42 protein-coding genes (1 of these 42 cut by a window edge) are annotated in these 44,420 nt (G+C 63.2%); 16 read left to right on the top strand and 26 right to left on the bottom strand.

Going from position 1 to position 44,420, the window contains the following annotated elements; genetic code table 11:
* Nucleotides 1–419 precede the first annotated feature (419 nt).
* On the top strand, nucleotides 420–1,340 hold the full coding sequence (locus HNP33_RS12445; protein WP_184708890.1) for a hypothetical protein: 921 nt from the start codon (nucleotides 420–422) through the stop codon (nucleotides 1,338–1,340).
* A 7-nt stretch (nucleotides 1,341–1,347) separates the two neighbouring features.
* On the opposite strand, the gene HNP33_RS12440 is transcribed toward HNP33_RS12445, so the two are convergent.
* On the bottom strand, nucleotides 1,348–2,487 hold the full coding sequence (locus tag HNP33_RS12440) for a class I SAM-dependent methyltransferase (RefSeq protein WP_184708888.1): 1,140 nt from the start codon (nucleotides 2,485–2,487) through the stop codon (nucleotides 1,348–1,350).
* 12 nt (nucleotides 2,488–2,499) lie between these two features.
* Here HNP33_RS12440 and HNP33_RS12435 point away from each other — a divergent pair, with 12 nt between their 5' ends.
* From HNP33_RS12435 to HNP33_RS12410, 6 genes are all read left to right on the top strand, one after another.
* Nucleotides 2,500–3,276 carry an SDR family oxidoreductase gene (locus HNP33_RS12435; RefSeq protein WP_184708886.1) on the top strand — a complete coding sequence of 259 codons (777 nt, stop codon included), beginning with the start codon at nucleotides 2,500–2,502 and terminating at the stop codon, nucleotides 3,274–3,276.
* Between the two features lie 28 nt (nucleotides 3,277–3,304).
* Nucleotides 3,305–3,679, top strand: coding sequence for a dihydroneopterin aldolase (locus HNP33_RS12430; RefSeq protein ID WP_184708877.1), 375 nt, complete (start codon nucleotides 3,305–3,307; stop codon nucleotides 3,677–3,679).
* A 4-nt stretch (nucleotides 3,680–3,683) separates the two neighbouring features.
* Nucleotides 3,684–4,682 (top strand): tRNA 2-thiocytidine(32) synthetase TtcA, encoded by a 999-nt coding sequence (gene ttcA / locus HNP33_RS12425; protein ID WP_184708875.1) that lies wholly within the window; start codon nucleotides 3,684–3,686, stop codon nucleotides 4,680–4,682.
* A 325-nt stretch (nucleotides 4,683–5,007) separates the two neighbouring features.
* Nucleotides 5,008–5,682, top strand: a complete 675-nt coding sequence (locus HNP33_RS12420) for a hypothetical protein (protein WP_233464508.1) — start codon at nucleotides 5,008–5,010, stop codon at nucleotides 5,680–5,682.
* A 4-nt stretch (nucleotides 5,683–5,686) separates the two neighbouring features.
* Nucleotides 5,687–6,328, top strand: coding sequence for a histidine phosphatase family protein (locus tag HNP33_RS12415; RefSeq protein ID WP_184708873.1), 642 nt, complete (start codon nucleotides 5,687–5,689; stop codon nucleotides 6,326–6,328).
* Between the two features lie 283 nt (nucleotides 6,329–6,611).
* Complete coding sequence (locus HNP33_RS12410; RefSeq protein ID WP_184708871.1) at nucleotides 6,612–7,574, top strand: LysR family transcriptional regulator; 963 nt, start codon at nucleotides 6,612–6,614, stop codon at nucleotides 7,572–7,574.
* Nucleotides 7,575–7,644: 70 nt separating this feature from the next.
* On the opposite strand, the gene ruvB is transcribed toward HNP33_RS12410, so the two are convergent.
* The 4 genes from ruvB to ruvA form a co-directional block, all read right to left on the bottom strand.
* Nucleotides 7,645–8,724: a Holliday junction branch migration DNA helicase RuvB gene (gene ruvB / locus HNP33_RS12405; RefSeq protein WP_184708869.1), complete on the bottom strand. Its 1,080-nt coding sequence runs from the start codon at nucleotides 8,722–8,724 to the stop codon at nucleotides 7,645–7,647.
* A gap of 27 nt (nucleotides 8,725–8,751) precedes the next feature.
* A complete protein-coding gene (locus tag HNP33_RS21190; RefSeq protein ID WP_184708867.1) occupies nucleotides 8,752–10,620 on the bottom strand; it encodes a trypsin-like peptidase domain-containing protein in 1,869 nt (622 codons plus the stop codon).
* Between the two features lie 203 nt (nucleotides 10,621–10,823).
* Entirely contained in the window at nucleotides 10,824–12,305 is a 1,482-nt protein-coding gene (locus tag HNP33_RS12395; RefSeq protein ID WP_184708865.1) for a trypsin-like serine peptidase, read from the bottom strand.
* 220 nt (nucleotides 12,306–12,525) lie between these two features.
* On the bottom strand, nucleotides 12,526–13,098 hold the full coding sequence (gene ruvA, locus HNP33_RS12390) for a Holliday junction branch migration protein RuvA (protein WP_184708863.1): 573 nt from the start codon (nucleotides 13,096–13,098) through the stop codon (nucleotides 12,526–12,528).
* 156 nt (nucleotides 13,099–13,254) lie between these two features.
* Here ruvA and HNP33_RS12385 point away from each other — a divergent pair, with 156 nt between their 5' ends.
* The 3 genes from HNP33_RS12385 (at nucleotide 13,255) to HNP33_RS12375 (ending at nucleotide 15,779) form a co-directional block, all read left to right on the top strand.
* Complete coding sequence (locus tag HNP33_RS12385; protein WP_184708861.1) at nucleotides 13,255–14,214, top strand: PhoH family protein; 960 nt, start codon at nucleotides 13,255–13,257, stop codon at nucleotides 14,212–14,214.
* Between the two features lie 72 nt (nucleotides 14,215–14,286).
* Nucleotides 14,287–14,745 (top strand): rRNA maturation RNase YbeY, encoded by a 459-nt coding sequence (ybeY, locus tag HNP33_RS12380; protein ID WP_184708859.1) that lies wholly within the window; start codon nucleotides 14,287–14,289, stop codon nucleotides 14,743–14,745.
* A gap of 284 nt (nucleotides 14,746–15,029) precedes the next feature.
* Nucleotides 15,030–15,779 (top strand): sulfite exporter TauE/SafE family protein, encoded by a 750-nt coding sequence (locus tag HNP33_RS12375; RefSeq protein ID WP_184708857.1) that lies wholly within the window; start codon nucleotides 15,030–15,032, stop codon nucleotides 15,777–15,779.
* Here the strand turns inward: HNP33_RS12375 and HNP33_RS12370 are convergent.
* Complete coding sequence (locus tag HNP33_RS12370; RefSeq protein WP_221452065.1) at nucleotides 15,757–16,227, bottom strand: transcriptional regulator; 471 nt, start codon at nucleotides 16,225–16,227, stop codon at nucleotides 15,757–15,759. The genes HNP33_RS12375 and HNP33_RS12370 overlap by 23 nt on opposite strands.
* Before the next feature lie 127 nt (nucleotides 16,228–16,354).
* Between HNP33_RS12370 and HNP33_RS12365 the strand changes: the two genes are divergently transcribed.
* A complete protein-coding gene (locus HNP33_RS12365) occupies nucleotides 16,355–18,391 on the top strand; it encodes a site-specific DNA-methyltransferase (RefSeq protein WP_184708855.1) in 2,037 nt (678 codons plus the stop codon).
* 50 nt (nucleotides 18,392–18,441) lie between these two features.
* Here the strand turns inward: HNP33_RS12365 and HNP33_RS12360 are convergent, their stop codons facing one another.
* From HNP33_RS12360 to HNP33_RS12305, 12 genes are all read right to left on the bottom strand, one after another.
* Nucleotides 18,442–19,356 carry a LysR family transcriptional regulator gene (locus tag HNP33_RS12360; RefSeq protein ID WP_184708853.1) on the bottom strand — a complete coding sequence of 305 codons (915 nt, stop codon included), beginning with the start codon at nucleotides 19,354–19,356 and terminating at the stop codon, nucleotides 18,442–18,444.
* A gap of 133 nt (nucleotides 19,357–19,489) precedes the next feature.
* Nucleotides 19,490–20,665, bottom strand: a complete 1,176-nt coding sequence (locus HNP33_RS12355) for an acyl-CoA dehydrogenase family protein (RefSeq protein ID WP_184708851.1) — start codon at nucleotides 20,663–20,665, stop codon at nucleotides 19,490–19,492.
* A gap of 21 nt (nucleotides 20,666–20,686) precedes the next feature.
* On the bottom strand, nucleotides 20,687–21,082 hold the full coding sequence (locus HNP33_RS12350; protein WP_184708849.1) for a cupin domain-containing protein: 396 nt from the start codon (nucleotides 21,080–21,082) through the stop codon (nucleotides 20,687–20,689).
* Between the two features lie 69 nt (nucleotides 21,083–21,151).
* On the bottom strand, nucleotides 21,152–22,126 hold the full coding sequence (locus tag HNP33_RS12345; RefSeq protein ID WP_184708847.1) for a Bug family tripartite tricarboxylate transporter substrate binding protein: 975 nt from the start codon (nucleotides 22,124–22,126) through the stop codon (nucleotides 21,152–21,154).
* Nucleotides 22,127–22,312: 186 nt separating this feature from the next.
* Entirely contained in the window at nucleotides 22,313–23,791 is a 1,479-nt protein-coding gene (locus HNP33_RS12340; RefSeq protein WP_184708845.1) for an N-acyl-D-amino-acid deacylase family protein, read from the bottom strand.
* Between the two features lie 23 nt (nucleotides 23,792–23,814).
* Nucleotides 23,815–24,822, bottom strand: a complete 1,008-nt coding sequence (locus HNP33_RS12335; RefSeq protein ID WP_184708843.1) for a MurR/RpiR family transcriptional regulator — start codon at nucleotides 24,820–24,822, stop codon at nucleotides 23,815–23,817.
* 1 nt (nucleotide 24,823) lies between these two features.
* Nucleotides 24,824–26,095, bottom strand: a complete 1,272-nt coding sequence (locus tag HNP33_RS12330; protein ID WP_184708841.1) for an amino acid deaminase — start codon at nucleotides 26,093–26,095, stop codon at nucleotides 24,824–24,826.
* Between the two features lie 10 nt (nucleotides 26,096–26,105).
* Entirely contained in the window at nucleotides 26,106–27,125 is a 1,020-nt protein-coding gene (locus tag HNP33_RS12325; RefSeq protein ID WP_184708900.1) for an ABC transporter ATP-binding protein, read from the bottom strand.
* 2 nt (nucleotides 27,126–27,127) lie between these two features.
* Complete coding sequence (locus HNP33_RS12320; RefSeq protein WP_184708898.1) at nucleotides 27,128–28,192, bottom strand: ABC transporter ATP-binding protein; 1,065 nt, start codon at nucleotides 28,190–28,192, stop codon at nucleotides 27,128–27,130.
* A gap of 62 nt (nucleotides 28,193–28,254) precedes the next feature.
* Entirely contained in the window at nucleotides 28,255–29,160 is a 906-nt protein-coding gene (locus HNP33_RS12315; protein ID WP_184708839.1) for an ABC transporter permease, read from the bottom strand.
* Nucleotides 29,160–30,110: an ABC transporter permease gene (locus tag HNP33_RS12310; RefSeq protein WP_184708838.1), complete on the bottom strand. Its 951-nt coding sequence runs from the start codon at nucleotides 30,108–30,110 to the stop codon at nucleotides 29,160–29,162. The genes HNP33_RS12315 and HNP33_RS12310 overlap by 1 nt, the downstream gene beginning before the upstream one ends.
* Before the next feature lie 22 nt (nucleotides 30,111–30,132).
* Entirely contained in the window at nucleotides 30,133–31,707 is a 1,575-nt protein-coding gene (locus tag HNP33_RS12305) for an ABC transporter substrate-binding protein (protein ID WP_233464507.1), read from the bottom strand.
* Nucleotides 31,708–31,842: 135 nt separating this feature from the next.
* Here HNP33_RS12305 and HNP33_RS12300 point away from each other — a divergent pair, with 135 nt between their 5' ends.
* The 3 genes from HNP33_RS12300 to HNP33_RS12290 all read left to right on the top strand — a co-directional run bounded on the left by HNP33_RS12300 (nucleotide 31,843) and on the right by HNP33_RS12290 (nucleotide 33,968).
* Nucleotides 31,843–32,229: a RidA family protein gene (locus HNP33_RS12300; RefSeq protein ID WP_184708833.1), complete on the top strand. Its 387-nt coding sequence runs from the start codon at nucleotides 31,843–31,845 to the stop codon at nucleotides 32,227–32,229.
* 135 nt (nucleotides 32,230–32,364) lie between these two features.
* Complete coding sequence (locus HNP33_RS12295; RefSeq protein WP_184708831.1) at nucleotides 32,365–33,333, top strand: 2-dehydro-3-deoxygalactonokinase; 969 nt, start codon at nucleotides 32,365–32,367, stop codon at nucleotides 33,331–33,333.
* A complete protein-coding gene (locus HNP33_RS12290; protein WP_184708829.1) occupies nucleotides 33,330–33,968 on the top strand; it encodes a 2-dehydro-3-deoxy-6-phosphogalactonate aldolase in 639 nt (212 codons plus the stop codon). Before HNP33_RS12295 ends, HNP33_RS12290 begins: the two co-directional genes overlap by 4 nt.
* Before the next feature lie 70 nt (nucleotides 33,969–34,038).
* Here HNP33_RS12290 and HNP33_RS12285 read toward each other — a convergent pair whose 3' ends face one another.
* From HNP33_RS12285 to HNP33_RS12275, 3 genes are all read right to left on the bottom strand, one after another.
* Nucleotides 34,039–35,793, bottom strand: a complete 1,755-nt coding sequence (locus HNP33_RS12285) for a dipeptidase (RefSeq protein ID WP_184708827.1) — start codon at nucleotides 35,791–35,793, stop codon at nucleotides 34,039–34,041.
* A 118-nt stretch (nucleotides 35,794–35,911) separates the two neighbouring features.
* Complete coding sequence (locus tag HNP33_RS12280) at nucleotides 35,912–36,856, bottom strand: LysR family transcriptional regulator (RefSeq protein WP_184708825.1); 945 nt, start codon at nucleotides 36,854–36,856, stop codon at nucleotides 35,912–35,914.
* A gap of 15 nt (nucleotides 36,857–36,871) precedes the next feature.
* A complete protein-coding gene (locus HNP33_RS12275) occupies nucleotides 36,872–37,846 on the bottom strand; it encodes a quinone oxidoreductase family protein (RefSeq protein WP_184708823.1) in 975 nt (324 codons plus the stop codon).
* A gap of 181 nt (nucleotides 37,847–38,027) precedes the next feature.
* On the opposite strand from HNP33_RS12275, the gene HNP33_RS12270 reads away from it, so the two are divergent.
* Together HNP33_RS12270 and HNP33_RS12265 are read left to right on the top strand one after the other, a co-directional pair.
* The gene (locus tag HNP33_RS12270) at nucleotides 38,028–38,576 is read left to right on the top strand and encodes a hypothetical protein (protein WP_184708821.1); all 549 of its coding nucleotides are present in this window, start codon (nucleotides 38,028–38,030) and stop codon (nucleotides 38,574–38,576) included.
* A 132-nt stretch (nucleotides 38,577–38,708) separates the two neighbouring features.
* Entirely contained in the window at nucleotides 38,709–40,418 is a 1,710-nt protein-coding gene (locus HNP33_RS12265; RefSeq protein WP_221452063.1) for a hypothetical protein, read from the top strand.
* Between the two features lie 133 nt (nucleotides 40,419–40,551).
* Here the strand turns inward: HNP33_RS12265 and HNP33_RS12260 are convergent, their stop codons facing one another.
* The 5 genes from HNP33_RS12260 to dbpA form a co-directional block, all read right to left on the bottom strand.
* Nucleotides 40,552–41,037 (bottom strand): hypothetical protein, encoded by a 486-nt coding sequence (locus HNP33_RS12260; protein ID WP_184708818.1) that lies wholly within the window; start codon nucleotides 41,035–41,037, stop codon nucleotides 40,552–40,554.
* A gap of 133 nt (nucleotides 41,038–41,170) precedes the next feature.
* The gene (locus tag HNP33_RS12255) at nucleotides 41,171–42,427 is read right to left on the bottom strand and encodes an alpha/beta hydrolase family protein (RefSeq protein ID WP_233464506.1); all 1,257 of its coding nucleotides are present in this window, start codon (nucleotides 42,425–42,427) and stop codon (nucleotides 41,171–41,173) included.
* Between the two features lie 117 nt (nucleotides 42,428–42,544).
* Nucleotides 42,545–43,000: a D-aminoacyl-tRNA deacylase gene (gene dtd, locus HNP33_RS12250; protein WP_184708816.1), complete on the bottom strand. Its 456-nt coding sequence runs from the start codon at nucleotides 42,998–43,000 to the stop codon at nucleotides 42,545–42,547.
* 110 nt (nucleotides 43,001–43,110) lie between these two features.
* Nucleotides 43,111–44,040, bottom strand: a complete 930-nt coding sequence (locus HNP33_RS12245; RefSeq protein WP_184708814.1) for a cation diffusion facilitator family transporter — start codon at nucleotides 44,038–44,040, stop codon at nucleotides 43,111–43,113.
* A 48-nt stretch (nucleotides 44,041–44,088) separates the two neighbouring features.
* A protein-coding gene (dbpA, locus tag HNP33_RS12240; RefSeq protein WP_184708812.1) for an ATP-dependent RNA helicase DbpA crosses the window boundary here: on the bottom strand, nucleotides 44,089–44,420 show its final stretch. The gene runs 1,081 nt beyond the window's last position; 332 of the gene's 1,413 nt are visible here — the last part of the coding sequence; its start codon lies beyond the right edge, outside the window; its stop codon occupies nucleotides 44,089–44,091.

The following is a 44,420-nucleotide window of genomic DNA, read 5'->3' as shown; positions in this document are numbered from 1 at the left end:
TGGCATTTGCAATTTGGAGAGGCCAGACCGCCTTTAATCCGGAGCAACTATTGCCGAAAGTCGCTTGACGCAAAACATAGAACCTAACACAACCCAGCAAATCGCAGATTCGCGGTTGAGACGAGGCGCCTGGCCGCGTCAGGCCGGGCCGCGTCAGGCGAAGCCGCAGGCAATACAGACGGACGACAAAGCTGGGCGCCCCCGACGAAGCAACGACGTATCAAGGGTTGTGTTAGCAGCTCTTATGCTCCCCCAAGGAGCGGCCAGCCCCATCATGGAGGGCCTCCGAAGCCAAGGCCTCAGTACTGAAACAAGGCGAGGACATTTGGCAGCCGCCCAGCTATAGTCTTCACCAAAATAGAAAAAACTATTTATTTTGGCTGCAATAATCAAATTTCCTTGGTTGCCGAACTCCTGCCATGCCATCCCCTTTCCCGTTCACAACGGTGCTGCCCCGCCGCCAAATGCTTGTTGCTACGCTCGCCGCCTTTGCGGTGCCTTCGCTGTATGCAAAGGCGCCGCTTAAAACAGGTGCGTCCCCATTGCGCGAGGTGCTTTTCCGAGGACTAGGAGACGATATGCAGGTGGCTCGGCTTTGGCTGCTGCTTGCCGAGCAGGCACAGCGCGCGGCGATCTTGTCGCGCTGCAAACTGGGCCAGCAACCACTCGCCGAACTGGAATGGGCGCCCGATTTCCAGGTCGCGCTGATGCAAGACTGTCGACAAATCCACACCTTGCCGATTTTTCAAAGGGTGTTTGTGCAGACCTGGCTCGAAGCCACGGATCAGGTGTGGGGAAAACTTTCCTCTCAGGAGCGCAGGCACTGGAGCAACTGGCTTGCAGCGCCGGACGCCTCATCTGCGATCCAAAGCATGCGCGCAGAGAGCCTTTTGAGCTACTGCACGGAACCGGACTGGAATGTAGATGCCCGCACAGGCACTCCAACAGCAATACCCATCGTTCTGGTGGTACAAGGGCTGCGTCAGGCAGGCGTTCTCCCCGTCGTCATTCAAGCCGTGACACAGACCCAGCCCGAGTTGGGGTCACAGTTGATGAAAATCAGCGCTCAGGATCTGAAAAATCCAAGAGCAAACAAGATGCTCTTGGATACCAGTAAAAAGTTGCCTCTATATGCCCAAGCGATTGGCAATCACTACATGGCCCTGGCAGACAAGCGGTGGCCTGCTCGCGCCAGTTGGGGAGATGGCCCTCTGGCAGATCACCCGCTGCAATGCGATTTCGTGTTGCAAGCGAAAATAGCCAAGATAGCGGGAGAAGATGCCATGAAATTGCGCCCCGCCGACTACGCTCCTGCAACGCTTGCCAAATACTGCAGTTAGCGCCTGTTTACAGCCGGTGCATCCGGTCGCCCTGCACAAAGCCTGCAGCATCCCAGAACGCCGCACCCTTGGCCAGCATGATGGCCTTGAAGAACTCGCCCATCTCGTGCTCCAGCATCAGCTTGGCGGCCTTGCTGCGGGCGATGACGTCGAGCTTCTCCATCTTGGCGGCCAACCCGCAGTTGATGAGGAAATGCGCCTGGCTGGTGTAGCCCAGCACCTCAAAGCCCGCATCCTGCGCGGCCACGGCAATGCCCGTGAAGTTGACGTGGGCCGTGATGTCCTTGAGGCCAATCAAGGCGAGCGGGTCGCTGTCCACCTGGTGCAGGTGGTGGCAGACCAGGGTGCCCATGTGGCGCTGCGGGTGGTAGTACTCGCTCTCGCCAAAACCATAGTCGATGAAGATGGCCGCGCCGCGCGTCATGCGGTCGCCCAGGGTGGCGACAAAGGCTTCGGCCTGGGGATGGATTTCGGTCAGATAGTCGGCATCGGCAGGCAGATCGGGCTCCACCGGCGGGCGCAGTGCGGTGGGGCGCTCGGCCCAGCCGAAGCTGATGGCGTCGCCCTCTTGCGCGGCCAACACCACGCCGCGCTCCAGCCAGACGCCCTGGCGGCGCAGCAGCAGCTTGACGGGCATGGCATCGAGCACCTCGTTGCCCACCACCACGCCTTGCAGTTGCGCAGGCAACTCACTCGCCCAACGCACCTTGTCGCCAAAGCGGGCCAGCCGCTCCTGCTGGCGCGCGCGCAGGCTTCCTGACAGATCGACAATGGTGTAGCCCGTGCAGGCATCGCCCAGCGCAGACAACATCTGCTCGGCCAGCGCACCCGTGCCCGCGCCAAACTCCCACACCTCGCTCGTCTGGGTATGGGCAAAGGCGTCCTGCACCTGCGCGGCCACCAGCTCGCCAAACACGGGCGAGAGCTCGGGCGCGGTGACAAAGTCGCTGCCCTCCTCAGGCATCACACCGAACTTGCTGCGCGTATTGGCGTAATAGCCCAGGCCCGGCTCGTACAACGCCATGCGCATGAACTCATCAAAAGCCAGCCAGCCGCCAGCCTGGGCAATAGCCTCAGCTGCGCGTTTGGCGAGCACAATCGTTAAACTAGAGGGTTCTGTATTCACCCCCCTATTGTCGCTGTTCATACAGTGCCTGCCATGCCTTTGCCCTCTTCGACCCCACGCACCGTACTGGTCACCGGCGCTGCCAAGCGCCTGGGGCGGGCCATTGCGCTCGATCTGGCCGCCCACGGCTGGCAGGTGGCCGTGCACTACCGGGGATCGAAGGCAGACGCTATCGAAACTGCTGCTGCTTGCGCAGCCCTATCGGGCGCCAGTGGCCATTTTGATGCAGATTTTGAGGACGAATCGGCCGTGCGCGCGCTGCTGCCCCGGGTGGTAGATCAGCTCGGGCCGGTCGATGCCGTGGTCAACAGCGCCTCGCTCTTCGAGCACGACACGGCTGCAGACTTTGGCTATGCCGCACTGGAGCGCCACATGCGCAGCAACACGGGCGCGCCGCTGGTGCTGGCCCAGGTGCTGCACCAGCATATCGCCCAGCGTGGCGACAATGCGCAAGGCGTGGTGGTCAACCTGCTCGACCAGAAGCTGTGGAACATGAACCCCGACTTCGTCAGCTACACGCTCAGCAAGGCCGCGCTGGAGGCAGCAGGCACCCTGCTCGCGCAGGCGCTCGCGCCGCTGCTGCGCGTGGTGGGTGTGGCCCCGGGCCTGACCCTGACCAGCGACTACCTGACAGACGACAAGTTCGAAGCCCTGCACCGCATGAGCCCGCTGGGCCGCTCCTCCACCCCGGACGATGTGGCCGCCACCGTGCGCTTTGCGCTGGAGAACCGGTCGATCACCGGCACCACCTTGCTGGTGGACGGCGGCCAGCACCTGATGCGGTTTGACCGCGATTTTTCGATGATGTGACGGCAACAACGCCACAACGTCTGCTTTTATGACAACATTTGACACCGGGTTGCAAACCCTGACGCTGACCGGCCTGCGCTTTGATGCCAATCTGGGCATCCTCGCGCACGAGAAGGTGGAGCCCCAGCCCATCCAGGTCGATGCCGAGCTGAACCTGGGCCAGCAGCCCCTGGCCCCCAGCGACGACGACATCATGCATGTGCTGGACTACCGCAAGGTGCGCCAGATCATCATCGACGAATGCACGGCTGAGCACGTGAACCTGCTGGAGACCTTGATTGGCAAACTGGCGCAGCGCCTGATGCTGCTGCCCAATGTGCGCGGCGTGCGCATCAAGATTGCCAAGCTGGAGATTTTTGACGATTGCGAAGTTGCAATCCGCACCGAAACCGGACAATGGTGACCCCATGAACGCACCCACTGACACCGCACAACTGCAAGCTGCCGCCAGCCAGGGCTGGAATTTTGACGACGAGGCCGACCAGGCCGAAGGCCAGGCGGGCGATGCCGTCTCGAACGAAAAGCGCCTGAAGATCCAGCGCGAGAACCACAAGCTGGAAAAGCGCCTGTGCCGCGAAGTGGCCCGCGCCATTGGCGACTACAACATGATCGAGGACGGCGACAAGGTCATGGTCTGCATGTCCGGCGGCAAGGACAGCTACACCCTGCTTGACATCCTGATGAAGCTGCGCGCCCGCGCACCGATCAAGTTCGACATCGTGGCCGTCAACCTTGACCAGAAGCAGCCCGGATTCCCCGAGCATGTGTTGCCCGAGTACCTCAAGAGCGTGGGCGTCGATTTCCACATCGAGAACCAGGACACCTACAGCGTCGTCAAGCGCGTGGTACCCGAGGGCAAGACCACCTGCGGCCTGTGCTCGCGCCTGCGCCGCGCCATCCTGTACAAGGTGGCCGACCAGCTGGGCTGCAACAAGGTGGCCCTGGGCCACCACCGCGACGACATCGTGCAGACCTTGATGCTCAACATGTTCCACGGCGGCATCATGAAGGCCATGCCGCCCAAGCTCGTGAGCGACGACGGCAAGCATGTGGTGATCCGCCCGCTTGCCTATGTGCCCGAGAAGGACACCGAGCGCTGGGCGCAGTACCGTGATTTCCCGATCATCCCCTGCAACCTGTGCGGCAGCCAGGAAAACCTGCAGCGCCAGATGATCGGCGACATGCTGCGCGAATGGGACAGAAAGCACCCCGGCCGCGTGAACAACATGTTCCGCGCGCTCCAGCACGTCATCCCCACCCATCTGGCAGACACCAAGCTGTACGACTTTCAGAACGCCAAGCCCACGGGCGTGGCCGATGAAAACGGCGACAAGGCGTTTGACCACGACGAATTGCCCATCGCCCCCAGCCTGCCCGGTGGCGTTCAGGTCGTCCAACTGGGCTGACCCGGCTGAGAAGCACCATGGCAAGGCTGCATACACGCACACCCCAGGTTGGCGTGTGCGCAGCGAACCCCTTCTTGTATCCCATGGCATGCGCCGCGCCTCTAAGAACGTGTTTACGATCTCCTCGCGCCGCGACAGTGGGTTTGGGGGCGCCCCTGACCGGGCGCCCCTAGCCGGGCGCCCCCAAACCCACTGTCGCGGCTGCGTAGAGATCGTAAACACGTTCTAAGGCCCGGCGCATTTGCTTTTGGTACTGGTGCAGATACGCACGGGGGGTTGGCATGCAGGCAGAGAATCTCCAGAATCGCGTCTTGAAGGAGGCAATATGAACTTGTCCGTACCTGGCCAGACAGGCACCTTGCAGCGCAACGCGCTTACCTGCGCATTGCTGCTTTGCACACTATGGCTGACCGGCTGCGCAGGCGTGCGCAACGTGGAAAGCGAAGTGCAAAGCTACTCGACATTGGCCGAATTGCCCAAGCCCCCCACCTACCGCCTCCAGCTCCTGCCATCGCAGCAGGCGCAGGGCACCGCCTTTGACAACGTGGTGCAGCAGGCGCAAACCTCGCTTGCCGGTGTAGGCCTGCAGCGCGATGATGCCCAGGGCACCCTGGTGGCCCAGATTTCCGCCGAGGCACGCTACATTCCTGACAGCTGGCTGCTGCCCGGCAGCCCCTATGCGCCCTACGGCCCCTATGGCGGCTTTGGCTGGGGGCCCGGGTTTGGCTGGCGTGGCGGCCTGATGTGGCGCGATACCGGCCCCTCGCTGCACTACCGCGCCGTACAGCTGACCTTGCGCGACTTCCAGTCGCAGCAGGTGGTGTACGAAACCTCGGCCCGGTACGAGGACGTATGGGTGGATGACAAGGTGATCTACCGCATCCTGTTCGACTCTGCGCTCAATGGCTTCCCCAAGCCGCCCGCAGGTGTGCGCAAGGTGACCGCCACCGTAGGAGCACCGCCCGCTGGCAACGCAGCCCCGGCAGCAACAAAGCCTTGATGCCATGAACGCAACCCGCATCATTGCCATTCGCCATGGCGAAACCGACTGGAATGTAGGCGCTCGCATCCAGGGCCACACCGATATCGCGCTCAACAGCACAGGCCACAGGCAGGCCCGGCAGATGGCAGCCGCGCTGGCCGACGAGCCGCTGCACCATATCTACAGCAGTGATCTGCAGCGGGCCCTCGCCACGGCGCAGGCCCTGGCAGACGCCAATGGCGCAAAACTGACCATCGACGCACGGCTGCGCGAACGCTGCTTTGGCAGCTATGAGGGCCAGCGCTTTGCCGATGTTGAAGCGGCGCAGCCGCAGGCTGCGCTGCGCTGGCGCAAGCGCGACCCAGCCTTTGCACCACCCAGCGGTGAATCCCTGCAGGCGCTGCAGGCACGCATTGCGCACGTCGTTCATGCACTGGCCAGCCAGCACATGGGCCAGCAGATTGCCCTGGTAGCCCATGGCGGCGTACTCGACACCCTCTACCGCCTGGCCACGCGCCAGGATCTGCAGGCCCCCCGCACCTGGGAGCTGGCCAACACCAGCATCAACCGCCTGCTCTGGACGCCCGACAGCGGCCTGGCGCTGGTGGGCTGGGGAGACACCAGCCACCTGCAGCAAACGGGCATGGATGAGTTAACCAATTGAAGCAGCGCAGTGGGCGAGCACCATTAATTATTAACAATCTTCAATGACCGATGCTTGCAGCCACTGCTTCTATAAGCATCTGAACGATCTGGGAATCAGAACGAAAAATCCGATTGAATTAGGACAATTTATCTCCAATGACGATTAGAAAACCGATGTATATTTGCAATTGAACGCAGGAATAACACTCAATTACTTTTGACAGAGACAGCATGACCACGCAGCGCCCAGGGCAACCGCGCTTGAACATGCCGTTTGTCGCACTGAACCGACCTGGCCTTTTATGACCGACGCTGAACTGCCTCGCAAATCTGCACCAACGCCCTCGCTGCGCCAGTTGAGCTGCTTCAAGGAGGTGGCCAACCACCGCAGCTTCAGCCGGGCTGCGCAGGCGCTCTCCATGAGCCAGCCCGCGTTGTCGTCGGCCATCCGCGAGCTGGAAAATCTGCTGGGAACGGCCCTGTTTGACCGCAGCACCCACCATGTGCGCATGACGCCCGCTGGCGAAGCCGTGCGCCCGCAGGTGGAATGGATGATCAACAACTTTGTGCAAGGCGTGCAGGATCTGCAGCAATTGCTCAAGTACCAGGCCGATACGGTGCGCGTCAGCTGCATTCCGTCTGCCATTCACCTGCTGGCGCCGTGGCTGGCCATCTGGCAAAAAGAGAATCCGATGGTCGACCTGCAACTGCAGGATCTGCGCAACGAAGATTTGCTGCAGTCAGTGGCCAGCGGGGGCTCCGATATCGGGCTGGGCCTGGAGTTCACCGTGCCCTCAACCGTGGAAACCCAGTTCGTCACCGAAGACGAAGTCATGGCGGTGATGCCCGCCAGCCACCGGCTGGCCAAGATGCCCGAGCTGCGCTGGACGGATCTGAACGACGAGCCGCTCGTCATCCTCTCGCGCGGCAGCACCTACGAAATGATCGTGTCGGTGCTGGAGCAGCAAGGGGTGGGTGTGAGCCACACCGAAACCCTGACCTACACCGAATCGCTGTACGCCCTGGTACGCAGCGGCCTGCGCATCGGCCTCATCTCCCGCCTCTACACCCAGTGCCATGTCGACAACGATCTGGTCACCATGCCGCTGAAGGCGCCTCTGCTCTCGCGCCGCATCTGCCTGATGACGCGCAATGCCAACGGCAACCGCCGCCCGGTGGTGCAGCAATGTTGGGACTACCTGTGCAGCAACATGGGCAGCAGCGTGCCCAGCCCCAAAACCGGCAAGCGAGGCAGCGCACTCTGAAACCAGGCTGCGGCGAAAGCCGCCACGCTGCGATCACACTTCCCGGTTGGTAAAGGCGCAGCTCGCCCGCCTACACGAGCGAGCCTTGGCCGCCCTGCCCCGGTGCATCTCCCCCCGCCAAACCCAGGTGGCGGTAGGCAGCCTGTGTGGCAATGCGGCCACGAGGCGTGCGCTGCAGAAAGCCTTGCTGGATCAGGTAAGGCTCGATCACATCCTCGATCGTGCCCGGCTCCTCGCCAATGCTCGCTGCAATATTGTCCAGCCCCACGGGCCCTCCGTCGAAGCGGTGGACAACCGCCTCCAGCAGCTTGCGGTCCATGATGTCGAAACCCAGCGGGTCCACATCCAGCATGGCGAGCGCGCGGCTGGCCATATCCTGCGTAATGCGCCCGTCGCCTTTGACATCGGCGTAATCGCGCACGCGGCGCAGCAGGCGGTTGGCAATGCGCGGCGTACCGCGCGAGCGCCGCGCAATCTCCTGCCCGCCTTCGTCGTCAATCGGCGTATTGAGCAGGCCGGCGCTGCGCATCACGATCCGGGTCAGCTCGGCTGTTGTGTAAAACTCAAGCCGTGCCACGATGCCAAAGCGATCGCGCAGCGGATTGGTGAGCATGCCGGCGCGCGTGGTGGCGCCCACCAGGGTAAAGGGCTGCAGATCGAGCTTGATGGAGCGGGCCGCCGGGCCTTCGCCAATCATGATGTCGATCTGGTAATCCTCCAGCGCCGGGTAGAGAATTTCCTCGACTACCGGGGAGAGGCGGTGGATTTCGTCGATGAAGAGCACATCGTTGCGCTCCAGGTTGGTGAGCAGCGCAGCCAGGTCCTTGGGCTTTTCCAGCACGGGGCCGCTCGTCTGGCGCAGGTTGACGCCCAGCTCCGCAGCCACAATGTGCGACAAGGTGGTTTTGCCCAGGCCCGGGGGGCCAAACAGCAGCACATGGTCCAGCGCTTCGCCACGCTTCTTGGCCGCGCCGATGAAGATCTCCAGCTGCTCGCGCGCCTTGGCCTGGCCGACATACTCGTCCAGCAGCTTGGGACGCAGCGCGCGCTCCAGCGCCTCCTCCTGCGAAGAAGTCTGGCTCGCAGAGATCACCCGGCTGTCGGGCAGGTTGTTGAGAGAGGTGTCGAAAGAATCAGTGTGGATGGTCATGTGTCAGCGGCGTACGCCGCGATCCGGTCACGGCGCAGCCCACACATAATAAGCCAGTCCGTCGTACAAAAGGTCTGGATTGCCCAGCCATGTATCGCGCACGGCAGGATCAGCCGTATAGTGATGGGCGCCGGTGCCGTACTGGTAGGAGCGATACATCGGCACGGCCCCATCGCCACCTTGCGCAGGCACCCACCAGGCAATGCCATCTTCTTGCCAGGACGGGTGGTATTGCCGCACGAACTGGCGTTCGGCCTCGCTGGTGGTGTAGAAATGGGCAACGACATCGGGATTGAAATACCGGTACACGGCCAGCATCCGGGGGCGCTGCTGCTCGGACGCATAAAAAGCAATCCCCTCATAGTTGATCGTGCCAGGCAGCCCGGCAATCACCGCATCGCGCTCCTGCGCCGAAATGGTGAAAAAATCCGCGCCGGATTTCGGAATATGGAAGCGATAGACGGGCGCCGCCGCACTGCTGTCCAATGCAAACGATGCGTTGCCGAGCCAGGGCGAAAAAGTGCTGGCAACAGCCTGGTCCAGCCGCCCATACACCACCCCCTTGGCAGGGCACCAGTTGTCGCCCCCGGTCAAGGTGCCCACCACACGGCCATTCACGAACAAGGCCGATCCGCTGCTCCCCCCCTCTATGCCGCCGCTGTCCACGGCCAGGCGGTAGAACCCGCCATCCTCCGCAGCCCCAGGGTCACAGCTCAGCGATGCACGGGAAGAGGTGTAGTCGAGATAGCAGGACGCCTGCTCCTGGATTCGGCCCTTGCTGATCATCAGCAGATCGCCGTGCGGATGGTGGAGGCCCGCTGCTGCCGTTGCCATAGGTACGGCAGAGGCATCCCAGCCCGCGAACAAGGCACCGGGCGGCGGGGCATCGTTGAGCTGGAGCAGCGTCATGTCATTGCCAAAGCTGGTCGCCAGCCAGCGCGCGCCGCCATAGCGCTCAGCGTAGTTGGCTGACAGGTTCTCGCTGTTGCACGACTGCGAGTAATAGAACCACATCGTCTGCAGCGTGGAGGCCGTAGCCTGGTCCCGCGCACAGTGCGCCGCCGTCAGCACATAAGGCGTTTGATCCTGCTTTGGGTTGTTGACCAGGGTGCCGGTGCATTGAAAGGTATTGGTCTCGCTCACATACACCATGCGCATCACCGCATCCCGCTGGTCCAGCAAGGCGGCCTGGCAGTTCACATCCTGCTGGCAATCGTTGGAGAGCCGCTTGGCGGGCTCCGCCTGCGCCAGGGGTGTGGGGGGCATCACCACTTGCGACACCCACGGCACAGCCATCGCCAGCTGCGCGTCGGCCACCGTGGCAGGCAACAGGATTTCCAGCACCGGCGTCGGGCCCAGGTCCGGCGTCCACCAGGTGCGCGCGCCGGTGGCAGGGTCGGGCGGCAGGCGCTCCAGCAGCGCTGCGCCGGTCACTTCGTAGCTGGCTGCGGCCTGCTGCGAGGCATACATGCGAAACACCGCAGCCTCGGGCAACGCGGCAAACACCACCCCCAGCCGCAGGCCAAAGGCGCCATCGGGCGCCCATTGCAGGGCAGCAGCCCGGCCTCCATTGGGCAAACCGTGCCATTCCAGCAGATTGCGCATTTGCTCTGGCGTCTGCAAGCTGGCAAGCGGGCGCCCTACACCGATCTGGCGTGCACCCTGCGATTCCAGCAACTGCGCCTTGGCCGCGTCCCAGGACGGCATCTCGACCAGGCTCACCTGGCTTGCCACCAGAGCAGCGGCCTGCCTGAGCTCGCCAGCGCGCTCCTTCGGCTCCATACGGAGCGCATCCACCTGCAAGACGGCCTGCGCTGCCCACGCCTGGCCCAGCAGCCACAACGCCACAAACAGCCCACAGCGGCGCAGGCCCGAAAACATTGCACAAAAGGACATAGCGGACTCCTTTTCCGTGCTCGCAGCGCTGCCTGCCCCTGCCCCTCCGCTATCGGAGCCGACCCGCCCATAGGGCTTAATCTAGACACAAGTCAAGATAATGGCAAGCCCTCACTCCAAAACAAGCCCCGTGCGCTGGTCAGGCAAAGAAAAAGGGCCCGCAGGCCCTTTTTGCATCCATCTCTGGGCGTTGACTGCGGCGTTCAGCCTGCCAGCCAGCTCCAGATATTGCTGTTGAACACCTTGTCGAAACGGCCATAGCTGTCTGCCGCGTTGGGCGCCTTGCACGAGCTGGAGCCGCCATACAGGGTGCCGATGACCCGGCCATCATTGAACAGGGCCGATCCACTGCTGCCGCCTTCGGTCACGCCCTGGCTCCAGCGCACGGAGTAGAAGTTGCTCTGCGCGTCGCCTGGAGAGCACGAGACACCGGTACCGCCGGTCGAGACGCAGTTCGTGAAGCCATTGATGGAGCCCACGCTGTACTTCAGCAGATCGCCGCTGGGGTGGTGCAGACCATAGATGGACGCGCCTTCCTTGGCGTTGTTGCGCGCATCCCAGCCCGCCAGCGTCACGCCTGCGGGCGGCGTGTCATTGAGCTTGAGGAAAGACGAATCCGTGCTGGCCGTGGCATAGAGCAAGGTGGCGCCACCGTTGCGGCTGGCAAAAGTGCCCGGAATGCCCGAGTTGCAGCTGCTGGAGCGGTAGAACCAGTTGGTCTGCAGCGTCGATGCCGAAGTCTGCGTCGAGATGCAGTGGTTCGCCGTGAGGAAATACGGGGTGTAATCCTTCTTGGTGTTGTTGACCAGCGTGCCGGTGCACAGATACGAAATGCCGTCGGCGGCCACGAACGTCATGCGCGCCACGGCATTGCGCTCCAGCTGGTAATTGCTGGTGCAGTTGGCATCCAGATTGCAGGCCCCGGCTTGCTGCGCCTTGGTCACATCGGCCAACTCTGCCTCGGTTGGCAGGGACAGGTTCTGGTAGATGTGCGAGACCGAAGGGATCGCAATGCGCACCGCATCGGCAGCCGTGCCCGCAGGCAGCACCACCTCCAGCGTGGCATTGCCAGCGCCCACGTCCGGCGTCCACCACGTGTCTGCCGCCTGACCGCTCTCGCCAGCCTTGTGGTTCTGCGCCAGCAATGCGTTGACCGAGGCGCCGCTCACCTGCACCACGGCATCGGGATGCTCATCGCTGTAGATGCGCAGTTGCGCTGCATCGGGCAGGCCACCGACCACCACGCCCATGCGCAGGCCATACGCGCCTTCCGAAGCAATATGCACGGCGGCAGCGGTACGCCCGTCCGGCAAGGGCTGCCACTGCAGCGCCGCTTGGGTCTTGGCGACCGATGTGGTCTGCGCCACCGCGCGCGGCACGCCGATCTGCATGGCTGGCTTGCCCAGACCCGCCTGCTCGGACTTGGTGGTGTCGAGCTGCGGCAGCACGATGCGCGTGCTGCGCAGCGTCACACCCAGCGGCTGCACCTGGGCTTCGGCCTTGGCCTTGGAGCCCGGCAACACGATCGAATCCAGCACAAAGGCAGTGGGGCTGGTGGGTGTTGTCGGATTGCCGCCATTGTCGTCGTCGCTGCTGGAGCCACCGCCGCACCCTGCGACGGCCATCGCCGCGGCAATGCCACAGGCCCACGCCAGGCCGCGAATCGCGTGCTTGGAATTCTTCATGGTCTTGCTACCTCTCGTTGTTGCCATATCAATGGAAATCTGTACCGAACCTGCGGGTTTGCGCGTCGCTTCAGAACGTGTTTACGATCTCCTCGCGCCGCGACAGTGATTTTGCGGGATGGGATGCGAGGGGCGCGCCTAGCGGCGTAGCGTGCAGCCAATAGCCACCTATTGGCAAGCGCTGCAACGACGCAGACCGCCCGCAAAATCACTGTCCCGGTCATTTTGCCAGGGCCTTGAGCGCCTGCTTGATGCCTTCGGCCACGCCGATGTCGGCCGGCAGCACCTTGAGCGCAGCGGCCGCATCCTTGTCACTGTAGCCCAGCGCGATCAGCGCCTGCAAAATATCGGCCTGCGCGTCGTTCACGGCCACCGCCTTGGCGCCAATGTCTGCGCCCAGCTTGCCCTTGAGCTCCAGCAGCAGGCGCTCGGCAGTCTTCTTGCCAATGCCTGGCACCTTCACCAGCCGCCCGGCCTCCTGCAGCGACACGGCCTGCGCGAGGTCGTTCACCCCCAGGCCGCTCAGGATGGACAGCGCCGTGCGCGGCCCCACGCCCGATATCTTGATCAGCTCGCGGAAAGTCTGGCGCTCCTGCGCAGTACCAAAGCCGTAGAGCAGCTGCGCGTCCTCGCGCACGATGAACTGGGTCAGCAGCACCACCTTCTCGCCCACAACGGGCAGGTTGTAGAAGGTACTCATCGGCACCTGCACCTCGTAACCCACGCCGTTGCAATCCACCATCACTTCAGGGGGGTTCTTTTCCACCAGGGTTCCGCTCAATCGGCCTATCATTCGTATCTTTCCTTGTTACGGCTCATGCAAACCAGGCCCCGGCAGGACGGCTGCCTGATGACAACGGACAATGCGCTGCGTGCATTCTGGTTTGCCTGAGTTCCGTCTGTTTTGCGCCAAGGCACAAGCATACTGATTTTTGGATGGAACCCACGCGTGATCCTGCGCCACACCTTTACGCCCCACGACAACAACCGCCTGGCCAACCTGTGCGGCCCGGCCGACGCCCATCTGCGCCAGATCGAAACCCACCTGGCCGTGAAGATTGCGCACCGCCACGAGCAATTCAAGATCGACGGCCCCAAGGCCGCTGCGAATGAGGCGCTGGAGCTGCTACAGGCGCTGTATGAGATGGCGGACGGCCCGATCAGCGAAGACCATATCCAGCTGATGCTGGCGGGCGACGCCGAGCTGATGACCGCGCCCGAAGGCGCCATGGTGCTCAATACCCGCCGCGCCGACCTGCGCGCGCGCACCCCCAACCAGAACACCTACCTGGAAAACATCGCCGCGCACGACATCACCTTCGGCATCGGCCCTGCCGGAACCGGCAAGACCTACCTGGCCGTGGCCTGCGCAGTCGATGCGCTTGAGCGCAGCAACGTGCAGCGCATCGTGCTCACGCGCCCCGCTGTCGAGGCGGGCGAGCGCCTGGGCTTTCTGCCGGGCGACCTGTCACAGAAGGTTGACCCCTACCTGCGCCCGCTGTACGACGCCCTGTACGACCTGATGGGTTACGACAAGGTGCAAAAGGCCTTCGAGCGCAACGCCATCGAGATTGCGCCACTGGCCTTCATGCGCGGCCGCACCCTCAACAACTCCTTCATCATCCTGGACGAGGCGCAGAACACCACGCCCGAGCAGATGAAAATGTTCCTCACCCGCATTGGCTTTGGCGCCAAGGCCGTGGTGACGGGCGATGTGAGCCAGATCGACCTGCCCAAGGGCCAGATGAGCGGCCTGATCGACGCCGAGCGCGTGCTCAAGCGCGTCAAAGGCATTGCCGTGACCCGCTTTACCAGTGCCGATGTGGTACGCCATCCGCTGGTGGCCCGCATTGTGGACGCCTACGACAAGCAAAGCCGCCCGGTGCGCGCGCACGGCCGCGGAGACTGAGGACTCATAAATTAATCGCTGACCGCGCAGAACCCACCTGCGCCAGCCGCCAAAAAAACATTCAAAAGAACCATGGCCCTGAACCAACTCACCCTCTCCCTGCAGTTTGCCCGCTTCGACGGCGTAGCTGAGCACCGCGCCGCGCTCGGGCGCAGCCAGGTCACGCGCTGGATCCGCCACGCACTGGCCGGCGACGCCGAAATCACCGTGCGCATCGTGGATGCGCAAGAAGGCCAGGCGCTCAACCGCGAATACCGCAAGAAGGACTACGCCACCAATGTGCTGACCTTCGACTACCAGCAGGAGCCCACCGTGCTGGCCGATCTGGTGCTGTGCGCCCCGGTGGTCGCGCGCGAAGCCAAGGAGCAGAACAAAACGCTTGAAGAGCACTACGCCCACCTTCTGGTACATGGCACCCTGCACGCCCAAGGCTGGGACCACGAAACCAGCGAGCAGGACGCCCAGGAGATGGAAGACTACGAAACCGCCATCATGCAGGAGCTGGGGTTTGAAGACCCTTACAAAAAATAGGCCTGCAGCGCGCGCCACCCAGCGCATCAACTCCTGATTCAGTAGCAGCCGCAGGCCCGTAGCCTGCAGCATTCAGCCCGGGTAACGGTAAGCAGTAGTGACTTTTGCGCGACCAATCCAACGGTTTCAGTGCAGCATCCGCACCTAGAATCCTCCTAAAACAGCCTACGCCCAGCGCCCTCCTGCCCAAAGAAGGCGCTGGGAAGCGGCCCGCTGCGCACTGCAGGTGCATACCAGGCACATGGCACCAGGCCTCTGCGCAGCCCTACAACAGGAGACTCCCCATGGCCGATATCGCAATCCTGCTGGCTGCCGCCTTTGTGGCTGGTGCACTCAACGCCGTAGCCGGTGGCGGCAGCTTTCTGACCTTGCCAGCACTCGTGTTGACCGGCGTGCCGCCGGTGTTGGCCAACGCCACAGGCACCGTTGCACTGCTGCCGGGCTATGCGGCGGGTGCCTGGGGCTTCAAGGATGACATGGCATCGCCGCCGGGCCTGTCCATGAAGGCCGTGGTGGCACTGGCGCTGACAGGGGGCGCGCTGGGCGCGGCGCTGCTGCTGTTCACCCCCGACGCTACGTTTCGCAAGATCGTGCCATGGCTGCTGCTGGCTGCCACGGCCATGTTCGCCTTTGGGCCGCAGCTGCGCGCCTGGGCTTCGCGCCGCAATGGCAGTGGCGCGGGCTCGCCATCGGCGATGAAGGCCGCGCTCGGCATGCTGGCCGTCTCCATCTACGGGGGCTACTTCAATGGCGGCCTGGGTATTTTGCTGCTGGCGCTGCTCGGCCTGCTGGGCCAGACCAACCTGCACGCCATGAACGGCACCAAGAACCTCGTCTCCGCGCTCCTGACCGCGATTGCCGTGGCCATCTATGCCGCAGGCGGCGTGGTGCAGTGGAAGCAGGCGCTGATCATGATGGTGGCGGCCACGCTGGGCGGCTACCTCGGCGCGCGCGTGGCACGCAAGATTCCCCCCTCGTGGCTGCGGGGCGGCATCGTGGCCACCGGCCTCGTCATGGCTGCTCTTTTTTTCTGACAGAGGTGTTGGCCGCCACTTTATAGACTGACGCTGGCTCGGCCGCGATGGCCTCTGCCTTGCCGTGCACCTTGGCGAACGTCAGAATCACTTCGCGCACCACCTTGCGCTGCGGCGGCGGCAACTGCAGGAATGCATCAAAAGCCTCGCGCTCCAGATAGCCAACGCCCACATCCCAGCGCTGCCGGTGCTCCTGTGCAGAGCGGCGCACATCTTCCCCAAAGCGCAGCACCTCCGGCTCGATCTTGAGCAGGCTCGCCAGCACCACCAGCTTGTCCTGCGCAGGGATTGACTCACCCTTGAGCCACCGCGACACCGCCTGAAACGTGACGGAGCGGCCCCAATAGCGGGTATTGAACAGCGTCAACAGCACGCCGGGCCTCGGCTCCAAGCCCGCTGCTTGCATCGCATCACGCAGCCTCTGGGCAAATTCAAGCTTGTTATCCATCCTCCGAAATTAAAGTTCTGTAGAATACAAATTAAACTTTTTGTTAAACAATAAATTGAATTATCACTTTAATCGATAAATCGCGCACCCTCTCTCAATCGAATGCCAGCAGGGCCGCTTCGCTTCCATGGCCAAGTCACTCATTGAACAGCTTCCAGACATCATCGCCCAGGGACGCGCTCAAGCCGAACGCATCCTGGAAAGCCTCGGCACCCGCGAATGCGTTCGCCTGCAGACGCGCGAAGTAGTGTTGCCACCTGGGCAGGGCGCCTGCCCGGAGGCCGGCGCACCGGGCGCGCGCTGGATGAACCGCCTCATCCATGGCGACAACCTGCTGGCCATGGCAGCCCTGCTGGCGGGCGACGAAGAGACCCCCAGCCTGCGCGGCAAGGTCGATCTGATCTACTCCGACCCGCCTTTTGACAGCAAGGCCGATTACCGCACCAAGGCCACCCTGCCCGGCATCGAACAGGAACACCGCCCCACCGTCATCGAGCAACTGGCCTTCTCGGACTCCTGGAACGACGGCACGGCCTCCTACCTCGCCATGATCACTCCGCGCTTGATTCTGATGCGCGAGCTGCTGGCCGATACCGGCTCGATCTATGTGCACCTGGACTGGCATGTGGGGCACTACGTCAAGATCGTGATGGACGAAGTCTTTGGCAAGGACGCCTTCCTCAACGAAAACATCTGGCACCGAACGGCAAACGCCGGGCGGCGTGGGGCCGACCGGCAAAAAAGATTCGACACCGTCACCGACGGCATCTACCTCTACACCAAGAGCGGGCGCCACACCTTCAACCAGCTGCGCCGCACGCTCACCAGCCAGCAGCAGTCCGCATACAACAGGGTGGAAGCGGCGACCGGGCGCAGGTTCAAGCTGGTAACGCTGGGCAACTACTCGCAGGCAAGCATCCAAAGCCTGCATGCGCAAGGCCTGATCCACCAAACATCGACAGGCAGCCGCTACAAGAAGTACTACCTGGACGAAGCCAGCGAGGTGATTGGCAACCTCTGGACGGACATCAGCACCTCCACGGCATCGCGCGCGAGCGAAAGCGTTCACTACGCCACCCAAAAGCCTGCCAAGCTGCTGGAGCGGATCATTCAGGCATCTTCTGCCGAGGGCGCCCTCGTCTTTGACGGATTCGGCGGCTCGGGCACCACTGCAGCCGTCGCCCAAAGGCTGGGCCGCCGCTGGATCAGCGTCGACATCGGCAAACCCTCGTGCACGGTTACCCGCAAGCGCCTGATGGGCGAAGGCGCCCAGCCATTTGTCTACCAGACCATCGCCAACTACCCGGTGGAAGCCGCCAAGGCCTACTTTGGCAGGCGCGACCTCTGCACCGACACGCTCTCACAGATCGTGCTGTCGCTGTATGGCGCAACTGCGCTGCCATCGGGCCTGCATCCGCAATACCAGCTGGGGCAAATCGTGCGCCGCAGCGTACCGGACGGGCAGGTGAGCAAAACACTGGTGCTGGCCAACTCCCCCGCCCAGACGACAGGGGCTGCCACATTGCAAACCGCCCGCTCCCTGCGCGATCACCTGCTTGGCAACTGGAGCCAATGGGGCCCCTGGGACCGGGTGGTGGTACTGGGCTGGAACTTCGAGCCCTCGATCGGCCAGGTGATCACGGCGCTCAACGACAACCGCCTTGAAGTGCTGGCCATTCCGCCCGATCTGCTCGACGGTCTGCACAGGAAGGGCGGCATCGACAGACTGCGCAGCCCGCTCCATTTCTCGTCGCTGGCACACCTGACATTGCACCCGGTAGAGTGCCGCTCGCAAGGCCTGCAGGACATTCTGTCGGTGCGCCTGAAGAACTATGCACTGCTCTCGCCAGACGCCATCCACCTGCAAGGCACCAACCGCGCCAAGCTCCAGAGCGTGGCCCGTGCGCTGCCGCTGGCATTGATCGAGTACTGGGCCGTCGACCCCGACTATGACGGCCACGTCTTCCGATCCGTCTGGCACGACTACCGGGGCAACACCGCCCACGCGGCCTGCGGCGCGGGTAGCGGCGATGCGCTGCGGGTGAACGCGCAGGCGGAGCTGGCCGTGCCCGCCAAGGCACAGCCGCGCGTGGTGTGCGTGCGGGCTGTGGATATATTGGGGTTTGAGACAGAAATCACCACCACCGTGGGCGCGCGGCCCTAAGCCTTGCCCAGCGGCAGCAGGGCCGGAATGCAGCAGTGCAGCAACAGAGGCTACTGCGCTGCGGGCAACTGATCCTCTGGCACAGGCCCGCGCACCACGTCAATGAACGCCTGCAGCGGCGCCGACACCACCTGCGGATGCCACACAAAAGCCCCCGCCGTATGCGCGGCCAGACTGTTGCTGCTTTGCAGCGGCACAAAGCGCACACCCGCCATGCCCGCACGCTGCAGGCACGAAGGCACCAGCGCCACGCCCTGGCCGATGGCCACGAGGGCAATCACCGTGAGCCACTGGCGCACCGCATGGCTGGTGCGCGGGTGAATGCCTGCGTTGTGCAGGCAGGCGATGACATTGTCGTAATTGGCGGGGCTGACCTCGCGCACAAACATCACAAAACGCTCATGCGCGAGGCTGCGCAGGTCAATGCTGGCCTGCTGCGCCTGGGGGTGCGCCTCGGGCAGGCAGCACACCAGGGTGTCGGGGGCCAGGGGCCATAGCGCCAGCCCCGGCGCGGGCGTGATGATGTTGACAAAACCGCCCTGCAGCTGGCCGCGTGCAATGGCTGCCTGCTGCTCGGTGGTAGACATTTCGTGCAAGGTAATGTCGATATCGGGCCGCTGGGCGCCAAAGGTCTGCATCACGCGCGGCAGGTCGCGGTAGATCATCGATCCGGTCACGCCAATGGCCAGCTGCCCCTGCTTGCCCTGCGCCACGTTGCGCGCCACGTCGGCGGCGCGCTGTATCTGGCCCAGCACCAGACGGGCCTCGATCAGAAACGCAGCGCCCGCATCGGTCAACCGAACCTGCTTGGCATCGCGCTCCAGCAGGCGCACGCCCAGGTCCTCTTCCAGCGACTTGATGGCAACCGACAGCGGCGGCTGGGTGATGGCCAGGCGCTCGGCGGCACGGCCAAAATGCAGCTCTTCGGCCAGCACCACAAAGTAACGCAGCAGATGGGTTTTCATCTGCGTATCATGCCCCAGCCTGTGCAGCCCCGCTGTTTTCCGCAGGTTTGGAGGCGGCGCGGCGCGCGTATCCATCGTGCTCGGCACCGCTCTGGCGTAGCAGCAATCAATACGACTGATCCGTACGACTTGATCAGTACGACTTGGGCAGGCCCAGCACCTTCTCGGCAATGAAGCACAGAATGAGCTGCGGGCTCACCGGCGCCAGGCGCGGAATCCAGCTCTCGCGCATGTAGCGCTCCACATGGAATTCCTTCGCATAGCCCATGCCGCCGTGCGTGAAGATCGCCGTCTCGCAAGCGCGAAACCCCGCCTCGGCACCGAAGTACTTGGCCGCATTGGCCTCGGCGCCGCAAGGCTTGTGCTGGTCGTACAGCCAGGCGGCTTTCATGGCCAGCAGAAAGGCCGCTTCCAGCTCGATCCAGCGCTCTGCCAGCGGGTGCTGAATGCCCTGGTTCTTGCCGATGGGGCGGTTGAACACCTCGCGCTCGCCGGCGTACTTGGCAGCGCGCGAGAGCGCGGCGCGCCCCAGGCCGATGGCCTCGCAGGCAATCAGGATGCGCTCGGGGTTCATGCCGTGCAGGATGTACTCGAAGCCACGCCCCTCCTCCCCAATGCGGTCTTCCACCGGAATGCGCAGCCCGTCGATGAAGAGCTGGTTCGTGTCCACGCACTTGCGGCCCATTTTGGGAATCTCGTGCACCTCGATCTTGCTGCGGTCGAAGTTGGTGTAGAACAGTGACAGGCCTTCGGTGCCCTTGCACTCTTCCACCGGCTTGGTGCGCGCCAGCAACAAAATCTTGCTCGCCTCCTGCGCCGTGGAGATGAACACCTTCTGGCCGTGCACCAGGTAGTGATCGCCTTCGCTGTCCGTGCCGCGCACGGCGCGGGTCTTGAGCTTGAGCGTGTTGAGGCCGGTGTTGGGCTCGGTCACGCCAAAGCAGGCCTTGTCCTTGCCTGCGATCAAGGGCGGCAGCATGCGCGCCTTCTGCTCCTGCGTGCCGTAGACCACGACCGGGTGCAGGCCAAAGATGTTCATGTGCACGGCAGAGGCCCCCGAGAGGCCCGCGCCCGTGGCAGAGATGGTGTGCATCATCAGCGCCGCCTCGGTGATGCCTAAGCCCGCGCCGCCAAACTCCTCGGGCATGGCAATGCCCAGCCAGCCCGCGTCGGCCAGCGCGCGGTAGAAGGCCTCGGGGAACTCGCCGTCGTCGTCGCGTGCATGCCAGTAATCGGCATCAAACGGTGCGCAGACTTTTTCGATGGCATCGACGATCTGCTGCTGCTCTTCGGTCAGTGCGAAATCCATGGTGTGTTCCTCAATATCCAATCAGTGGCCGGAGCCTTCAGGCCGACGGACGCGCGCCGGGTTCTCGCCGTAGGGCGGGCTGTAGATCACCAGCAGCTTCGCGGGCGTATCGCTGGTGGTCTGGAAGATGTGCATGGCGTCCGCCGGAAAAAAGCAGGTATCGCCAGGCACCATCTCGAACGATTCGCCCTCGACCTCGACATGCGCCGTGCCGTCCAGCAGGTAGCAGGCCTGCTCCATGCCCGGGTGGGCATGCGGCAGCGCGCCGCCGCCCTTGGCGATTTCGCCCAGCACCACCTCCATGTGCTGCGCCCCCACATTGGCGCTGCTGACGAGGCGGCGGTTGAAGGTGCCGGTGTGGTTGGCCGGGCTGTACGCGGGCACATCGGCGGCGCGGATCAAATACTTGGATGCCATGGCGGTAACTACCAAATCAATAGCAAAAGTGCTTAGTAAGAAAGCACCAAAGGCTGTTTCATTCAAAAATCACTGCGCAGGAATGTCGGCCTGCTTGACCAGCTTGCCCCAGTACTGCAGCTGGTCGGCCACATAGGTGGCGAACTCCTGCGGCGTCTTGGTGGGCCAGACTTCGAAGCCGATCACCGCCAGCTGCTTCTGCACCTCGGTGTCGGCCAGCACAGCCTGCAGCTCGGTATTGAGCTTGTTCACTATCGCGGGCGGCGTGCCCGCCGGGGCGAAGATGCCGTTCCATGAAGTGATGTCAAAGCCCTGCAGGGTTTTTCCGATGGGGGGTACCCCCGGCAGCTGGGACGAGCCCTTGGCCGCCGTCACGCCCAACGCGCGCACCTTGCCTGCCTTGAGCATGCTGCCGCCCGAGCCCAGGTCCACCACATACATCTGTACCTGGTTGCCCATCAGGTCGGTCAGCGCCTGCGGGCTTGATTTGTACGGCACGCCCACGATGTCGGTCTTGGTCAGAAAGCGCAGCGTCTCGGACGCCACGAGCGAGGTGCTATTGGGCGTGGCGTACGAAATCTTGCCCGGATGGGCCTTGGCGTAGTCGATCAGATCCTGCACCGACTTGACGGGCGAATCCACATTCACCGCCAGCGCGAACGGCAACTCGCCCACACGGGCGATGGGCGTGAAATCCTTGATCGGGTCGTACTTGAGGTTCTTGACCAGCCAGGGATTGGCCGAATGCGAGGTGTTGGTGGTCATGAACAGCGTCTGCCCGTCCGGCTTGGCCTTGAGCACTGCTGCCACGGCAATCTGCGCATTCGCGCCCGCGCGGTTGTCCACAATCACCGGCTGCCCCAGCCGCTCGCCCAGCTTCTGCCCCACGGCGCGCGCCACCGCGTCGGTGCCGCTGCCTGCCGCGAACGGCACAATCATCGTGATCGGAGCGCTCGGGTAGCTCCCCTGGGCGCGGCTCACCGGCGCAGCCACAGCCGCAGCCAGCGCGGCGGCTGCCCATACCATTGTCTGGCGTCGTTGCATCGTGTTGTCTCCTGTGCAGTTGTGCTTGAGCCTCTGTGGGCTTCATGCATGGTGCAAGGTTTGACGATTCGCGTCCAATGTTTTGTACGGATGGTTTGATTCACAAATCGAATGGTTGATCGACTGTCCTGCCAGCAAAAAAAAAGCGCCCTCCAGGGGCGCTGCTTCATTCAAGTGGCCAGACGGTCAGGCCGTGGCTCGCCGCACAAAGCGGCCGCCGCGCTGGGGCAAGGCGCCATCTTGCTCCGTATAGCTGAGCACCCCGTTGACCCACACGGCCTCCACCCCCGCGCTCAGTTGCTTGGGGTCTTCAAACGTGGCGCGGTCCTGGATGCGCGCCGGGTCGAACACCACCACATCGGCTGCCTTGCCAGCGGCCAGCACGCCGCGCCCGGCCAGGCGAAAGCGCTGGGCCGACAGCCCCGTCATCTTGTGGATGGCCTGCGCGAGGCTCAGCACGCCCTTGTCGCGCCAGTACATGGCCAGCACGCGCGGAAACGCACCCCACAGGCGCGGGTGCGGGCGCTCGTCGTTGGGCAGGCCGTCAGAGCCGATCATCGACAACGGGTGCGTGATGACGCGCTGCACATCGTCCTCGCGCATCTGGAAATAGCAGGCATTGCCGGGCTTGAGCTGCACGCAGGTGTCGTACTCGCTCTGCCCCCACGCAGCCGCAATATCGCGCAGGTAGCGGCCCGCCACCTCGGGGTGCGTTTCGCTGCGGGTAATGAGGATGTCGATCACGCCGTCCACCAGGTCTTCTCGCAGCACGGTGGAGCCCGCCGTGTACGGGTACACGTCCATCGACAGCTCCTGCTGCTGCGCCAGCTTTTCGGCCAGCGGCAGGGTCTGCAGCGTGCGGCCCCAGTTGGCCGAGCCCGCGCATTTGTGGTGCGACAAAACCAGCGGCAGCCCCGATTGCTGCGCCGTGCCTGCGGCCTCCAGCATGGCCTCCAGAATGCCTTCGAGCTCATCGCGGATGTGCGTGGCGTACACGCCGCCATGGCGGGCCGCCTCGGTGGCCACGGCCACCAGCTCCTGCATATCGGCCGCATAGGCCTCGCGGTAGAAAATGCCGCTCGACAGACCCAGTGCCCCCGCCTCCATCGCTTCACGCATATCCGCAGCCATTGCCGCACGCTCGGCCTCATTGGCGGGCCGGTTCAAATCGGCCATGTGCTTGATACGCAGCGCCGTGTGCCCCAACAAAGCCGCAATATTGATGGCAGGCTGCGCTGCATCCACGGCCGCTGCATAGTCTTTCATGGTGGAAAAGCGGAACTGCCGATCACCCAGCAGCGACAGCGGCGCCATCGGCGCATCGGTCACCACCGGCGCCAGCGAGATGCCGCAGTTGCCGGCAATCACCGTCGTCACCCCTTGCGAGAGCTTGGGCAGCATGCCCGGGTTGTTCAGCGCGGCAGCGTCGTCGTGGGTGTGCACATCGATGAAGCCCGGGGCAATCACCTTGCCGGTGCAGTCGATGGTCTGCGGGCCTTCTTGCTGCCAGGCTGCAACGGCGCGGGCCAGGGCCGCATCGGCGGGTGCATCTTTCGCAAGCACGCACACGATGCGATCGCCTTGCAACCATACGTCGCCCACAAATTCGGCGCTGCCGGTGCCATCCACCACCAGGCCGTTCCTCAACCACACTTTGCGATCCATGCTGTGCTTTCCAAAAGCTCTCTTCAATCCTGCTTGCGCGACTGCTTGCTGCCCTGGCCGCCGCCCTTTTTGGCACTGGCGCCTTTCTTGCGCGGCACGGGCGCGGGCTCTGCGCCCAGTGCCGCACTGCGGCGCTGCTGCGCGGGCTGCTGAAAACCCATGTATTCGTAGCTGTCAAAACCATGGGTTTCGAGCAGCCGCTTGTACTGCTGCATGCCGGTGATGACGCGCGGGCCCAGAATCTGCGCCAGCCGCACCATCAAAATCTCGATCACCACCAGGTGCGCCAGATAGGCCTCGGTGCCCACGCGCATCACCGCATCCTGCGGCACGGTAACGGCCAGCACATGGTCTGCCAGCTCGGCCAGCGGCGTGCCCGGCTGGGTCAGCGCCACCACCGTGGCACCCTGCTGGCGGGCAAACTGCGCGGCCTCCAGCGTGAAGGGCATGCGCCCGACGTGCGAGATGACAAAGGCCACGCCCTTCTTGCCCAGCGTCGAGGCCGACACCAGTTGCTGGTGCGCATCAAAGATCGCGTTCGACGTCAGCCCCAGGCGGAACAGGCGGCTTTGCAGCTCCTGCGCCATGAAGGACGATGCAGCCCCCACCGAATAACAGTCGATGCGCGTGGCCGCTGCCATCTTGGCCGCCACCTCGTCGATCAACGCAGCATCGAGCTTTTGCCCCAGATTGGCGATCGCGCCCGCTGCGGCATGCACGATCTTGCTGACCACATCGCCCGTGGAATCGTCCTCGCGCACACTGCGGTGCAGGTGCGAGCCCGACACCGCCAGCGTCTGCGCCAGCGCCACCATGAATTCGCGCACCGAGTCATAGCCAAAGCGGCGGCACATGCGCACGATGGTGGGCATGGACACATGGGCCTGCGCGGCCAGCTGCTCCACCGTGGCGAGCACGGCAGCGCCCGGGTCCTGCAGGATGACATCAATCACCTGGCGCTGCGCCAGCGGCAGCGCGGATTGCTGCTGCTGCAGCACCTGCAGGGTGAGAACGGGCCGTGAGGTGGGCATTTCAGAACCTCGTTTCAATGGCATCCACCAGGTTCCAGGCGTCGTCCACCACGGCAATCCAGCGCCATTTGTCAAACGTGGTGCAAGGGTGCGATATGCCCAGCGACACGCGGTCGCCCACGGCGGGCGCGCCCTGTGCGGGATCGAACCGCAGGTAGGCGTGCTGGTCGTTGAGTGCACTGATCTTCCAGCCCGCAGGCGCGGCCTGCGCCGTGGTGCTGCCGCGCACGGCAATGCGCTGCACCGAAGGCATCTCCAGGTCGTACGAGATATCGCGGCGGCCGCAGGTCAGCAACGCCAGGCCCGGCTCGGGCACGGACTGCACCACGGACCAGACCTCCAGCGCCGCCTGCAGCGAATCCTGCAGGCCTTCGCGCTGCTCCACCAGCTTGAGCAGGCGCTGGTAGTTGCCATGGTCGTGGGTGATGTAGCAGCCCGAGCGCAGCACGCCCATGAAGCTGCGCGACAGGCCCGCGCCCTGCAGCAGCGGCACCACCAGGTCAAAAATGGCCGAGCCGCCCGCGCTCAGAATCGGCTGTGCATCGGGCAGCAGGCCCTGCGCATCGCAGGCCTTGGCAATATCCACCACGCGGCGCACCATCTCCGCCACCGCAGGCACATCATGTGCCGAGTTGCATTGGGCCAGGCCCCCTTCATAGCATTCGATGCCGCCCAGGCGCGCCGCAGGCGATGCATGCACGGCCTGCGCCAGCGCCACGGCTTCGTCCAGCGTGCGCACGCCGGTGCGCTGGCCGGGGATGCCCACTTCGATCAGCACATCGAAGGCGCGCTGGCTGCCGCGCGCCTTGGCCCAGTCTTCGATGCAGCGCAGCTGCGCAATCGAATCGACGAGAAACCACACCCGCAGATCGCTGTGCCGCGCCAGCAGGGCATCGAGCCCATCCAGATCGGCAGGCGCCACCACCTGGTTGGCGATGATGGCGCGGCGCATGCCCGCTTCCACCCCGACCGACAACTGGTAGATCGTGGCAAAGGTCAGGCCCCAGGCGCCGCCCTTGAGCTGCATGTCAAACAGCTGGGGCGACATGGTGGTCTTGCCGTGCGGCGCAAACTGGATGTTGCGGCGCGCGGCGTAATCCTGCATCCAACGCGCATTGTGCTCCAGCGCCGACCGGCGGATGACGGCCAGCGGGTACGGCAGGTCATCGCGCAGCACGTTCCAGCCGCGCGCGGCCAGTTGCGAGGCCTGCATGGGCGCGGCGGTCGGTGGATAGCTCTTGCAGCGGTGGTCCACAACAAAATCGGGTTGCATCTCAAACTCCTCAGTCTTGTACTTTCCAGCAGGCCTGCAGGTGGCCCGTATGGCTGCCGCCCACTGCACGCAGCTGCATATCGGCCTGCGCACATTGGCTCTCCGCCTGCGGGCAGCGGGTACGGAACACGCAGCCGCTGGGCGGATTCTTGGGGCTGGGCAGATCGCCGGACAGCAGCGGAATTGTGCGGCGTTGCGCCGGATCAGGAATTGGCGCAGCCGCCAGCAGCGCCTGTGTATACGGATGGCGTGGCCGGGCGTACAGGGCCTCGGTGGGAGCAACCTCCACCACACGGCCCAGGTACAGCACCACCACGCGATCACACAGGTATTCCACCACATCCAGATCGTGGGAAATGAACAACAAGGTCAGCCCCAAACGGTCTTTCAGATCACCCAGCAGGTTGACCACCTGCGCCTGGATCGACACATCGAGCGCCGACAGCGGCTCGTCCGCCACGATGAAGCGCGGCTGCACGGCCAGCGCGCGGGCAATGCCAATGCGCTGGCGCTGTCCGCCCGAAAACTCGTGCGGAAAGCGCTCGGCATGCTCGGGCCGCAGGCCCACCTGCTCCAGCAGCTCCTCGATACGCTTTTGCCGCGCCGCGCCAGTCGCCATACCGTGGGTGGACAAGGCCTCGCCCAGCACATCGCGGATGCGCATGCGCGGGTTCAGGCTGGCATACGGGTCCTGAAAAATGATCTGGATATCGGAGCGCAAGGGCCGCAGCTCGCGCTGGCTCAGGTGCGCCAGATCCACCACCTGGCCATCCTTGCGGTATTGCAGGCTGCCAGCGGTAGGCTCGATCAGGCGTGTGAGCAGGCGGCCAATCGTGCTCTTGCCCGAGCCCGACTCGCCCACCAGGCCCAAGGTTTCGCCTGGAAAGATGTCGAACGAGACGTTGTCGACCGCGCGCACCGGGTGCGCGCCCGAGCCAAATTGCTTGCTCAGCTGCTGGATACGGACCAGCGGTTCTGCGGCGGCGGCATCGGCCGCGCTGCCAGCGGTGCGTTCCAGGGTATCGGTCATGCTCATGCGCTTTCTCCCGCGCGGATGCAGCGCACCTGGCGCGCCGGCCAGCTGTCTGCGTTCAATACATCCAGACCCGGCATGGCGGCTTCGCAGGCGGGCAACTTCTGGCTGCAGCGCGGCGCAAAGGCGCAGCCAGGGGGCGGACTCAGCAGGCTGGAGACCTGGCCGGGAATGGCGTCGAGCCTGCGCTTGGGCATGAAGGCAGGTTTGCCACCCGCGCGCGTGGCAGAGGCGGCAGCCTCCAGCTCACGCTTGCGCGCCATGCCTGGCAGGCAGCCCAGCAGCCCCTGGGTGTATGGGTGCTTGGGCGCGGCAAACAAATCGTGCACGCTGGCGGTCTCGACAATGCGGCCGGCATACATCACCGCAATCGCATCGGCGTACTGCGCCACCACACCCAGGTTGTGGGTCACAAACAGAATGCTCATGCCCGTCTCCTTCTGCAACCGCCCCATCAGCGCCAGAATCTGGGCCTGGATCGTCACATCAAGCGCCGTGGTGGGCTCGTCGGCAATCAGCAAGGTCGGGTTGCAGGCCATGGCCAGCGCAATCATCACGCGCTGGCGCATGCCGCCCGAGAGCTGGTGCGGATACTCATGCACGCGCTGAGCCGCCGCCGGAATCTCGACCAGCTCCAGCATGCGCTGCGCATGCTTCAGCGCCCCCGCCTTGTCCAGCCCCATGTGCAGGCGCACCGATTCTGCGATCTGCTCGCCCACGGTAAGCACCGGGTTCAGGCTGGTCATCGGCTCCTGAAAAACCATGGCCATCTCATTGCCGCGCAGCGCGCGCAGCGCGGCATGCTCCAGCCGGAGCAGATCGACCGTGCGGCCATCGCGCAGCACAAAGTGCGCCTCGCCCTGCACCTGTGCGTGCGAGGTCTTGGCGTGCAGGCCCATCAGCGACAGGCTGGTGACGGATTTGCCCGAGCCCGATTCGCCCACCAGGGCCAGCGTCTGGCCCGGCATGATGCGAAAGCTCACGTCCGAGACGCTCTGCACCCGGCCGCCATCGGTGGCGAACGAGGTCGACAGCGAGCGCACATCGAGCCGTGGCGTGGCCATGGCGGGCTGCTGGGCGTGGGCTGCGTGGGCTGCATTGGCAGCGGTTTGCGTGGCGGTGCTCATCATGATTTCTTCTTCAGCTTGGGGTCGAGCAGGTCGCGCACGCCGTCGCCCAGCAGTTGCAGCGACAGGGCCGTGAGCACAATGGCGATACCGGGCGTCAGGATCGTCCAGAACGCCTTGTCGGCGTATTCCAGGCTGCCGGCAATCATGGTGCCCCAGGTGGGAATCTCGGGCGGCACGCCCACCCCCAGGAACGACAGACCCGCCTCGGCAAGGATGGCATAGGCAAAGATGAAGGTGACCTGCACCAGCACCGGCGAGAGCAGGTTGGGCAGGATGTGGCGCCACAGAATCATTGGCGTGCTCACGCCCAGCGCCTTGGCTGCATCGACAAACAGCAGCTCGCGCAGCACCAGGGTCGATGCGCGCACCACGCGCGCCACCCGGGGCGTATAGACGATGGTGAGCGCGAGGATCACGTTCCACAGCGAAGCGCCCAGGATGGACACGAGCGCAATGCCCAGCAGAATGTCAGGGAAAGCCATCATCGCGTCCACCAGGCGCATCAGCGGCGCATCGAGCCTGCGAAAGTAGCCTGCTAACATGCCGATGAGGGTTCCCAGCACCACTGCGCCCAGCGCGGTGAAGAAGCCGATCATCAGCGAATAGCGCGCGCCAAAGATGATGCGCGCCATCACATCGCGGCCCAGCTCGTCGTTGCCCGCCCAGTGCGCCCACGACGGTGCATGCAGGCGCATGCTGATGTTCATGTCATTGGGGTCGGCATCGGTCAGCAGCGGATAGCACACGGCAGTCGCCACGATCAGAAACAGCACGATGGCGCTGGCCAGCACGATCTTGCGGGCAAACAGGCGCTTCAAGGTTTTCACCCATGCAGCGCTCGCCCAGCCTGCGCCAGAAGTTGCAGAAACAGGAGTGGATGCGGAAGAGGTTGGTGCGTTCATCACTTGCTCTCCAGGCGGATGCGCGGATCGACCACGGTGTACAGCAGGTCGATGGCCAGGTTGATGAACACGTAGATGGCAGCAATCACCAGCAAGGTGCCCTGGATGACCGGGTAATCGCGCCGCAGCACGGCGCGCACCACCAGGTTGCCCACGCCCGGCAGGTTGAACACGGTCTCGGTCACCACGGTGCCGCCAATCATCAGCGCGAGCGTGAGACCCAGCACGGTGACGATGGGCACCAGCGCGTTGCGCAGCACATGCTTGCACAGCACCACGCCCTCGGCCAGGCCCTTGGCGCGGGCAGTGCGCACATAGTCTTCACCCAGAATGTCGAGCACCGAGGCGCGGGTGAAGCGGATGATCAGCGCCGAGTTGAGCACACCCAGCACCAGCGCGGGCAGCAGCAGGTGCTGCAGGCGCTGGCCCAGCGTGGAATCCGGGTCGCCATAGCCCGATGCCGGAAACCAGCCCAGGTGCACGGCAAAGATCTGGATCAGAATGAGCCCGAACCAGAAGCTGGGAATGCTGGCCCCCAGCATGGCCACGGTGCTGACGATCTGGTCTGCCCAGCTGCCGCGCCACACGGCAGCGGCCATGCCGCAAGGCACGCCGATCAGCGCCGCAATCGATACCGCAAACAGCGCGAGGAACAAGGTGGGCTCGGCACGTTCGAGCAGCGCATGGGTGACTGGCATCTGCAGAAACAGCGACTGCCCCAGGTTGCCCTGCAGCACCTGGCCGATCCACAGCACGAACTGCGTGGTAAGCGGCTTGTCCAGCCCGTACTGCACGCGGGCGGCGGCAATATCGGCGGCAGTGGCCTGATCGCCCAGCAGCAGGGCCACCGGGTCACCCGACGCAAGGCGCGTGAGCAGAAACACCAGCACGGCGACGATGGCGAGCACCACCAGCGCGCCGCCCAGGCGCTTGAGTAAGAAATGCAGCATGGGAAACCTCTGGGCGCGCTTTTTACTTGGCGAGCGACGTGTTCCAGAAGAACGGCCACGGCATGGCGGTATAGCCTTGCAGCTTGGACGAGCGCGCCGACAGCGCGTTGAACTTGCCCACTTCCACAAACGGCACTTCGTCGTAGATCAGGCCCTGCACCTTGCCCCACAGCGGGCCGCGCTTGGCAACGTCTGGCTCGCTGTTGAACGCGGTGAGCGCCGCCTTTTTGGTGTCGGTTTCCCACCAGCCGGGGGCGCCGCTGCCCATTTGCGGGGGCGAGAGCATGGGCTCGGGGAACAGGCCCGAGTGCGTCACGTACACATCCCACAGCTTGGCGTCGTTGCGGCGCTGCACCAGCGTTGCCCAATCCACCACCTGCAGATCGGTCTTGAAGCCTGCACGCTTGAGGTGCTCGGCCATCACCAGCGCCATGTTGTAGTGGAACTCGTACTGGCGGCTGGCCATGATGCGGATCGGCTCAGCCTTGTAGCCCGCTTTGGCGGCCTGGTCCTTGGCCACTTGTGGATTCTTCTGGTTGTACTGCTTGGCGCCGGCGTCCGAGTAATACGGCGTGCCCTTGGGGAAGAAATTGGGCTCGGCGGTGAAGAAGCGCTTGTCGCCAAAACCGGCCTGCAGCATCTCGGCCGGGCCCATGGCTGTCTGCACCGCCTGGCGCAGCTCCTTCTTGGCGAGCACGCCTTCCTTGGTGTTGAAGACGATGTAGGGGAAGCCGAAGTTCTGCGTCACGATGGGCACCACGTTCGGCGCACCCTTTTCGATGCGGCCCATCGACTCGACCTGCAGCAGATCGGAGTACTGGAACTGGCCCGACAGCACGCCCTCCACCCGCGTCGTGGCGTTAGGCACGGGCACAAAGCGCAACTCATCAAGCAGTGCTTCGCGCTTGCCCGCATAGCCGCTTGCAGGCTCGCTGCGGGCTGCGTACTTGTCAAAGCGCGCCAGCACGGTGAACTGGTCTGGCTTGCGCTCCTTGAGCTTGTAGGGGCCCGTGCCGATGAAATCCTTGAGCACCGGCGCAATCGCCTCCTTGGGCATGATGCCTGCCATGCCGCTGGGCATGGCCAGATGCGCCAGCAGCGGCGCATACACGGCCTTGAGCTTGATCTCCACGGTGTTTGCATTCTTGGCCGTCATGCTGGCAATCTCCTGCGCCACGGCCTTGCCGCGCGCCGACACATCCATCCAGCGCTGCAGCGATGCGACCACGTCGTCGGCCGTCATGTCCTTGTCGTTGTGAAACTTGACGCCCTTGCGCAGGGCAATGGTGTAGGTGAGGCCATCGGCCGAGATGGTGGGCATGCCTTCGGCCAGCATCGGCTTGATGTTCCACTGCGCATCAAAGGTGTAGAGCGGCTCGAACACGTGCTGCATGATGGTGCCCACCAGATCGGTGGAGCTGACCATCGGGTCGAGGCTCTGCGGCTCGCCGATCATCGCCAGGTTGGCCGCACCGCCCTTGGCGCCCGCCTGCGCCCAGGCGCTGCCCGCCGGCAGGCTGGCGCAGCCTGCCGCCACCAGGGCGGCGGCCAGCAGTTGGCGACGTGATGTCCGGGGAAGCAGTGCGAAGGCGTTCATGGTGCGGGCTTTCATCAAGGGCGTTTAATAAGGAAAATTCTTTACATCACAACCCCTAAAAACCGGCCTTTCGTCAAAACATTGACAGTTTTTGGTGTTGTTGATGTAATATCTTTACACAAAGGAGATGAAACCATGCCAGTAGTTACCCTAGGCCAATCCCCCGTCGCGTCCGACCGCCTGGCGCGCCCGCTCTCGCCCGCCGTGCGCGCTGGCGACTTTGTTTTCGTATCGGGCACCGTGCCGACCGACGACCAGGGCCAGGTCGTGCAAGGCGGCATCGAAGCGCAGACGCGCCAGGTCTTCAAGCGCCTGGAAGAGGCACTGGCGCTGGCTGGCTGCACGCTGCAAGACGTCGCCAAGGTCAATGTCTGGCTCGACGATCCGCGCGATTTCGGCAGCTTCAACCGCGTGTACATGGAATGCTTTGGCGAGCACCGCCCCGCGCGCTCCACGGTCGAATCGCGCCTGATGATCGACGCCAAGGTCGAGATCGATGTAACGGCGTACAAGCCGCTGTGATGCACCACTGGCAACGCGACCCAGCAGCGCTGTAAGGGTCTTACACGCGACGCCGCTTTGCACCCCCCGCTTCTACAATCCGCACCAGCGCCTGCACCGCACGCTGGTGCGTTGTTTTTTCTGACCGCGACCTCCATGCCCCGCCCACCCACATTCACCGCCCGCGCGCCGGGCGACAACCGTCCGCGCCTCATTGCCATCGACTGGGGAACCACTTCGCTGCGCGGTGTGCTCATCGACGCGCAAGGCCACATTGCGCAGCAAAGGGCCTTGCCGCAAGGCATTCTGCAGGTAGAGCCCGGCGGCTTTGCTGCTGCGTTTGACAGGCACTTTGGCGACTGGCTTGCGCTGCAGCCCGATATGTGCCTGCTCTCGGGCATGGTCGGCAGCCGCCAGGGCTGGCAGGAAGCCGCCTATTGCCCCTGCCCCGCAGGCTTTGGCGCGCTCTGCAACCAGCTGCTGTGGCTGGAGGGGGCGCACGGCATTCCCACCGCCATCGTGCCGGGCATGAGCGTGGTGCCGCAGGCCAGTGTGGATGCAGCGCATGGCGTGCCCGATGTGATGCGTGGCGAAGAGATTCAGGTGATGGGCGCGCTGCACCTGATGGGGCAGGACAGCGGCCTGCTGGTGCTGCCCGGTACACACAGCAAATGGGTGCAGGCACAGGGGCGCAGCATCACCGGCTTCAAGACTTTCATGACCGGCGAGCTGTTTGCCGTGCTGGCCCAGCACTCCATTCTGGGCAAGACGCTGGACAGCAGCGCGCCGCTGGATGAAACCGCATTTGCACAGGGCCTGGAGCGGGCGCGCAGCAGCGATGCGCTCAGCCACCTGCTGTTTGGCACACGCGCCCTCAGCCTGTTTGGGGCGCTGAGCCCCGCGCAATCGGCCAGCTACCTCTCGGGCCTGTTGATCGGCCAGGAAATGGCCACCATGCAACCTGCTGCCGGTACGCGCGTGGCGCTGATCGGCTCTGCCGCACTCGTGCAACGCTATACGCTGGCATTGCGCCACGCGGGCTGCGAGGCCGTGGCCTTTGGCGATGAAGCCACCTGGGCCGGCCACCAGGCCATCTACCAATATCTGACAGGCACCTCCTCATGAATTTGCTCACCCGTTTTCAGGCACTGCAGGCGCAGCTGCCGCTAATCGCCATTCTGCGCGGCCTGCAACCTGCCGATGCTGTCGAAGTAGGCACCGCGTTGCACGCCGGTGGCTTTGGCCTGTGGGAGGTGCCGCTGAACTCGCCCGACCCGCTTCGCAGCATTGCTGCCATGCGCGCCGCTTATCCCCAAGTACTGGTGGGCGCAGGCACGGTGCTGACGGTGCAGCAGGTGCGCGATGTGCATGCTGCAGGCGGCCAGCTCGTCATCTCGCCCAACTGCAACCCGGCGGTGATTGATGAATCGGTCAAGCTCGGCCTCATCAGCCTGCCGGGCGTGCTTACGCCCACCGAGGCGTTCACGGCGCTGGCGCATGGCGCGCATGGCCTGAAAATCTTTCCCGCCGAGCTGGCTTCGCCCGCCGTGGTCAAAGCCCTGCTGGCCGTGCTGCCACCAGGCACCGGCATCTACCCCGTGGGCGGCATCTCGCCCGACAACATGGCGCCCTGGCTGGAGGCAGGTGCGGCTGGTTTTGGCATCGGTTCGTCGCTGTTCAAGCCTGGCAAGACGGCAGCGCAGGTGGCCGCCGCTGCGCAGGCATTTGCCAACAACTACCGGGCGCTGCGCAAGGCCTGAGCCTTCGCTTTCCAATAAAAAGGCCCGCTGCGCTGGTAAAGCGCGCGGGCCTTGCTTCAAAAGAAGTGGATTACTGCATCGACTGCAGATTGCCGATACGCACCAGCATTTCGGTGAACATCTGCATGTCGGCCTGCAGGTCAGGCAGCTCCTTGTATTCGAGCGCGTTGTGCGCGGTGTACTTCTTGCCGGGCATGGCGGGGCCAAAGTTGATGGCGTTGGGCATCAGCTTGGCGGTGGTGCTGCCAGCGGTCGGCACCGGCTTGGCGTCCAGCCCCGTGGTGTCGCCAAAGATATTCAGCAAGGTTGTCAGCCACGCGCCCTTGGGGTCGCGCGCCATCCAGTTGCCTTGGGTGTAGTCGATCTTCACCGGCACCTTGGCAGCGGCACTCCAGTTGGCAATGCCCTTTTCCACTTCGGCCTTGAGCTGCTCGGGCGTCTTGCCGCGCGGCATGCGGGCGTTGGCCGTCACCTCCAACTGGCCGCCCGCCGCCTTGATGAAGTTGGGCGAAATGGTGAGCGGGCCCATGAAGTCATCGGCATACGCCAGCCCCAGGCCCTTGCCAAAATAATCCAGCCCGTACACGCCGTTGATATAGCGCACTGCATCGCTGTACTGGTTGCGCGCCAAGAGCGGCTGCGCGCCGTCTTCCATCAGGCTCTGCTGCAGGAACATCGCCAGGCGCGGCACCGGGTTCACGCCTTCTTCGGGACGGGAGCCGTGTGCCGAGCTGCCGGTGACCTTGATGTCGATCTTGTTGGCGGCAGGCGCAATATCGATGCTGAACTTGCCGTACTGCTGGTTCTGCGTCACATAGGCATCCTTGGCCGCCTGCAATTTCTGCGCAACGGCTGCCAGCGCAGCGGCGTTACCCGCCTCGATGCTGGCCGTTGCGGTCTGCGCAATCGCGTTCGACGAGGCCGCGCCCACCATGGCGGTGATTGCGGGCTGCTGGCCATCGGTCTTCACATCGGCAAAGAAGGCCTTGATCGCGCCGGTGCCCTTTTCGGCCACCACAGCCGGGTATTTGCTGTCGAGCACGATGTTGTACTCGGGCAGTTGGGTCTTGGTGCGGTAGTACTTCATCGCGTCGCCACCGGTTTCCTCGGTGGTTTCGATCATGAGGCGAATGCCGCGCTGCAGCGGCAGCTTGGCATCCTTCACCGCCTTCATGGCAAACAGCACGGTGGCAATCGATCCCTTGTCGTCAATCGTGCCGCGCCCATACAGCTTGTCGCCAATGCGGGTGACCTTGAAAGGATCGAGCTGCTTGCCCTCGATCACCCATTCCGCAGGCACCACGGGCACCACATCGGCGTGGGTGAGGATGCCGAACTCCTGGCCCCCTGCCTGCGGCGCCGTCGCGGGCAGGGTCACTTCAAAAATACGGTTGTCCACGTTGCGGTACTGCAGGCCAAAGTCCTTGGCCATCTTTTCCACCAGGGCGCCAAAATCGATGATGGCCTGGCTGTCGTGCGGAGCAATCTTGGCGTCGCGCACGGTTGGCAGCGCCACCATTTGCGTGATGCTGCCCAGTACCTGGGTTTCCTGCGTCAGCCGCGTGTACAGCCCCAAGAGACGCGCCACATTGGTCAGGTCGTCGCCCTGCAGCGCCTCACCAGCCGTGTAGCGTTGCACAGCACTTGCCACGCTCGCATCCTGCTTGGCAGCGTTCTGCAGAAACTGCGGGAAGGTCGCTGGCGTCTTGATCGCCTCGGCGGCAATCGCATCCAGCGCGGGCTTTTTCAAGGTGTCGGCCTGGGCTGCGGCACAGGCCAGCGCAATGCTGATGGCAAGCGCTGTGTGGCGAAATACGGTCTTCATAGGATCGGTCTCTTATGGTGAAAGCGAAAGAATAGCGGCTTTGCACCGCCCATGAGGGAAAAATGCCCGGTTTTATCCGCTGCGGGCGGTGCTCCATCGCCGCAGCGCATGCCACACCTCAGGCAGTCGCGCTGCGCCAGGGCGCTGCCGCAAATGCCTGCGCCAGCCATTGCTTGAGCGCCGCCATGGCCGCTGTGCTGTATTGCGCCGATGGGCGCACAAGGTAGATGCCGCCTGCGTCTCCAAGCGTCCATTGCGGCAGGATGCGAACGAGCGCGCCTGCCTGCACGGCAGGCATCAGGTGCCAATCGCTGCCCGAGACGATGCCAACGCCCTTGAGCGCCGCGTGCAGCAGTGCCTCGTTGTCGTTGCTCGTCATGGAGCCGGTCACTCGCACCGATTCTGCAAGCCTCGCCCTGCCCTTTGCAGCGGGCTGCACCAGCGTCCATTCCGGAAAGGAGCGCAGCCCGGTGTAGCCCAGGCAGTTGTGGCAGGCCAGGTCTGCCGGTGTCTTGGGCGCTTCGTGGCGAGCCAGGTAGCTGGCCGAGGCGCACAGAATGCGGTGCTGGTCGCACAGCCGCGTGGCCACCAGCCCGCTGTCAGGCAGATGGCCGATGCGGATGGCGGCATCAAAGCGCTCCCCCACCACATCGGCGATCCGCTCGCTGTACTCCACCTCCAGCGCAACCTGCGGATGGGCCAGGGCAAAATCCGCCAGCATCGGGCTGATCCAGCGCCGCCCCATCGTGGCGGGCATCGACAGGCGCAGACGCCCCCGCATGTCGCGCGCGCCCTGCGCCGCCTCCTGCTCGGCGTCGCGGATCAGGGCCGTGGCCTGCCGCACCTTGTCGACCAGCAGCCTGCCTTCGCTGGTGAAGTGCAGCTGCCGCGTGGTGCGCTCCACCAGCCGCACGCCCAGCCTGCGCTCCAGGGCCTGCATACGTTTGGAGAGCACCGAAGGGTGGCGCTCCAGCGCACGCCCTGCCGCCGCAAACGAGCCCTTGTCTGCCAACGCTAGCAATGTAGCCAACTCATCGGCGTGCTGGCTGTCGAGCATCTCCATGGTGTCCTTCCACAATCAGGGTTTGAGAACGATCGCGCCTTGCGAGCGCCCTTGCTCCAGATCCGTGTGTGCCTGCGCCGCTTCTGCCAGCGCATAGCTTTTCCAGATGCGGGGCGTGAGTATGCCATTCGACACGGCGCTCAAAACATCGTGCGCGCGGCTCTGGTATTCCTCTGCCGTGGCCGTATGGGCAGCCAATGAGGGACGGGTGAGAAACAGCGAACCCTTGGCGTTGAGCGTTCCCACCTCGATTGCGGGCGGCAGGCCCGAAGTCGCGCCCAGCGACACCATCAGCCCGCGAGGGCGCAGGCAGTCAAGCGATGTGAGAAAGGTTGCCTTGCCAATGGAGTCGTACACCACATCCACCTTCTGGCCCTGCGTGGCTTGCGCCACCTGCGCGGCGAGCGTCTGCGCATCGAAAACAAACACCTCGTCGCAGCCTGCCGCCCGCGCGCGCTCCACACTGGCCGCCTTGGACACCACGCCCAGCACATGCGCGCCCAGGTGCTGCGCCCAGGCGCACATGAGCTGCCCCAGGGCACCCGCCGCGCCATAAATCAACACCCGCGAGCCCTGCCCGACCTGCCCGGTAGCCTTGAGCAGGTACTGGGCCGTGATGCCCTTGAACAGCACCGCCGCAGCGGCATCGTCGCCAAGAGCATCAGGCAGCTTGACCAACCGCTCTGCAGGAAACAGACGCGCACTTGCATATGCGCCCAAGGGGCCGGTGGCGTAACCCACGCGGTCGCCCACATGCAAGCCCTGGACCCCCGCGCCAACGGCGGTGACCGTTGCAGCCCCTTCCAGCCCCAACCCGGAAGGCAGCGCAATCGCAACCGCCCCTTTGCGCTGGCTGACATCCAGCGGGTTGACGCCGATGGCGGTCTGCGCAAGCAATACCTCGCCCGGCCCTGGCGATGAAAGATGCACCTCTTCCATCTGCATGACATCAGGCGCACCTGTGCTGTGAATTCGAATCGCTACGGCCATGGCTTCTATCCCTGAAAAACAATGAGAAGGTGATCCTATGCACATCGAATTTATGCATCAATATAGCCAGTTGCAAATGATAAATGCACTATATGCAGCAATAAAGACATGCAGAAATGGCCGTCGTCCTACCTCAAAATCGAGCCGGGCACGTGATGGTCATGACTGATGGAGATAAAGAATGGGGAAGATTTTCAAATCTGTTGCCGATGCCGCGCTGCGCAGCGTGGAGGGCGAGGTATGCCAGCAGTGCGAACGCCGCGAGGTGCCCGCTTACCGCTACAGCGGCGAGATCATCGATCCCCGAAAAGCTGCTGACACCCTGCTGGCGCAAGAAGAGCCCGAAGTGCATTACCTGTGCGCAGAGTGCATCCATGGCGGCAACGTGCGGCGAACCGACACCTGGGCTGTCGAGCACACCGTCCAGCGCCTGGCTCAAGACCCGCAAAAGGCGTGGCGCGAATTTCACCAGTTGCCCGATGCGCCGCTTTTTCTTCAGGGAAGGTTGGACTGGCCGCTCTGTTGCGACACCTGGTGCGAATTTATCGCCTGCCCAGCCAGCTTGCAGGAGCTGCTTGCCGTGCAGCAAACCCACCAGTACTGGGAGAATGGCCCCGGTGCCAAGCCCCGAGACTTTCGCGCTAGCGGCCCGCCCGAATCGCTGCGAGAAATATCCCTGTTTGCCTGCGCCTCTTGCGCCCGCCATTACTACACCGATCAGTACAGCTGAGAAGGCGCTGAATGCGCGTTGCGCCCGCGCTGTATAACGCTTTGCAAAATACCGGGCATGATATTTGAGGCAATGGCTAGGGGCGCCCCTCCACTTTCTGAAAAATCGCCCCTCTATACTGCCTTCCAAACCATGGGAGACAACGTGCCAGACACCCGCAATCCGATTCTGCAAAAAACCATCGCTGCCGCCGCAATGGCATTCACTCTGGCAGCCAGTACCGCCAGCTGGGCCGCACGCGACTTCACGCCCCAGACGGGCACCTGGGTCATCAGCGAAGAGCTGAATGGCAAACCCGGCCGGGGCCTAGCGATTGACGTGCAAGGCAACACCTTCTTCATGCAGGTGTTTGGGTACGAGAACAATGGCGACGCCACCTTCTACACCGCCACCGGCCAGATGCAAGGCAATGGCGTAACAGCGCCGCTCATGCGCTACCAGGGCGGGCGCAGCTTTGGCAGCGAGGCGCGCGATGCCGTGGAAGACAAATCGCTGGGCCATGTGACGGTAAGCTTCAAAAACGGCCTCACGGGCACGATCCAGTTCCCCAACGAGCCAGCCATGGCGATCGAGCGACTCCTGGTGCAAAGTGATGAGCCCGCAGCCACCAACCCACGCATGCAAAACGGCATCCGCGTCGTGCAGTTGCTGGTACAGAATCCACAAGGAGATGTTGCCTACGACTGGCGGCTGGACATGCTCCGGAACGAGGACAACAGTTTCCACCTGTATTTGTCGCAGCCCGCCGATCGAAGGACTGACCGGGTTGTCTACACCACGTTTCAAGAGATGGCGTGCCAATTGGTCGGCACACGCGCCCGTTTTTCATGCACCGCCATTGGCAAGCCTCCTTATATCAATACCAATATGTCTCCAGAGCCCGTAGCTGGCCCCTGGGTGGACCGCATGCAATTCGAGCTGGTGGGCTATGAAGTCACCGGCACGGTGCACATGGGGGACAAGCAAGCTGGCATATCGATGCCAACTACCGGCTACAACGCAGGGGCAGATGCATTCGGCCCTCAGAACGGTAGCGATACCACGCTGTGGAATACGCATGTTCAACAAAACTACCTGCAAAGTCATTTCTCGTGGGGAGGCGCTACCTGTCCCGTCTGTGTGCCCAATAAATACCTCCACACCTTGATGCCCATCAACGGCACCTGGGTCGTGGAGGACGAGCTGACCGGCAAGCCGGGGCGAGGTCTGGCTGTGGATATCCAGGGCAGTACGGCCATCCTGCAGGTCTACAACTACCGCGCCGATGCACGGCCCACATTTCACATGGGAAGCGCTGCGTACCTGAGCAAAGGTGCGAGCTCACCGGCAACAGCCGCCACCATTCCCATGGAAGAATATGCGGGAGGCCGCAGCCTGGGCGGAGCCAGACAGTCGGCGCAGCTTCGCAATCGCGCAGGCGACGCGCAACTGGAGTTCGCCTACCAGCGATCCGACGACAAACCCCTGGAAGAATGGATGTGGTGGACGGTAGGCCAGTTGCAACTGCCACAGGAAGCCCCCGTGCGCATTCGCCGGCTGCAGCTTGAAAGACCGGCCAATTTCGCAGAAGAGATGCTGGGGCAATGGTTTCTGCCGCTGGTTCAGAAAACTATCACCCTCACCCGCGCAGATGGCGACACCGTGACGTCGGCAGACGGCCTGGTGGTCTGCACACCCATCACCAACCGCAAAGGCGTCGATGCGAGCTGCGGGCAGCCGGGGGAAAACGGCGCATGGGTGTGGCACCAGTTTTTGAGCAAGCCACTGATGAACCGTGGCGGCACCATGGTCCGCTTGCGCGACCGCCATGGCAATGCGGTGGGGTTGGGGCAGTTGGATTGAGTGCAGATCTAGTTCGGCCTATTGAGGACGCTGGTGCACGGCCGTACTTTTGTTGAGGGATAGCAATTGGCCGATTGCTACCGTCACAGAATGACCTCACGCATGTTGTCGTAGATGCCTAATTTGTTGAATTTCAGGTTCGCTTTTCTAGCCTTTGAAAGGTCCGAATGCTCAGAATGCATACAAGCGAAGCAAAGATTGCGCTACCCGTCGTTGATCCAAAGGAGCGATTGGAGAAGGATGGCTGAAAAAGCGCCCGATATACAGTTCCTGCCAGGGAACGATTCTCTAGGGCAATCCAATGCACGCCGCCGCTCTGTACATGCAATGAGCAAAGCAAAAGCAGCACCAAGCATGAAATCAAACCAAACATACTGCTCCAGACGGCGATTTCTGCAGCACTCTTTGATTTTTTGAAATAAGCGAACAAGAGCGGCAAAAAGAGCATAAGGCCGGGTTGAACGCAGACCTTCAAAGTCCCAATTCCAGGCTGATACTCATTAAATAGAGATGCTGTTGCCGCGTGAAAATAAACACCTATAACATAAGAAAATAATAAGGAAAAAATGACTATCACCTTACAGCAAGGTGTTGATGATGATTCATTTTCGAGCGGCATTCCTCAATTATCGAAGCGACTGCCCTTCGAAATATGAAGTCAGTGTGAACTTCCATTTTTGCCTTCGGTAGAGGCTTCTTGTCGACTCCAATCTGCCACTGAAATTTATGAAGGTCTGCTGAGAAATATGCGTTCAGTACCGCTCCATCTTGTACAGGTAATCTGTGACAGCTGATTCCCAGAGTACAGGCTGGGAGTGAATAAAGTGCCCATTGCCGCTATACAGTGGCGCGAATTCCATAAATTCGCCTTTGCCACCCGCAGCGGTAAATGCATCGAAATTCTTGCGGCTGTGACTCAAAGAGTAGAAGGGATCATGCGCCCCATACAGCCACAGGGTAGGCCGTGGAAACATCGCACCGCGAACAAAGGAGACGGCGTTCACCTTGTCAGCGTCCTTGCAACGATCCCCTACCCAGCCTCCCACGAAGTTCAGCACACCAAGAAATTGGGGCTGTACCCGTGTGCCTGCATACGCAACCGAAAGAATGCCTCCACGCGATACGCCTCCGATCAACAAGCGCTTGGCATCTACATCCATCCGTGTGAGCAGGTGCGCCATCACTGCATCAAGATCCGTCATGGCGCGCTCCAGCCCGGGTAGCGAGAGTTCAGCTTTGCATGCATAGCGCGAGCGGTCTGGCTCGAAGCCCTCGTCGTACACACCATCGGACCTCCCCCTTCCACGCCGCTGCGGAAAGACTACTTGCCAGCCTCTGTCGACGAAATAGTGTCCCACCTCCGGACTTGCCCAGGTTTGGGCAAATAGTTCGGGCCTGTCTCCTTCGCCCGTGGAGCCATGGTTGAATACAAGCGTCGGGAACGGGCCTGCGCCTGGCGGTCGATAAACCACCATTTCAAGAGTCTGCGCGCGTCCATCTTGCTGCCAAGGCGTCGGTATGTGTTCAACGGTTCGCGCATAGGGAAACGGCTTTTTGGTTAACACGCCCAGGCTGATAAGTTGCTGTGCGTTCCTCCACAGCGACATTTCCATATCGCCATCTTCACGCAAACGAAGCAATAAAGTTGCTCCTGCCTGCAGTTTCATCTGCATTTCGTTGTTGACAAACTTGGCCTCACCGCGCTCGGTGGTGCGCTGTGTAGTACTTGCTGCAGCATAGACTACAGTGGCCGTGTCCGCCGACAGCTTCTCAATCGCAACCTTCACATCGCACTGTGCCGAAAAGCAAGCCCAGCCCTGCCAAATTCCACTCCAGCGGGCCAACGCTCCAACACCGGCTGGTTCGACAGCCACATCCGGCAGCAGTTGTGCGGCAACGCTGCTTTCAGAAGGCCCCGCACGAAGTTGAGACATCACGGGCGGCCAGATAGGCCCATCGTTCTGCGCTTGTGCAAAATTTCCCATAAGAAACAGGGATGATCCGAGCATCCCGCGAGCCAGAAAATGTCTCAATTTTGTATAAAAGTTGATGGGTATTACTTGCTTAAAACAGCAGCCTCGATGATTTGGGTGGCGGCCGGTTTCTGGCCAACAACCACCCTTCCCTCACCCCCCAGCCACCGGCGCCACCCGCAGCGGAATCGTCACCGGACCGTCGTTCATCAAATACACCTTCATATCCGCCGCAAAGCGGCCTGTGGCAACTACCGGGTGCGCTGCGCGGGCCTGGGCTACCACGTAGTTGTACAGGCGCTCTCCTTCGGCGGGCGGCGCTGCGTTGGTGAAGCTCGGGCGGTTGCCTCCGCTGGTGTCGGCGGCCAGGGTGAACTGGCTCACGATGAGCAGGCCCCCCGCCACATCCTGCACGCTTTTGTTCATCTTGCCGGCCTCGTCCTGAAAGATGCGCAGTTTGAGCATCTTGGCCAGCAGTTTTTCGGCCTCGGCTTCGGTATCGCCTTTTTCGGCGCATACCAGGGCCAGCAGGCCATGGCCAATCTGGCCAATCACCTCGCCATCGACTTCGACGCGCGCCTCGCGCACGCGCTGCAATACGCTGATCATTCCAACTCCTCTGGCAAGAGCGTGCGATCTGCGCACTACAGGTATGCGCAGCTTTTTGCTTCAATCGAATGCTCTGCTATTGATAGCCTATAGCACTTACACAGTAAGCGCTAAGGCATGTTTTGCTCTGCAACCTCGCTCTGCGTCTGCACGCCAATGGGCAGTACTTCAACAGTGATGCGGGCATTGGGTACGTCGCGCAGCAGGGCTGCTTCGAGCTCCATGCGCAGGCGGGTGGCGTGGGCCAGGCTCCAGTCGCCGGGCATGTGCAGGTGCAGATCGATGAAGTTGAGCGCACCGGCGCGGCGTGTGTTGAGCCTGTCGCAGTGCACGGCGCCGCCTCTTTCGGCTTCAAACCGGCGCACGCAGGCATCTATGGTGGTCAGGGTTTCGGCGTCGATGGCTTCGTCCATCAGGCCTTGCGAAGAGGTCCACACCAGCTTGCCGCCTTCCTTGAGGATGTGCAGCGCCACGGCAATGCCCAGCACGGCGTCCAGCCAGTGCCAGCCGGTCCACATGGCCAGCAGCAGGCCCAGCACCACGCCAACAGATGTCCATACGTCAGTCAGCAGGTGGCGGCCATCGCCCTCCAGCGCGGCAGAGCGGTGCTGCCGGGCCGCACGCAGCATGACCATGGCCAGGCCGCCGTTGAGCGCGGTGCTGATGAGCGAGAGCACCAGGCCCCAGCCCAGTTGATCGAGCGGCTGCGGGTGCAGCAGCCGCTCGACCGATGCCCACAGGATTGCCATGGCCGCACCGAAGATCAGCAGGCCTTCAAAGCCGGCCGAGAAGTATTCGGCCTTGGTGTGGCCGTAGGGGTGGTCGTCATCTGCCGGGCGCTTGGCAATGGTGACCATGCCCAGCGCAAACAGCGCGCCCACCAGGTTGACGAGCGACTCCAGCGCATCGGACAGCAGGCCGACAGAGCCGCTGACAGCCCAGGCCACGGTTTTGAATGCGATGGTGGCAATGGCCACGACGACCGAGATGCGCAACAGGTTCTCGGGCGTGGTCCAGCGGGATGGAGGGGCGTCGGTCATTAAAAATGATAGCTATTCGCGCTTGCGGGGTAAGCGCCAGCAGCTAATTTACAACAAACGCGCCTTCACGCTCTTGCCTTTGACGCGGCCGCTGTTGAGTTTGTTCACGGCCTGCTGGGCAATGCCGCGTGCCACGGCCACATAGGTGGAGAAATCGTTGACGCTGATCTTGCCGATCTGCTCCTTGGTGTAGCCAAAGTCGCGCGTCATCGCGCCCAGCACGTCACCCGCGCGGATTTTCTCCTTGCGCCCGCCGATGATCTGGATGGTGCGCATCGCAGGCACCATGGGTTCGCCCGATGCCGGTTTCAGCTCCGACAGCGGGTGCCACTCCGATTCCCGGCCCTGCAGCAGCTCGATCTTGCCGACCGAGCCCATCT

It is taken from the genome of Comamonas odontotermitis, assembly GCF_014207855.1.
GTDB classification, from domain to species: Bacteria; Pseudomonadota; Gammaproteobacteria; order Burkholderiales; family Burkholderiaceae_C; genus Comamonas; species Comamonas odontotermitis_A.
Note: the sequence above shows the minus strand (reverse complement) of the source record. Positions and strands in the feature narration are given on the sequence as shown.

What these genes read in the sequence shown, in the direction of transcription:
- HNP33_RS12445 (WP_184708890.1), top strand. Translation starts at nt 420, where the DNA reads ATGCCATCCCCTTTCCCGTTCACAACGGTGCTGCCCCGCCGCCAAATG.
- HNP33_RS12440 (WP_184708888.1), bottom strand. Translation starts at nt 2,487, where the DNA reads ATGAACAGCGACAATAGGGGGGTGAATACAGAACCCTCTAGTTTAACG.
- HNP33_RS12435 (WP_184708886.1), top strand. Translation starts at nt 2,500, where the DNA reads ATGCCTTTGCCCTCTTCGACCCCACGCACCGTACTGGTCACCGGCGCT.
- HNP33_RS12430 (WP_184708877.1), top strand. Translation starts at nt 3,305, where the DNA reads ATGACAACATTTGACACCGGGTTGCAAACCCTGACGCTGACCGGCCTG.
- ttcA (WP_184708875.1), top strand. Translation starts at nt 3,684, where the DNA reads ATGAACGCACCCACTGACACCGCACAACTGCAAGCTGCCGCCAGCCAG.
- HNP33_RS12420 (WP_233464508.1), top strand. Translation starts at nt 5,008, where the DNA reads ATGAACTTGTCCGTACCTGGCCAGACAGGCACCTTGCAGCGCAACGCG.
- HNP33_RS12415 (WP_184708873.1), top strand. Translation starts at nt 5,687, where the DNA reads ATGAACGCAACCCGCATCATTGCCATTCGCCATGGCGAAACCGACTGG.
- HNP33_RS12410 (WP_184708871.1), top strand. Translation starts at nt 6,612, where the DNA reads ATGACCGACGCTGAACTGCCTCGCAAATCTGCACCAACGCCCTCGCTG.
- ruvB (WP_184708869.1), bottom strand. Translation starts at nt 8,724, where the DNA reads ATGACCATCCACACTGATTCTTTCGACACCTCTCTCAACAACCTGCCC.
- HNP33_RS21190 (WP_184708867.1), bottom strand. Translation starts at nt 10,620, where the DNA reads ATGTCCTTTTGTGCAATGTTTTCGGGCCTGCGCCGCTGTGGGCTGTTT.
- HNP33_RS12395 (WP_184708865.1), bottom strand. Translation starts at nt 12,305, where the DNA reads ATGAAGAATTCCAAGCACGCGATTCGCGGCCTGGCGTGGGCCTGTGGC.
- ruvA (WP_184708863.1), bottom strand. Translation starts at nt 13,098, where the DNA reads ATGATAGGCCGATTGAGCGGAACCCTGGTGGAAAAGAACCCCCCTGAA.
- ybeY (WP_184708859.1), top strand. Translation starts at nt 14,287, where the DNA reads ATGGCCCTGAACCAACTCACCCTCTCCCTGCAGTTTGCCCGCTTCGAC.
- HNP33_RS12375 (WP_184708857.1), top strand. Translation starts at nt 15,030, where the DNA reads ATGGCCGATATCGCAATCCTGCTGGCTGCCGCCTTTGTGGCTGGTGCA.
- HNP33_RS12370 (WP_221452065.1), bottom strand. Translation starts at nt 16,227, where the DNA reads ATGGATAACAAGCTTGAATTTGCCCAGAGGCTGCGTGATGCGATGCAA.
- HNP33_RS12365 (WP_184708855.1), top strand. Translation starts at nt 16,355, where the DNA reads ATGGCCAAGTCACTCATTGAACAGCTTCCAGACATCATCGCCCAGGGA.
- HNP33_RS12360 (WP_184708853.1), bottom strand. Translation starts at nt 19,356, where the DNA reads ATGAAAACCCATCTGCTGCGTTACTTTGTGGTGCTGGCCGAAGAGCTG.
- HNP33_RS12355 (WP_184708851.1), bottom strand. Translation starts at nt 20,665, where the DNA reads ATGGATTTCGCACTGACCGAAGAGCAGCAGCAGATCGTCGATGCCATC.
- HNP33_RS12350 (WP_184708849.1), bottom strand. Translation starts at nt 21,082, where the DNA reads ATGGCATCCAAGTATTTGATCCGCGCCGCCGATGTGCCCGCGTACAGC.
- HNP33_RS12345 (WP_184708847.1), bottom strand. Translation starts at nt 22,126, where the DNA reads ATGCAACGACGCCAGACAATGGTATGGGCAGCCGCCGCGCTGGCTGCG.
- HNP33_RS12340 (WP_184708845.1), bottom strand. Translation starts at nt 23,791, where the DNA reads ATGGATCGCAAAGTGTGGTTGAGGAACGGCCTGGTGGTGGATGGCACC.
- HNP33_RS12335 (WP_184708843.1), bottom strand. Translation starts at nt 24,822, where the DNA reads ATGCCCACCTCACGGCCCGTTCTCACCCTGCAGGTGCTGCAGCAGCAG.
- HNP33_RS12330 (WP_184708841.1), bottom strand. Translation starts at nt 26,095, where the DNA reads ATGCAACCCGATTTTGTTGTGGACCACCGCTGCAAGAGCTATCCACCG.
- HNP33_RS12325 (WP_184708900.1), bottom strand. Translation starts at nt 27,125, where the DNA reads ATGACCGATACCCTGGAACGCACCGCTGGCAGCGCGGCCGATGCCGCC.
- HNP33_RS12320 (WP_184708898.1), bottom strand. Translation starts at nt 28,192, where the DNA reads ATGGCCACGCCACGGCTCGATGTGCGCTCGCTGTCGACCTCGTTCGCC.
- HNP33_RS12315 (WP_184708839.1), bottom strand. Translation starts at nt 29,160, where the DNA reads ATGAACGCACCAACCTCTTCCGCATCCACTCCTGTTTCTGCAACTTCT.
- HNP33_RS12310 (WP_184708838.1), bottom strand. Translation starts at nt 30,110, where the DNA reads ATGCTGCATTTCTTACTCAAGCGCCTGGGCGGCGCGCTGGTGGTGCTC.
- HNP33_RS12305 (WP_233464507.1), bottom strand. Translation starts at nt 31,707, where the DNA reads ATGAACGCCTTCGCACTGCTTCCCCGGACATCACGTCGCCAACTGCTG.
- HNP33_RS12300 (WP_184708833.1), top strand. Translation starts at nt 31,843, where the DNA reads ATGCCAGTAGTTACCCTAGGCCAATCCCCCGTCGCGTCCGACCGCCTG.
- HNP33_RS12295 (WP_184708831.1), top strand. Translation starts at nt 32,365, where the DNA reads ATGCCCCGCCCACCCACATTCACCGCCCGCGCGCCGGGCGACAACCGT.
- HNP33_RS12290 (WP_184708829.1), top strand. Translation starts at nt 33,330, where the DNA reads ATGAATTTGCTCACCCGTTTTCAGGCACTGCAGGCGCAGCTGCCGCTA.
- HNP33_RS12285 (WP_184708827.1), bottom strand. Translation starts at nt 35,793, where the DNA reads ATGAAGACCGTATTTCGCCACACAGCGCTTGCCATCAGCATTGCGCTG.
- HNP33_RS12280 (WP_184708825.1), bottom strand. Translation starts at nt 36,856, where the DNA reads ATGGAGATGCTCGACAGCCAGCACGCCGATGAGTTGGCTACATTGCTA.
- HNP33_RS12275 (WP_184708823.1), bottom strand. Translation starts at nt 37,846, where the DNA reads ATGGCCGTAGCGATTCGAATTCACAGCACAGGTGCGCCTGATGTCATG.
- HNP33_RS12270 (WP_184708821.1), top strand. Translation starts at nt 38,028, where the DNA reads ATGGGGAAGATTTTCAAATCTGTTGCCGATGCCGCGCTGCGCAGCGTG.
- HNP33_RS12265 (WP_221452063.1), top strand. Translation starts at nt 38,709, where the DNA reads ATGGGAGACAACGTGCCAGACACCCGCAATCCGATTCTGCAAAAAACC.
- HNP33_RS12260 (WP_184708818.1), bottom strand. Translation starts at nt 41,037, where the DNA reads ATGCCGCTCGAAAATGAATCATCATCAACACCTTGCTGTAAGGTGATA.
- HNP33_RS12255 (WP_233464506.1), bottom strand. Translation starts at nt 42,427, where the DNA reads ATGCTCGGATCATCCCTGTTTCTTATGGGAAATTTTGCACAAGCGCAG.
- dtd (WP_184708816.1), bottom strand. Translation starts at nt 43,000, where the DNA reads ATGATCAGCGTATTGCAGCGCGTGCGCGAGGCGCGCGTCGAAGTCGAT.
- HNP33_RS12245 (WP_184708814.1), bottom strand. Translation starts at nt 44,040, where the DNA reads ATGACCGACGCCCCTCCATCCCGCTGGACCACGCCCGAGAACCTGTTG.